We start from the raw sequence: 56,770 nt of genomic DNA on the forward strand, positions 1-56,770 counted from the left end.
GGCCCCCGCCGCCAGCTTGACGCCCGCCATACCGCCGGCCGGCCGCCCCTGTGGCCGAACCTGCGCCGCCGGGTAGCGCAGCAGTTGCGCGTCCGCTGCCCGCAAGGCCGCCGCCCACCGAGCCGGCGCGGAACCGCTGCCCGTGACCGCCCCGCTGGAACACACGGCCTCGGCCGGCGAGGATCCGGCAGCCGTTCCTCCGCCCCATAAAACCGTCGGCCGCTGGGCGGTCGACCTCGCCGCCCCGGCACCCCACCTTGCCGCAGCGGTCGGGCGGGCACTCGCCTCACTCCCGCAAGGACTGGAGACGACGAGGGACGTGGAGGGACCGGGCGCCGCCGTCCGGGGGTGGGAGCCCGGACAGGCCGCTGTACTGGCCGAAACCGTCGAGCGACTGGAGCAGGTGTGGCCTGCGATGCTGGCCGAGTTGCAGGAGAACGTGAGCCAGATCGTCCTGCTGGACGGACGGGCCATCAGCGGATTCACCGACTTCACCACGCATGGCGCCGTGTTCATCAATACGGCCCGGCTGACCGTGGGGCGCGACGGTCTGCCCGGCTGGGTCCGGCTGGCCGACGCCCTGGTCCACGAAGGCACCCACACCCGCTGCAACGCCGCCGCCTTCAGTACCCCGTTCCTCATATCCGCCATCGACCCCCGGCACTCTGTCATGACCCCGCTGCGGCCGGATCCCCGGCCGTTGACCGGGCTTTTCCAGCAGATGGTCGTCCTGGTCCGCCAGACGCTCCTGTACCGGCTGGTCCACCGAGGGGCGCCACTGTCGGATTCCCAGCGGGAGGCGGTGGCCGAGCGCCGGACCCGGCTGCTGGAAAAGGCGTTCCAGGGCGTCGACACGCTCGGCCGCCACCGCGCCGCTCTCACTCCTGCCGGTGAGGCCGTGCATGCCCGGGCGGCCGGCCTGCTGGCGGAGGAAGCCGAGCGGAAGGAAGCGTGTGCGGGCCGGCTGCGGGGAGGCCGTGCGTGAGCGTCTGGACGCCAACGGCCTGGACTCCGGAGGTCTTCGCTCCGTGGCCGCACACCCCCGGCGCGCTGCTGGCCCGCGTCGCCGCCCGGTCGAAGTCCTTCAACCCGACCGGCGCCGCTGGTGGTGCTCCCGTCCTGATAGGCAGCGCTGCCGGCGACGCCCCGTCCGACGTCGGACGACGCGCCCGCGGCGAACTGATGGAACGCATGGGCAATGTACTTGCCGGGCGGGCCGCGGAAGCCGAGGCCGAAGCGGGCCGCCCACGGCGCCTGCCGGCCGACGGCCCGGTCCGCATCGGCACCTGGTCCGAGCTACGCCGCGCCGGCTTCCCCGCCTCCGATCCCGCCGATTCCGCCGCAGGCCCTGCCGCCCTGGCACCACCCGGCCGAACCCCCGCGCGTGAGGTACGGCAGCTCTGGTACCGGGGCCGGGCCACGGGGTCCGGTGAGGACGTCTGGATCCCGGCAGGCGCCGCGTTCCTCCAGCACCGCCCGCCGCCCGGTTGCGCGGCCACCCACCGGGCCGGGTCGACCGGCGTCGCCGCCCACCCGGACCCGGACGCCGCTGCGGCGCATGCCGCCTGGGAGATCCTCGAACGTGATCTGGTGCGCCGCAGCTGGTGTGACCCGCTGCGCCATCCGCCCATCCCGTTCGATGCCCGCGGCACCCTGCCGACCGATGCGAACGAACTGCGGCACCTGCTCGACCACGAGGGTCTGCAGGCCACCGCACTCGCCCTCCCCGCGCCGGCCGGCGCCACGGCCGTCGCCGTCTGCGTCCATGAGCCCGCCCGCACCCATCAGACGTATGGAGCCCGCTGCGGCCCCGCCCACGACCTTCCCGAGGCAGTGGCACGGGCCTGCTGGGAAGCGCTGATGGTCCGCTGGAGCATGTCCACACCGGTAGCCGTCCGCGCCTGGGACCGTCTGTCGCGCACCGGTGTCCCACGCACCGAGCTTGACCACGCGCTATGGGCGTTCCACGCCCAGGACGCGCTGACGCGCTGGGCGGGACCGGCCACCGCCCTGCGCGACCCCCTTGCTCCTGTCCCGACCCGCCGGCCCACCCGGAAACCGGCCCCGGTCGCTCTGCTCGCCGCACACACCGGACGCGAAGTGATCGCCGTAGACCACTGCGCAGGCCCCCCGGCGGACGAGGGCCTGGCCGTCGTCCGGCTGATCGCCCCAGGAACATCACCCCTGCACGCCCACCGGGTACCGGGAGTGCCACCCCACCCCTTCGGCTGACCGCCCCTGCGTGCCGCTTCGCGACGCGGACCGGCAACGACCCCTGCTCCGTGCCCTGATCACACCCGCACCGGGAGGACCTCATGTCCGCGTTCCCGTACGACACGTCAGTACAGTCCTCCTACGCCTCCTTGTTCGCCGACCGGTACGACGACTGGTTCGCCGCGTCGAACACCGAATCCACCGTCGGCTTCCTGGCAGCCCTCGCCAAGGAAGGCCCGCCCGGCCCCCTGCTCGAACTGGGCAGCGGCACCGGCCGGGTCGCCCTGCCACTGGCCTCACTGGGCCTCACCGTCGAAGGGCTCGACGCCTCCCCCGAAATGACCGCCCGACTGCACGCCAAACCCGGCGGCAGCGCGGTCCGGGTCACCCTCGGTGACTTCTCCGCACCCCCGAGGCCGGCGGACACCGGACGGTACGCCCTCGTCTATGCGGCCGGCGGCACCTTCGCCGAACTCGACACCCAAGACGCCCAGCGCCGCTGTCTCGCCTCCGCCGCCCAGCGCCTGAGGCCCGGCGGACGGCTCGCGCTCGACGCCCATCTGCCCGAGGCGCTCGCCACCCGCGGCACCGGCACCCAACCGGTGGACACACCGGGCGAAGGCTTCGTGCTCCGCACCCGCACGCTGCACCCCGCCCGCCAGCAGTACACCTCCGACTACGCGGTCCTCGACGACGGCCGGATGCGCCACGTACGTGTCTCCTTCCGCTACTTCACCCCCGGCGAACTCGACCTGCTGGCCGAACTGGCAGGTCTGCGCCTCGTACGGCGTACCGGCGGCTGGTCAGGGCGGCCGCTGGCCGACTCCAGTAGTCACCACGTTTCCGTGTACGAACGGCCGGCATGACCACCTCGATCCCCTTGAACCGTTCCGGGTTCGGCAGCGACCTCAGACTGTGGTGGTGGCCTGGGGGTTCCGGGGCCGCGCGGTGGCAGTTGGTCTCGTACTCGACGGGTGGGACGTGGCCCATCCCACCGTGGAGTCGTCGGGGGCAGTACCGGTCGGTCCATTCGGCGGTGGCGAGTTCGACCTGGGAGAGGGTTTTCAGGTGCTCCGCGAGTCGGCCGGAAACGGATACGGCCGTCGATGGCCGCACCGAAGATTTCCCGCTTCGCCGATTTCGGCGGGTTGCGTATCCGTGACTTGCGTGGGCGTCGCGGGGCGCATCGGAAGTTGTTGCGGACGGTTCGCGCACGGGGTGAAGCTCATGTGGCCGATCAGAGGATTCTGCACCCTCCGAGGGTGGTTATCGAGTCATGCGTCGGAATTCCCGGCATGACGAGGCGTCTTGACCGATGCCGAGGAGGGAGCCGCCGCCTGCGTGCTCGCGGTCGGCCCTCCCGCGCGCGCAAGGGCGGTGCAGGCATGAAATGCGCCCACCCTTCTCCGGAATGTCGAATTCCGGTAACAAGCCAAGATCGACATTCGGTAAATCTCCCGCGGCTGTGCGTCGTTTGGTATTTTCCCGTGTGGAAACGACGTGGTAATGCACATGAGGCCAGTGCGACGGGACCGTTGAGGAGTACTCGATGAGCTCATGCAAGAGGTGCGGCGAAAAGGGACTCGAGGGTGGTATGACGCTGTGCGATCCCTGTTTGCGGAAGATCGGTGAGGACCTGCGGGAGCTGGAACGGCAGGGCGTCGACCTCAACGACCCGGACGACCCCGCCAATCCGCTTCGATAGTCCGCCGGCGCGGGGGCGCTCGGGCTCAGCCACCCCCGTTCTCCCAGCGGCCCGGCCGGACCCGATGGCACGCCTCGCGTCGCGCGGCCGGGCGGACGGAGGCGTGCGGGGGGCGACAAGGACATGAGCGCGGACATGAGCGCTGAGCAGGCCCGCCCCGGCCCGGCACAAGGCGTGGGGCACGAAGCGTCGACCGGAGGCACCCATGACCGAACCGATGTCCGCAGACCACCCCGACACCGACGCGCAGCCGTACGTGGTCGAGCTGACGGTCTCCGAACCGGCCGACGTCGGCCCACTGTTCCGCCGCCTCCAGCCCGTCCGGGACGCCAAGGTGGTCCGGAAGCGCTCCGGACCGGCCGAAGGCAAGCTCGGCGTCGCCGAGACGCTGCAGTTGCTGGTGCCCTCGTCGGCCGTGCTCGCGGTGGCGATCCGGACCCTGCCGGTCTTCATCCGGTCCCGGCGGTCGTCCGTGACCGTGACGATGAAGCGGGGCAACCGGTCCGCCACCGTCACCGCCGACAACCTCGCCGACCCGCAGCAGGTGATCGAGATGGCCGACCGGCTGCTCAGCGATGACTGACCCGGCCGACCGGGACCGCTCCCGGTCGAGAGCCGTCCTCATGGGCAACTGGGACTACACGGACCTCCCGTCGGTCCCCGCGGTCCGGCGCAGCTACGCACGGATGCGGGAGCTGCTCCGGGACCCGCTGTGCGGCCCGTGGCCCGAGAGTTCCCTCGTGGAGTTCCCCAACCGGTCCACGCTCGGCACGATCAAGGTCGAGCTCATCGACGCGCTCGCCGCCGCCACGGACGTAGCCCTCTTCTACTACGTCGGGCACGGGATCTACGACCACCGCGAGCGGCTCTGCCTCACCGTGGGCGACACCAGGCAGGACGGCTTCTACACGGCCGCCACCGGGCTGGCCTTCGAGGCCGTGCGCGACGCGTTCCAGGCCAGCGAGGCCGCGGTCAAGATCGCCGTCCTCGACTGCTGCTACGCGGGCCTCGCCGCCCAGGACTACGGCCGCCTCTCCGCGGCCGGCATGCTGCCGGTGTCCGGTACGTACTTGGTGATGAGCAGCAGTGCGTTCGAGGAGTCCTGGCACGAGCTGGACGATGTGGTGCCCGACCCGCAGACCTACTTCACCAAGGCCCTCGTGGACACCGTGCGCGGGGGGATCCCCGGCGCACCGGCCGGCCTCACGTTCGACCACATCTTCCGCGTGGTCGCCGATCACCTCGTCGAGCACGGCAGGCCGGAACCGGGCCGCCGGGTCGAGGACCACGCCTCCGCCTGGGTGTTCGCCCGCAACAACGCTCCGGCCGCCCCGCCCGCACCCGGCGCCGACCCGGAGGACGTCTACCGCGAGGCCTACCGCAGGGAGACCGAGGAAGGCGTCGAGCGGCTGCCCCTCATCGCCGCGGAATACCGCGGGGCCGCCGAAGCCGGTCACACCCCCTCGATGAACCGGCTCGGGCAGATCGCCGAGGGACGGGTCCAGGCGAGGATGCAGGGCATCGAGCCCGGGCCCGTCGGCGGGGCGGCGCTCCTGGAGGCGACGCAGTGGTACACACGGGCATCCGGGGCGGGCGACCCGGTCGCCCCGCTTCACCTCGGTCAGCTCTACGAGGAGCAGTACGGCGACCACGACCAGGCGGTGTACTGGTACGGCCTCGCCGCGCGCCGGGGTAACGGCGCCGCCCAGGAAAGGCTCAGCGGACTGGAGCAGCGCATACGGCTCGGGATCGGCTCCGCCCGGCGGCCCCCGGACGAGGACGACGTCCCCGCATCAGCCGCTCCGGTGTCCTTGGCCGGCCTCGCCCGGGTGGTGACCGAAGAACGATGGCTGGAGGACTGGGACGGCAACGCGTCGCTCGCCCTGGCCGACTGCCTCGATGCCCTCGTGGACGCCTGCGGAGGCCCGCACGGCGAGTGGTCGGATCTCAACGGGGCCGCGCAGGCCCGCGTCCTGAAGGATTTTCTCGCACGGCGACCGCCGCGGGCGGACCTCGCGCGAGCCGCCCGCCGTCACTACGAGGCGGTGCCCCCGGGAAGCCTCCGCGCGTACGCCGCCGCGATGGCCCACCGGTGAAGTCATCAGGACCGAACCACCAGACAGGGGAGGGTGACATGGCGATCCCGGACGTCAGCACGGAACTCCGGCAGTCTCTCGAACGGCACCGTTTCTCCCTCCGGCCGCAGCCGGACACGCCCCCGGGCGAGGAGGCCGCCCATGTCGTCCTCGACCGTGGCTGGGAGACCTGTTACGCGGGCCGCGTAGCCCACCACCGGGGCCTGTGGTCCGCCTTCGCCGTCGTGCGGGGCCACGGTCTCTTCCGCACCGACGAGGTGGGCCGGTTCGATGCGTACGAGGACGCGGTGCTGTGCGTTCTGATGAGTTTCACCCACGTCGAGTAGGAGGCGGCCGAGATGCGGGTAGAACCCCGATTCCGCGATCAGATCAGATGTCTCGTCCTCAAGGATCGCAGGGCGAAGGCGCTCGACGAAGCGCTCTCACCGGCCGACCGGATCGCCTTCAACGACTTCCTCGCCTCCGTCGTCGCGGTGCTCGTCGCGCCGCGCCTCGGCGACCGGTGCGGGATCGAGCGGCTCGCGGCCTTCAGCGACGAGGTCGCCGACAGCCACCGCGAACAGGGGCGACCGGTCAACGAGTTCGTGGTGGAGGAGATCCTCCGCCAGGTCCACGGAATGACGCCGCTGTTCCGGACGACCCCCGCCCCTCCCCCGGCGGTTTCGGCGGCGGGTGCGGCGATCGTGCGGCACCTGAACAACACCGACCCCGGCATCGCGTCGGACATCGACCGGATCCTCGACACGGCCGTCGACGTGCACCGGCGCCGTACCCGTACATGACCACCCCGGTGGGGCCGTAGATGAGGCCCATGCTGAGCAGCGCGCCGCTCAGCGCGACCGAAATGAACACGTAGTACCTGGTGTCGAGCAGGGGGAGGAGGACCGCGCCCACACGACGCCGAACGCCGCGCCCGCGATCAGGGTGGGCGCCAGCATGCCGTTCTTCGGGATGTCCAGCGTTCCGGTGGTGTACGTCGTGCAGTACGTGGCCGCCGTATAGAACATCACGTACACGACGGTGATCATGCCGGCGCCGAGCAGCGTCTCCAGCGGTGCCGGCGGAACGCCTCGATCAGCGGGGTCCTCGACGTCTCCCGCCGCTCCATCGGGGGGGGGCGGTGGCACCAGGCGGGTGCTCCGTCGCAGGTCACGGAGTTGTCGAAGTGTTGGGCCAGCGGTCGCCGGGGCGACATTCCTCGCACTGGCGGCCTTCCTAGCGTGCGAGCATCCACTTCTTCCGCTTGGAGCACGCATGTACACATCCCCTGACGACAGCCGCGCCAACGCCCTTGGGCGGAGCCTGTCGGCAGAGGCCGCCGCGCACTCGGCCGACTGCGGCTGTCCGCGCACCGCGGACCTCGACGGCGAAGGGCTCGCGGCCAAGAGCCGACGCACCTTCCTGCGCGGCGCAGGTGTGCTGGGCGCCGGGGCGGCCGCGACCGCGACCGGGCTGCTGTCCGCCACATCGGCGCGCGCCTCGGACAAGGACGCGTACGGGTCGTACGACTCCGCTTCGCACGATGACAGGAAGAACGGCCGAGGTCCGCGCGGCAAATGGAGCCCGGACCCGGAAAACCCGCGCTTCACCTTCGTCGTCATGCCGGACACGCAGTACATGTTCGACATCGACCGGATCCACCCGGCCCCGATGGAGGCGTCCTTCCGCTACGTGCTCGACCCGGCCGGGCGGGCCGGCGGGAGGGACGAGAACATCGTCTTCCTCGCGCACCTCGGCGACGTGACCAACAACGGTCGCGCCGAGGAGTACGCCGCCGTGACCAAGGTGTTCGACATGCTCGACGACGCGGGCGCCGCGTACGGTGTGCTGGCCGGCAACCACGACGTGGGCGGGGACGACCGTCGCGGCCCGACGCCGTACCTGGACACCTTCAGCCCGGCCCGGGCGAAGAAGTCGCCCGCGTACCACTCGTCCAGCCCGGACGGCTACAACACCAGCCACATCTTCCGTGCCGGCGGCCGTCGTTGGATGGTTCTTGCCCTCGACTGGCGCATGTCCGCGGAGGGGTTCGCCTGGGCCAACGCGGTCATCAAGGAGAACCCGACCCTGCCGGTGATCGTGACGACCCACGAGATCGTCGGCTCGTACGACGACGGATCAGCCGAACTCTCCGCGTACGGGCAGCAGATGTGGGACGGGCTGATCAAGGACAACGACCAGATCTTCCTCACCCTGAACGGCCACTACTGGCCGCCCGGCTCCACCGTGAAGAAGAACAGCGCCGGCAACGACGTGCACCTGCACATCACCAACTACCAGGACCGCTACTACGGTGGCTCCGGCATGCTGCGCTCCTACCGCTTCGACCTCAACCGGGGCACGATCGACATCGCGACGTTCTCGCCGTGGATGCGTGAGCTCGCGGCCCGGAACGAGTTGAACGCGGCGGCGGCCAAGGAGATCGAGCTGACCTCCCCGGTCGACTACTTCTCCATGGAAATCGACTTCGACAAGCGCTTCGCCGGTTTCGCCCCCGTCGCGGAGCGAGGTCCCCGGGCCGCCCGACGGATGCTGGTTCCCGGCACCCTCGCGTACTGGCGGTTCGACGGCACCGGCGCCGAGGGCCGCAGCCTGCCCGCCGGTACGGTCGTCCAGGACCAGGCCGGCAACGGCAACGACCTCGTCCTCCGACAGGTCCCGGGCGCCGCGGCGAACGCGCTGACCTGGACCGGCGACCACCACCCCGACCAGCCCGGACACGGCGGCCTCGTCTTCGCCGGCCAGGGAAACCCGGTCAGCGGTGCATACCTCCGCACCGTCGACAAGGCACCGATCAACGCGGAGACCTTCCCGCACGGCTACACCATCGAGCTGTTCTTCAAGGTGCCCGCCGACTGGGCCAGCGGACGCAACGGCTGGTCGTCGATGCTCAGCCGTGCCGGCACCGCGGCGGAAGCCGGGAAGAACGGGCCCTCGGCGACCGCGGACGAGCCGGTCATGACGCTGGGACTCAGCGGTTCACTGGAAATCCAGTGGAACGCCTACCCGCTGAACATGGACGGCGCGACCACCGCGTGGAGCCACATACTCCAGCAGCAGGAATGGTGGCACGTCGCCGTCGTCAACGACGGCAAGGTCAGCAAGCTCTACGTGAACGGCTGCGAGGAGGGCCGCAACCCCACATCGAAGGCCGTCGGCCTGGCCTCGCTGCACAAGCCGTTCCTGCTCGGCGGTTACGAGTGGGCGGGGGCCGTCAGCCAGGTCTTCCACGGCACCCTCGGTGACGTACGCCTCGTCGACCGGGCGCTGCGGGTCGACCAGTTCATGAACGCCTGATCCCGCTGGGCGCCCCCGGCCGCGTGCCGGGGGCGCCGCCGGCGAACTCCCGGACTTCGCGGCAAGGATCCGCTCACGATGCGAGAGAAGGCCATCACGTACGCGGTCCGCAGCGGAAAGCGGAAAGGGATCGCTCCTCCCTCTCCTGCGCATGCCGCAACCCGCTCCGGTCCAGCGCCTGACGCGCTTCGGCGGGTGCTTCACGGACGGACCGGAAAGCGCAAGCGTCGGCGGCAGCTCACCCGTCTTCGATCGTGCGCCGCCCTGCGGGCGCCCCTGGGGCACGTTTGTCCAGGCGGGGAGTGGCGTTCCGGCACCCCGCCGTGATCCGGACCGTGTCGGCCGCGAGAGGGCCGACGTCACCCGGCCCGGACCCGGTGGGCAAGCGCGTGCGGCGGAGCCGGTCAGCGGGCGATAGCGGGAGCCTGGCCAGGACGGAGGCGCGCCCCCTCTCCAGCAGCTTCCGAGCCGGCAGCTTGTCCTGCTCCCACAGCTCCCGGACCCGATACGGATGTCGGCGACACGGACCGCGTTGTCCCCCGCACCGGCCCGTGCCGGGTGATCCAGCAGTCCTCGCCCGCCGCTTCCCCGGTCAGTCCGGGGAGGGAGAACCGCCGGCCCTCCTCTGCTTCGGCGTCCCGCCTGCTATGCCGATGCAGGCGGCCGATCCCCGACCTTCCTTCCGGATATGAACGGCACACCAGGAACCGGACGAGCCCCGCAGAGCCCAGGGAGACATTGCTGCCGCCGCGCGTATGCTCTGCCGGCTCCGGCCGTTCCGCTCGGTGGCCAGTTGGGCTTCCGATCCGCTTGGATATCGTCTCCCGCATGGATCAAACCGCGCTGATAGCCGAGCTCGAACAAGCGGCGAAGCACAGCCAGCCGACGGCCGGGATCGTCCGGCGGCTGGCCGAGCCGGGAGCTGCCGCGGCGCCCGGACTCGTCGCTGCGCTCGGCACCGTCACCCGGTCCGCGCTCGGCGGACTACGCGATGCCCTGCGCCTGATCGGCCCGCCGGCGTTCGACATTACGGTGGCGGCCCGTGCCCGTGCCGACAAGGTCCCCGACGGGTGGGAACTGGACCATGTTCTACGCGGGTTCGACGAGCGGTGCATCCCGCAGTACAGGGCGGCGCTGACCCACCCCATGAAGGAGATCCGACTCCAGGCGCTCGGAGGGCTGAAGAATCTCGGTGAGGCCGCCGCAGGCACACTGACCGATGTCATCCCGTTCCTCAACGACGCGGACAGCTACACCCGGTACGCGGCGGAGCAGACCCTCGGAGCGATCGGTACGGGAACCGGCTCCGTACTACGGGACATCCGCCGGGACGGCCCGGCCCACCTGAGGCGGTGCGCGCTCACCGCCCTGGCGATTATCGGGGCCGCTGATCTGCTCGACGAGCGGGACCGCCGCGCCCTGGAACGGCTCATCCGCATCAAGGCGGCCCAGGACACACCCGATTCCCTGCCCGATCATCAGTGGATCGCCGTCCCCGGGGCGACGTACGAAGGACTCTTCGACGCCATGGGGCTCCACGACCGCATCCCCTGCACCCTCTCCATGGGGCTCTCCGCCGCGGAGAACGACGCCGTGGACGTCACGGACCCGGACGGCACGCGGCATACGGCGTACCGGGTGTTCGTCACCCCCGAGCTGGACGGCTGGCGGCTCGTCTACGCGAATACTCCGCTTTCTCCGACGGTCTGGAACTACGCAGACGTCCTCGAACGTCTCAGCGCCGCCTGCGGTCAGGCCCAGTTCTTCTCCCAGGACGAGCACAGCGACTCGATGATCTGGGCGGTCGCCCTCGACGGCGTGCTACGCCGCAGGTACCGGCGCAACGAGCTCCCCGAGTGGGAAGGGGATCCCATGGAGTGGGAGACTCCGCTCGGCGACGACCCCGAGGAGGAGTACGAACCCAACGCCACCAGGGAATGCGACACCAACGCAGCGGCCTGGTCCCTCTCTCTCGTTCCGGAGGAAGTCAACGCCGACACCACCCTGCGCGGCCACGGCTGGCTCGCGATCAGCCGCCCCGACGTCGGCCACACGGCATTCTCCGGCGCGCTGCGTATTTAGCCGCGCCTCAGAAAGGGGCCGTGAACACACGGGCCCGGATCGTCTTCCTCGGCGAATCAGGCGTCTCCCTGCTCCCTCGGATCCGCCGCGCCCACTCCCCCCGAGGTCGGACTCCGCTCCTGCGGCACCGCCTGAACCGGAAGCGCGCGTCGAGGGCCCGTCCGCCGCACCCGGGCGATCGCGCGGTTCCGCCGGGCCGGGTGCCGTACCGGTCCCCGGGTGTCGGCGCACGCCCGTGTGATCGAATGGTCCCGGATCCGAGACCTCGCGAAAGGAGCACCAAGGCATGTCGACGGCCATAACGATGCCCGACAACTGGCGTCCTTTGTTCAGCAGTTGGGACGAGATCAGGCACGGCTACCACGCAGGGGACAAGGACGAGACGGTGCGTGGCTGCGCCCGCCGGCTCGATACGACGGCGCCGGGGCCGGAAGGCGATCCCGTGCTGTTCTGGACGCTGGGCCTGCTGACGCTCGCTCCCTACATGGCCTTCGGCACCCCCGGTCCGGGAGTCGAGGACGAGGTCGTCGCCGTACTGAGCCGGGTCGTGCGGCGTGACGACGGCAGGATGTGCGCGCACGGGTGGCATCCGTACGAGGCCGACGTGGACGATGTGATCGAGCGCCTTCCCGTCTACCTGGAGGTGCTGAGCTCCCCGGTGGACCAGGCCCTCGACGACCCGCTTCCCGAGGATCTGCTTCCGGAGGACCACGATGAACTCGACGAGGAGGCCGAACCCGCGAACCTCTCCGGGCCCGAGATCCTCGCCCGCTGGCAGTGCCCGCGTACCGCCCCGGGATTCGCCCGCGCGGTCCTCGGCTACCTGGGCGCACCCGTCCGCTGAGGGCGACGACTCCTCGGGGCGGAGCTGTTGAGCCGCCGCTTGCCCCGGCCCGCCGAGCTGCCCACGACCACCTTCAGGATGGGCACGTATCGCTGTACCTCACTGACGACGTTCGGGCATACGCCGATACGAATCCGTCAGCATGCCGCATGGTTGGCTGATCGGTTGGGCCGTCACTGGGGAACTGAGTGCTGTTCCTCCGCGGCGGGTGAGTTCGCCTTCGCGGCGGCAGCGAGAACCTGGGTGCGCCTGGTGCGGGCGTCGGTCATGGCCGAGTCCTTCGGTGGCGGTCAAGATCGAGAGTGAGAGGGACGGGGCAGGTGGGTTCGGCGCCGCAGCCGGCGCCCCGGACCATCCGGCCGGGCTTGGATCGGAGGATGTCCAGCAGTTCCGTGAGGGTCGCGTGCTCGGCTCGCCGCTGCAGGAGCCAGACGTTGTCCCCGGGCATCGGTCGGCCGTACCGCTCCTGGAACACGGTGGTGCTGCGGTTGATCAGAGCGGCGGTTTCAGCCGGTTGCCGTTCCAGAGCCGGCTGGTGGGAGGCATCGGTGACGAAGACCGAGCAGGTCAGGCAGGCGTTTCGCTTGTCGCAGGCCTGCAGGGGCGGCAGCGGACACCAGCCGTGGGGCAGGAACCGATCGGCCCGGTTGAACAAGTGGAGGCTGTCGTGGTCGTCGCGGTAGAAGACCACGTGGGTGCCGTCCGCACGGAGCTTCGCAGTGGCCGGGAACACCTGCTCGGCGTGCTCCTGGGGGCCTGCTCGCAGGGGGGCGCTGCGAGCGGGCCGCGGTTCTACAGGTCCGGGTGCTCACCCGGTTCGGAGAGCCGACGGATCTCCGTCGGCGACAACAGGCCGGCGTAGGTGCGCACTTCGTCCACGTCGCCGTCGAGGTGGTGGGACCCGCCCTGTCCGTCGCCGTCCCGGCCGACCTGGAGCGCTCGGTAGGCGTTCCAGGCGTCGGTCGCGGAGTACGGGGCGCTGTCGGCGAGGGTGCCGTCGACGAAGAGGCGGACCTGGCCGGCCTTGCTGTCGTACTGCACCGCGAGGTGGTGCGTGCCCTCGCTGTAGGGGGCGGTCAACGTGGTCGCCGCTGCGTCGGCGGTGTCGGCGTGGGCGAAGACGGCTTCCCAGGTGGTGTCGCTTCCCCGGTAGCGCAGGGTGAAGGCGTCGGCCTCGTCGCCGCCCTGGGCCAGAATCGCCATGTCCTGTTCGGGCAGCCACTGGTGCAGCCGTACCTGGGCCGTGACGGTGTAGCTCCGGTCGGTGTCGACCTGGTGGCCGTCGCTGTCGAGGTGATCACCCTCGCCGTCGAGCGAGATACTGCCCTCGCCGGTCAGTGGGTCGGTCGTGTCCAGGTGGGCGTCGCCGGAGAGGATGAGGCTCTGGCTTCCGCCGGCCTCCGGCGTGTCGGTGTACGACTCGTCGGTGCGCACGGTGTTCATCGCCCAGTACCCGGTGCGCTGCGGTGTGCGGTGGCCGATGTCGGCGATCTCGTCGGGCAGCACGATCCGGTCCCAGACGCGGACATCGGCGATGTCTCCGTGCCAGGCGCCGGTCCAGTGGGCGCCGTCGTCCTCCAGTTCGCGCCCGATCTGCAGGTATCCCTGAGTGGTGCCGTCGGGGACGGCGGCATCGCCGGACGCGGCGAGGGAGCCGTCGACGTAGAGCTGCGCGGTCCCGGTCACCGGGTTGTAGACGCCGGTGAGGTGGGACCAGTCGCCCGGCGTCGGGGAGCCGCCTGTGATGCGGGTCGCCCCGTCCGTCCCGGGGAGGGAGAAGGTGAAGGAGAGCTGTCCGTCCTCGCCGGAGGCCGTGCCGAGGGTGAAGTTGGAGGGTGCCAGGAAGCCGGTCTGGCTGACCGCCGTCATGCCCCGGTCGATGTCCTCGGGACGGACCCACGCGCTGACGGCGAAGGTCTTGGTGGAGTCCGCGGCCGTGGTCTCGGCCACAAGACCGGCGCCGTAGGAGCCGTCGAATGCGGCGGCACCCACGGCGGTCGTACCGCTCGGGCCCTCGGCACCGAAGGTGACGCCCGCCTTCACCCAGGCCGGTGTCCCGCCGGCAGCCGCTTCGGCGGTCATGGAGCCCACTGGGTCGTCCAGCTTCCACCGGGCCACGTCACCCGCGGGCGATCCGACCCGGATGGTGTACCGGGTGGGCTCGCTGACATTCCCCGCCCCGTCGACCGACTGGACCTCCAGGGTCGTCACTCCCGGGGAGGGCGGCGTCAGCCGCACGGTCACCGGTCCGCCGGGCTCGTCCGGTCGCGCGGTGGCCGGGGCCGCCCCCACGCCGAAGGCGTAGCGATATGCGGTGACGTCGGGAGAGGACGAGGCGAAGGTGAAGGCCGGGTAGCGCCCCACGGCGTCCACCCACTCGTCGCTGCCGAGCGGTATGTCCGGCGAGGTGACCTGAGGCGCGGCCGGTGCGTGGACGTCCTTGACGTACTGGCACCGGCCCTGGTGCAGCGAGTCGCTCCAGGGGCCGTAGCCATCGGCGTCCTTGGCCCGTACCCGCCAGCTGACCGGCCCCTCCGGGACCGTGTCCGGGACCGTCCAGGAGAACGACGACCCGCCGGCCTTGGACGTGGTGACGGCCCGCAGACGACTCGGTGATGTGGAGCCCTCGGTGGTCCAGGTGACCTCGAACTGTGCGCTGACCGGATCGCCGTCGGGGTCGTTCAGTACGGCCCGGAGGGCGGGTGAGACCCGCACCGCGGTCGGCGTGACCGCATCGCAGGGCCGGTCCCCCGTGGTCAGTTGGTCGAGGGAAGGCAGCGCCGGTCTCTGCCCGGACAGTGCGAAGGCGGGCAGCGAGGTGCCCATGGCCATCCCCGCGGCGAGTACGACGGTCAGTGCGCGAAACGTGGTTCTTGGCAAGATACGACTCCCGGTCGGTCGGCACGGGGACCCGCGTCGTGGCATGGCCGAAGCGGGCGGCCCGCCCTCCGGTCCGTCCCCCCTCGCAGGTGAAGCACTGTCACCAGCACCCCCTCTGCCCCGTCGTGACCTTATCGGTGAGGTGTGACAGCCGCTCCGATGTGCTGGCAGACGGACCAAGGGCCGACGCACGGCGGAAGGCCGCCCCGTGACGTGGAACTCGTTCCCCCTCGCGTCGATGAACTCGCCGGGCGCCCGGCCACGTTGGGTGACCTCCCACCGCACCCTGTTCCGCGTCTCCTTCCGCGCCGCGGGCGGCCCATCACCGGCGAGACCGCACCGGCGGGCCTCCGCCGCGGTCGGACATCCCAGGCGCGGGACTCGGCCGTGTGTCAGTCGGCCTGGTCCTGCCAGAAGGCCCACTGTGCGGAGCGGTCCTCTCCGCGAGGTCGAGGCGGATCGCGACGAGGCCGGAGTCGGCAAGCGCGCCGGGGGGACCGGGGCGCAGTACGCGGAACTCATTGCCCGCCGGATCGGCCGGTACATCCCAAGGGACCTCCCCCTGACCGATGCCGGCCCGTGGGGCACGGAGCGCGGGCAAGCGCGCCACCTCGGTCTCCCCGTACGTTCCTCCGGCAGGGGCGAGGTGGGTCGGTTCTTCTGCGCCGTCTTCGGGTGGGTGGTCGGCATGAACCGCAGGTGCAGGCCGTCCGTACGGCGTGCGAGCCGGAAGCCGAACCGTTCGGGTGTCGCCGACGCTGTCGAGACGGCCGTGGGCGCGGCCGTCGGGTGGCCCGGCTGGGGGTTCCGGCGGCATCGCTGTGTGCAGCGGCGGAGTCTGGTCAGCCGGGGAAAGAGAAGTAGAGCGTCTCGCTGTAGAAGGATGCGAAGTGGCTCTGCCAGTCGGCCCGGAGTGAGGTCAGCCAGTCGTCGTTCCGGCCGGCGATCGCCGCCTCGGCCTTGGTCACGTTGTGGGGGATTTCCTCGGAGACCAGGCGTTGCACGCTCGCCGCCGAATCGTCTCCCTCCATCGAAATGATCTCCCCGGTCTCGAGGATGAAGTACTTCGCCTGCTGCTTCTCGAGGTGGGCCGTGGTCCTGGCCACGCACTCGGCGAACGCGGCATCGTCCTCCAGGCCCTTGCCGACCGCGTGCAGGAGGTCGCGGAGCAGGTTCGCCCCGTCGGCGTAGTCGGCGGCGATGCCGATGGGAGGGCTCCAGATCATGGACGGGACGATCGTCGTTCCGCGCCCCACCATAAGCTTGTGCGCGAGCGGAATGTCCCAGTTGTGCTCGGATATGCATCGGATTTTTTTGGGGAGCTCCGCCTCGTCCGGCATCGAGTCTGCGGCGTAGAGATACGAACGATTTGCCATGGTGGCGACGCTAGCAGCAGGGACCGACAACGCCGGGCCAGGCACCCGTCGGCAGGGGTTCAGCCGATCGGGAAGGGGGCTCCGGGGTCGGTGCCGCCGAAACGTGCCGGGGCACGCGCCCCCGCTTCCGCGGTGCGAGGGACCGGCCGATGCGGGTCACGATCAGGCGGCCCGCCACGGCGGTGCGGGCTGGGTCGCCCGCCCGCGTCCTCGGGTGTGTGGCGCACCCGCTCGCCCTCGGCCGGTACCTGTGCACTCGCCGCCTCGCACCACAGTGCACCGCATGCCCGCATCCCCGCATGCTGGAACAAGGGCCGCCCGTCCTGGCGGTTTCCGGGATACCCGACGCCGGCGTACCGGCGAACAACCCGCCGGCCTGTTACGAGGTGGGGTCAGGGGTTCCGTTCGTGGAGCGGCGGCGCTGTTTGAGTTCGGCTTCGTGGAGGTGGTCACGGCCCTGGGCGAGGTCGTGGACCAAGCGGTGTTCGAGGCCGGCGAAGGGGCGGTAGTAGGTGCGGTTGTACGCCTCGATGATCTGGAAGGTCCAGTGGCCGGGGATGACGTTGCGACCGAGGACCTCCCGCTCGACCAGATCGGCTTCCGCACCGTGGCCGGCTTCCCGCAGCAGGCGTACCGCGTCGCCGACCTGGAAGTCGGCGGTGCCCGTCAGTTGGTGGAACTCATAGAGCGCGCCCCGGGCCCGCTCCGTCGTCTCCAGCGCCTTCGAAAGCGCCCCCAGCGCCCCCACCGTCTTGTCGCTCATTCCCTCGGGACGCTGATGCGCGGCGTCCGGAACGTCCTGGTTTTCTTCGCTCACGCCGACATCCTTCCCCGCAACTCTCCGCTTCCTACCAGCCGGGCAGGCACACGGGGACCGACCGGACCATCAGGCGTGGCCGGGGAGGGAGATCCGGCAACCATCGGCTTCAGCCGGTGCCGGGTGGGCTGATCAGCAGGCCGGTGCGGGTGCGGGCCTCCACCGTGGTGGTGGCGGGGTTCCGTACGACGAGTGTGCGGGTGGAGGAGGTTTTTCCGCCTGCGGTCAGGCTGGTGACACCCCGTGAGCCCGCGGCGAGCAAGTAGCGGTTTCCGTCTCCGTCGCGGTAGATCATCGATGCCACGAGGTGCTGGCCGAAACGCGAGCAGTCGGCGGTGTTACGAGCGGCACCTGCCTCGAGCGGCCGGCCGCCATCGGGCCGCATCCCGATGATGATCCGGCCGGGGCCCTGCCACGTGTCGGCTCGCATGCAGCTCCACGTACCCCTGCCGCCGCCGGGAAGCTGTTGGCCGGCGAAGTCCCAGGTGTTCACCGCCCGGACACCGGATTCCAGTTGTGGCAGATCGCAGGAGGTCTTGGACCACGCCAGAAGAGCGGCTGAGCCGGTGGCCTCGACGGGGCGTACGCCCGGGCGCTTCCTGTCCCCTCCGCCCGGAAGAGGCTGGTAGGTGAGGTGGGCGGGGGAAAGCGCGCCGAGGTCGGTGAGCAGGAAGCGGTGGTTCTCCACGATCTTCGCCGACGAGCGCAACTGCAGGGCGGGCCACGTACCGCACCCCTTCTTCGGCGGGATGGGAACGGACTGGGTCACTCCCCCGGCGACCCGCAGCGGCTTGGGGAGGTGGTCGGGGGCACGTAGGTCACGCAGACCGATTTCGGAGATCCAGGGAGCGAGCAGGTACCGAGCCGAGGAGGACCCCCGCAGAAGTGTGAGCGCCGAGCCGTCAGTGACGTTGGAACCGTCGGCGAGAGCGATGTCCAGTGTCACCTCCGTGCCACCGGTTCGCGTGGGCTCGGTGTAACGAATGATGCGCTCCCCGTCATGGAAGACGACGATCCTGTACTTCTGCATCTCCCCCGCGTACAGCAGTCGGGGGGAGCGTGCCGGTCCCTCAGCCGTCGCACCGGGAGCGATCGTGCGCCGCACGGAGGGGGCGGGGTGGTCCCACACACGCAGCGCACGTGAGAGCAGGCCGTCGTCGCCGACCAGGTCTCCGCGGGCCGGCCAGGCCGTCAAATCGACGCGGGACGTGTCCGCCCAGGTGTCCGCGTCGCCGCGGATCAGGTGACGGGGATCGAGGGCCACAGAGGCGGCGGGCCGCCCTGCGGCCGGATTCGCCGGCGTGGAGGGAGCCGGGCGCAGCAGCTGCGCTGCGAGTACCGCGCATCCGGTGAGCACGGCCATGGCGCCCGCGACGGCCACCAGGCGACCGTTGCGTCGCCGGCGCAGAAGATCGTCCGGCGTTGTCTGCACTACGCAAGGGTCGAACTCGCTCGATTCGAGGGCACGTTCACCACCGGGCCCCAGCCGCTCGCGCAAGAGGCGAGCGGTTCGCGCTGCTGCCGGATCGCCTGTGACGCGACCGGCCTCGGCCTCGGACATCCCTTCCAGGACCAGCAGTGCGTACGACGCCCTGGTGGGGGGTGTCATCGCGGCCAGGCGCCGATCGAGATCGAGTTCGGCCACTCCGCCGGCGCGTGGAAACAGGCGCAGACCGACCACGGTGGGCACGCCGTGCAGCGTGCCCGCCCTGAGTGCCGAGCGAATGACATGGGCCCGCAGCCAGCCGTAGATGTCTCCGGCGGCTCCGACGCGAACACGGCGTGCCAGGCGCGGCAGCGCTCGCTGCACGATGCGATGCGCGTCAAGGACGCGGCGGTGACGGCCCCGGTCACCCGACAGCGTGAGATAGGCGAGACGCACCAGACGCGAGTAGTGCTCGATGAGCACCGCCTCCACGCTGTCGAGGGACACGGCCTCCTCGGAGGGCCCGGGGCCGCCTCGGTCCGGGACGTCCAGCCGTTTCGGATCGTCTCGCTCGCTCATACCCCATGGAACGAGCGAATCCTTGACCGGACACGCCCGTGACACGGTAATCGGCGGTCGCGTGTCACCAGCAGTGAGGTCCAGGCATGGGCCGCCTCACTGCAGACGGACGGGCGTCCGGCCCTCGGCGCCGAACCGTGTGCGCCCGGCCTGTGCGACGACTCCCCATCCGGGCCACAGCCTTCTTCCGGGGGCGCTTCGCCGAGGAGAGCTACGTCCACGCCATCTGCCGCGGCCGGCTGCGCAAGCCCCGGGGGTGACCGGGCGAGCCGGCCACCCCGGGGGGACTCGTCAGTCGCGCGCTCCCCCCTGCCGGGGTGCCACGGCCATCGAGTTCGCGGCCCCTTGATGACGAACTGGGAACCGGGCTCGACCAAAATGTCGCCCTCTGCGGAGTTGGCGATGGTCACCTCGCTCAGGTTCGCGCTGCCGCGCGCCCCGCCCATGGCCAGGATTCCGGAGCCATTGACCGACTTGTCGATGGTCACGTCCGAAAGACCTGGAGACAGGGACGTCCTGGCGTTTCTCCCCGACCACTGCGAGGAAGGCGGCGGCACACCGGCTCGGGTCCGCACCGGTGAAGGCCCGGGCGACGACGTCGTCCTGGAGCGGTCCGCGGAAGGGCCGACGGGACCATGGGCCGAGGCTGGGGAGGGCCTCCCGCAGATCGTGCCTCTGCTCGCACCGGACGCGCCGCCGGCGGATGAGCAGCACTACCAACTGTGCCCCGCGTTGCCGCCCAGCACCGTACCCCGGCCCCGTGGCACCGCACGTCCCGCGCCGGGGGCTCCTGCGGGCACCGGGTTGCCGGGCAGTACCGCACGTCGACACCGCTCTCGCGGTGGGCATCACCGAACTGCTCCGGGGCCTGGAAGACCGACAACGGGTCCAGCGTGGTGATCATGGACGGTGCTACCGATAGGAACCCCGCGACGTTGCCGTTGGGCAGCAGCGGCCGGTTGCCGAGTGCCGACTTCGACTCCGGGTCGGCGCCCTCGGCCTGCGGCGGGAAGCTCCTCCACCTCGATCTTCAGCTTCTCGTCCACCGGTGTCCGGGCCGCAAGCAGCCTCGGCACGTCGGTCCATGCCTCGCCGGGCTCGCTTCGACCGTGAAGGGCGGCGCTTCGCGGTGCTCGTAGGTACCGTGGCGTCAACCTGCCGCCCTGGAAGATGCTGATGCCCGCCGAGGCCGGCAGTAGCATCGGAACTCATAAGGAGATGGTCTCCGTTTCACGGGCGGGGACAGCGGCTCTCCGCATGGCCAATGAGAGGTGCAACGGCATGGGTGATGCAGCCACCGGCGGACGCCGGCAGCGGACGGACAAGCAGCGCAACCGCACGCACATCCTTGAGGTCGCCCAGGAGTTCTTCGCCGAGCAGGGCATCACCGGCTCCATGGACGCCATCGCCAAGCGGGCCGGTGTCGGCCCGGGCACGCTCTACCGGCACTTTCCCAACCGGGAGGCGCTGCTGGCCGCCTTGCTGCAGGCCCGCGACGAAGAGCTGGAGGCACGTCGCGTCGCCATCCAGCACGAGGTGACCGATTCCCGCGCCGCGCTCGCCCAGTGGCTTCAGGCGGTGGGCGAATGGGTGACCGCCTTCGACGGCCTGCCCGACCCCCTGCGGGCCGCGCTGACCGAAGGCACGTCCCCTCTGGCCCTCACTTGTCAGGGCTTCGTCACGACCACCGAGGATTTCCTCCGCGCGGCCCAGCGTGAGGGCAGTGCGCATTCCTGGGTGCGGGGGCGCGACCTGTTCCTCAGCACGCTGGCCGCCGCCTGGGCACGCGGTGCCGCCATGGCCGACGAGTCGTCGCCCGACGCGCTCGTCTCCCTCATGCGCAGCGGGTGGGAGGTTCCCACGAGGAGCACGGCTTCCGGGAGCGGCGAAGGGTAACCACACGCCTCGGGCCCCGGCGTCGGTCGACGTCGAGGCCCGAGGCGCGCAGACAGGACACAGGGTGACGGCGCCGCCGCACACGTGCTGTCAAAAGGTTCGCGCGGCCACCTTCACCCGCCGGGCCGTCCGCAGCGCGTCGCGCAGCTTGTCGGCGGGCAGGGGTGCCGCGGGAGCCTGGAGCATGCTCTCGGCCGGGGTCTCGGGATCTGCCAGGTAGATACGGGTGTAGGCGCCGGCCTCGGGCTCGAAACGCCAGCTTTCGTCCAGGGTTCCGGCATCCACCGTGTCGAAGCCGAGCCGGCCGATCAGTTCTGCCGCCCGGGTCTTCGCGTCGGGGTCGTCGCCGGCGATGGGCAGGGCGCTGCGGTCCGGGGCCCCGGTGGGCCGGGCCAGCTGGGGGATGTGGTGGGCCAGGATGTTGTTGAACGCCTTGACCAGCAGCGCACCGGGCAGAAGCCGCTGTTCCAGCTCGGCCGTGGTCACCTCTTCGGAGTCGAGTTCAGTGATCCGCCCGTCGCGGTACGGGTAGTAGTTGCCGGTGTCCAGCACGGTCCTGCCCGCCAGGAGCCCGGCTGACAGGTCGCGGTACGCGGTCAGGGGGATGCTGAGCACGGTCGCCTCCCCGGCTCGGGCGGCCTCCTCGACGGTCCCTGCCGTGGCGCGCGGCCCCAGTTCCTCGATGAGGTCCGTAAGGCTCCGAGGACCGCGTGAGTTGGCGATCACCACGTCGATGTCCGCAGCCACCGCCAGCCGTGCGACCGCGGACCCGATGTTGCCGCTTCCGATGATTCCCAGCGCCGGCATCGTTACTCCTTGCTTCCTTGAGGTGCACCCGAACCAAGCGGTCCGGGCAGGTTTCGGTGATCATCACCTGCAGTGCCGGGCGGAGCAGGGCGGACACGCCTGCTGCGCCGAGGCGCCGGATCGCGGCGACGCGCTGGTGGACATCACCGGTCCGCCGTTTCCGTGACGCGCGGGTCGACGCCGTACTGCTCGCGGGCATGGAGGTGGTCACGCAGGGTGAGGCCCTCGTAGTCGAGGTGGAACAGGCCGCGTTCCTGCAAGAGCGGGACGACCCGGTCGACGAAGGCGTCGACGCCGTCGTGGTACCCGTCGATGGCCAGGGAGAAGCCGTCGCAGGCCCCGGCCTCGAACCACTGCTGCATGTGGTCGGCCACATCGGTGGCGGTGCCGGTCACGACCGGGTGGTAGTCGATGACGCCGTGGGCGAGTACGTCGCGAAGAGTCCAGCCCTCCCGTGCCACCTCCAGGGCACGGGCGGAGCGCGGGTCGTGCGGGCTGGGTACGACATCGGCCAGTTGGTCCGCGGTCAGCGGCTCGTCGATCTGCCCGTAGCCGAGCGGCAGGCCGATCATGGCACCGAGGTAGCGGACGCGTTGACGCAGATCCACGGACTCGTCCAGGAACCGCCGCCGGTCGAGAGCGGCCCGGCGGGAGCCGGCGATGGACGGCATGAAACCGGCGAACATCTTCACCTCGTCCGGGTCCCGCCCGGCGCGCTCGGCGGCATCGCGCAGCGCCTGCCGCTGCGCCTGACCGTCCTCGACGGTGTAGGGGTTGGCGTAGACGCCGTCGGCGTAGCGACCGGCCAGCTCCAGACCGTATCCGCCGCCGCCCGCCTGGAAGATGACCGGCTGGCCCTGCTCGGAGGGCGGAATGGGCAGCGGGCCGCGAGAGGCGACGTGGCGGCCCTGAAGACCGACCGGCTGGATCTTGTCCATGTCGGCGAACCGCTTGCCGTTCACGTCCAGGACCCACGCGTCCTTCTCCCAGCTCCCCCACAGCGCCTGCACGATCTGCACCACCTCGTGGGCCCGCTCGTACTTCTCCGCCCGCGGCGGGACGGTGCGGCCGAAGTTCGCCGCGGCGGCGGGGTCTGATGTGGTGACCGCGTTCCAGCCGGCCCGGCCGTGGCTGATCACGTCCAGCGCCTTGAACTGGCGGGCGAGACTGTAGGGCTCGTTGAAGGTGGTGGAAGCGGTGGAGACCAGCCCGATCCGCTCCGTCTCACGCGCTATGGACGTCATCACCAGCAACGGATCGATCGCGAAATGCGGCACCTGATGATCGAGATCCACATCCAGAACCGGAGTGTCCGCGAAGAACAACAGCTGGATCTTGCCCCGCTCGGCTGCCTGCGCGTACCGCACGAACTGATCCATGTCCGTATAGCTGCGCAGGTTCGCCCCAGGAAGGCGCCACGCCCCGGGTTCGGCGCCGTAACCGCTGGTGAACTGCATGCACAGGAGCATCTGACGGCTTGACACGGCCGGCCCTCCAGACGAGATCAAAACGGAGAGTGTCTCCGATTCACTCGCTCCGACGATACGGAGACCTTCTCCGCATTGTCAAAGGAGGTGGTCCCCCCAAGAAGGGAAGGGAAGCCGAGGTGGGGGAGCCGCAGGCGCGCAGGCCAACGACACCCGATGGACTTGAGTGGCGAGCAGTGAGCGTTTTCAGCGTGGCCACCGATCGGGTGATGGGCCGTGTTGGGTCAACATACGGAACCAACAGGGCTCCCGTGCCGTTGAGGGAGGTTTTCGACGTCTCAACTCAGCAGCACAGGAGCCCTGTTGGTTCCGTATCCTGCCGCACTCGACCTGCCCCACGGCCTTCGGGATATCCGTCGGTACCGCCCACGCCTACGTCACCGGGGTCACCGATCTGCTCGCCAAGCAGGCGCCAGGTCTGCTGAAGACGCTGCGCGTGTACGACCCGGAGTTCGTTCTCCTGGACGGCACGCTCGCCGAGTGCGACCGCGTCGGTGACGGCAGTGCCGACTACTCTTCGAAACACAAACCGCACGGGGTGAACGTGCAGGTCGTCACGGACCCGGCCGGGCAGATTCTGTGGCTGTCGCCAACGCTGCCGGGCCGGACCCACGATCTGACGGCCGCCCGCACCCACAAGATCCTCCGGATCTGCGCGCGCCAGGGGGTCCCGGTCCTCGCCGACATGGCCTACATCGGTGCGGGCGACTGGGTCACCACCGCCAAGCGCCGCCCGCCGGGCGGTGAACTCACACTCACCGAGCGAACCGTGAACCGGGCCCTGTCCGAGGCCCGGGCACCCGTCGAACGAGGCATGGCACGGCTGAAGTCCTGGCAGATCTTCCGCAGATCCCGCATCAGCCCCAACCGTATGAGCGTCATCACCAAAGCTGTCCTCACCCTGGAGAGGCAACGCTGAGAACGCTCATTGGATCAGGTCGGTGTGCGGATGCTCGGGGGAGGCCGGGCAGACGTAGATCTGCATGTTGTCGGTGCTGCCGACTTCGACCTTGGTCGGCTGCGAGGGGCTCTGGCCGCAGCAACGCCCGGCGGCATTGGCGGCGGCCTGGTCTTCGTAAGGTGCCCAGCTGTGTCCCTCACCGCCGTCCCATTCGTAGGAGGCGATGGTCAGCAGCGGGACCATCTGCACATCACAGACAGTGCAGTACCGGGGACTGGGGTCGGTGCGGCCCCACGGAGGCCAGCCGCCTACCTTCCAGCCGGGCGCGTCAGCCAGATGGACGTCATAGAAGTCCCGCGGACAGTCCGCGTGCTCGGAGCCGTCCACGTCGACGTCGGCCGCCTGCCATCTGCCCCAGTCCTCCACCATCAGCTGCATCTGCGGGCTCAGATCGAGGCTGTTGGGGTACTCGGTGATCGCTTCCGGTGCCAGTACGCACGGCTCCGGAAGATAGCCGTCACCGTTCACCTCGTATGGTTCGGGCGGTGTGGCGAGGATGTCGACGACCTCGGCGGCGGACCGCCAGAACAGTGCGGTTGACGGCTTGTGATGCGGATCGTGGTCGTAGGGGCACCACAGAATCTGGAGCAGATCGGCCTGTCCGGGCGGTCGCAACAGGGGTATGTCGCGCAAATGCAGCTGGGCCACGGGCAGCATGGGGACCGGGCAGTCCGCGGGTGGAGGGCCCACGGCGAATCGCTCCGCGAGCATCGCGGCGTTCCGCTCCTTGACCGCCGCCTCCTCGGGCGTTGTCCCACGGCCATGGTGATCACGGTGCCACCGGGCCTGCATGCGTCTCTTGAGCCGCACGGCGGCCGGCGACTGGCGGAACCCGCTGTCCACGTGCAGGTGCGAGGCTTCACAGTGCGGCCACGGCTCTCCAGCCGGCCACAGCAACGGCCCCCCGACCGAGCTGTCCTCGACAGAAGGCGCGCCAGGACGAGGGTGCAGCCGGATCGCAGCACGCGCCAACGGCGCCAGCTCGGGAAAGACCGCGGCCACGTCCACGCGCCGCGGCGGAGTAGTACGTACGAAAACCATGCCGGTGATCCTGCCACCAGCCACTGACAACCCCTGGCCGCCTCAACCAGCTCCAACGCATGCAGCCCCGGCCGCAGCGACAGCAAGCCCGCCTACGTGACAACCAGCGTGTTTCGGCGCAGCGATCACTCGATCAGTGGCCACTCTGAAAAAGCTCAGTGTGCAGCCCTGGGCGCGTGCTCGCCCCGACTCGGCGGAGCGGCAGGAGGAAACCGTTCCGCCCCTGCCGCAGGGCGGGGTCTTCGGAGCCGAGCCGGCGGATCGCTTCCTCGTGGAGTGGGAGCGGGGGCGCCCAGGTCTGCGTTCTCACGCCGGAGCCGTTGCAGGTTGTACCCGGAACGCCCGGCCTGGTGCACCGGCGAGGTTCTCCGCGCGGCAGGGAGACCGGTGCTCGAAGTAGCCGGTGAGCAGGTCCTGGTCGTGGCGGTGGAACGTGGCCCGGCTGATCCCGAGGTGTCGGCCGAGATCATTTTCGCGAACAGCACGGTGGCCTGCTGGGCCGGCATCGGCTTCATCCGTTGGGCCACGTTGTGCAGCCATGACTACCGGGACGGCATCGCGCCACACACGGATCGGCGATCCGGTGCTCCGCTGAGCGCCGCACGGGCCGGCGCCGGCCCGCTGCTGGATCGAGGATCTCGCGCTGCTGTGCGGGCTCCGCCTCCGTCGTTGTTGATCACAGGTTCGACCCGTCACCCCCGACAGGAGGATTCACGCCCACCAAGATGCGGCAGATTCCCACCGCGGACGGCCGGGCCGACGCGTTCGCGTCCTTCCCCGACGGTGGCGGGCGGCACCCAGGGGTGCTGATGTACGCCGACGGCTTCGGGATCCGGCCCATACTGCGGGAGATGGCCCCCGAGCCGGCCGGGCACGGGTACGACGTGCTGGCCCCCATCTCTTCCACCGGCATGGCCCGGCACCGGTGATCGAACTTCCCGAGCACATCGGAGAAGAGGGCCGGTCCGCGGTCTTCGCCCGGTTGATGCCCTTGATCGAGGCGCCCACCCGAGAACGGGTCCTGAGCGACGCCGACGCCTACCTCACGTTCCTCACCGCCCAGCACGAGGTCAGCGCCGGACCGGTTGCGGTGACCGGCTACTGCGTCGGCGGACTCCTGGCGACGCGCACCGCCGCGGCTCACCCCGGCCAGGTGGCCGCCCTCGCCGCATTCCACGGCCCGGTGGGAATCGACGGACCCGACAGCCTCTCCAAGCTCACAGCCGAGGTCCACTTCGGCCACACCGAGAGCGACTTGACGCCCGAGACCCTCGGCGAGCTCAACAAGTCCCTGGACGCGGCGGGTGTCGGCTACACCTCCGAGATCTACCCCGGCACCATCCACGGCTTCACCATGTCCGACACCGACGCCTTCGACCCCGCCGCACTGCGGCTTCACTGGGAGAAAGTTGAGTGGCAGTCATTCCTTCGGGTGGCGGCATCTTGACAGGGAGCCCGCTCCTCGTGGCCGCCCCGGGACGGTGGCGGGCCGGCGGGCAGAGCTGCCCTTCGCGTCGGCGGTGCCCGCCGTGGTGGGGTTGAGCGGGTTTCAGAGGCTGATGACGGCCCAGATGCGCCGGCCGTCCGCTCCCGTCTCCGTGCCACACCCCGTCACAGCGGAGACCGCGGTGACCTGGTGCAGGATGTCGTCGCCACCCGGCTCGTGACCCGCGGCTGCGGGGGTGTGGTGGGACAGGGCGAGGATGCATGCCTGCTGGTCCTGGTCGGACACGTGCACGCTGACGCGTCGGCCGCCGTCGGCCACCGCAGCGTTGACGAGCAAGCCCGTCACGGATTCGATGGCTTCCGCGTCCGGGCGGTATCCCCATTCCGTGAGCTGCTCGGTCACCTTGCGCCGTGCCACACCGGCGGCCCAGGGAGCCGACTCGATCGTCCAGTTCGCCCCGCGCCGGTTACACATACTCACGCCGCGCCGCACCGTACGCGCAAGTCGACCGGGCCCGGCCGGTGTTGTGGCCGGGGCGGCCAGAGTTTCCGGCCGGGGCGGGGAGACGGGCTTCTTCGGCGGGGGCGGGGTCTTCGGTGGGTAGGACGGCGGGGTGGGCTGCTCCGCCTCAGGCGCGGTCATGGATTCTCCCGACGCTCATGGACACGTGCGTGACCAGGGACCAGCGTAGCGTTCCAAGGCATCGTAAGGACCCAGTCGGCCCCTCCCGGACCGCGCTGAAGACGACCCTCGCAGCCGTCCACGCCGAGGCGGCGCCGGTCACCGCACACGCTCCCGCGGCGGGAACGGCGAGACGGCGCACGACCGGCGCTCTTCTCGGTCTCGCCGAGTCGTGCGCCGACCCCGCCTTCATCCACGAGCCCGCCCCGTAGGCGAGGGCTACAGGCCGGACCGGCTCCCCCGCGCCGGAGCCGGGGCGGTCTGCCGGTCACGGCTCAGTAGCGGTGTAGACGCGTACGGGCGTCCGGCTCGGTGGCCATGAGGGCGGTGGCGAGGGCACCCCAGGGCTGGTCGTCCACCCGGGGCACAGGGAATCGAGCCTCCAACAGACCCGGAGCGCTTTACCCTGCCAGGGCCGGAGATCTTCTGTATGGGTCTGGCCGTCGCCCGGTCCGCCTCGTAGAATCCAGGGTCCTGTGCGGCAAACGCCTCGATCAGAGCCCTGACCGTTTATTCCTGTCGGCCTTTCGGTCCAGGAACGCATCCATGCTCCCCTCGTCGGTGTCATGGCTGCCTGGATCACTCCCCCTGAGTGAGCGCTCCGCGAGGTGATCAGTGGAGGTGGGTCGTTGATTAAAGAGACATTCGATGGCGCCAATTCGGCGACGATCAAGTCCGCATTATTCGTGGACTTCGACAACATCTACTTGGGGCTTCGCGATATGGACCCGGAGGCGGCTGAAGCGTTCGCGACCCGTCCAGACAGGTGGATGAGTTGGCTGGAAGGAAAGAGCGATACAGGCGAAGCTACCCAGAGTGGCCCCACTCGCCGCTTCCTCGTGCGGAACGTGTACATCAACCCGGAAGCTTTCGCCAGGTACCGCGCCTTCTTCACGCGCAGTGGATTTCGGTCAATCGACTGCCCGCCCTTGACTTCCCGGGGCAAGAACAGCGCCGACATCTACATGGTGCTCGACATCATGGATGCCCTCGCGGACGAGACCCTGTATGACGAGTTTGTGATCATGTCCGCGGACGCCGATTTCACCCCCGTGCTGCAGAGACTCCGGGCCAAGGATCGGCGGACGACGGTGGTGGCGGCCGGCCTGAGCGCCGCCGCCTTCAGGGCGACATGCGATGTGTTCGTGACGCCTGAGCAACTCGCCGCGGCCTCGCTCAGGCACGAGTTCCACGCGACCAAGGTGACGCTCGACCGCGACGCCGAGCAGGTCGCGCTTGTCCTTCCACAACAAGCGGGCAACGACAAGCGCGAGGCAGTCGTCAAGGAGATCTACCGCGTTGTACGGGCGGCACCCCGTCCGCTCGCCTCAGCTGCCGCGGCACAGGCAGCACTCAACATCGATCCCTCGATGAAGGATTCCGCATGGTACGACGCCGGAAGCTTCAGCGGATTCGTGAAGACTCATTGCAATGATCTTGAATATGTTGCCACGCCACCCGGATACATTCTCGATCCAACGCTGCACTCCTTTGAGGACAAGGGTGGCCGGGCACAGCTTCCACGTCTTCTTGCTCAGGTGAGTGCCCTGACCGATGTGCCGGCATTGCAGCCGGACGCCTATGCCCTGCTGTTCGAGGTCCTCGCCCAGGACTTGCAGAGTTCTGCGTTTCAACTGTACCCGACGTCGAAGAGAATTCGAGACGAAACCGAATTGCGCGGAAACGCCGTAAATCGCAACGCCGTCAACTTCGTACTCAAGGGGCTCATCTATGTGGGAGAGCAGATGACCAAAGGCGTTACAGCAGAGACCCTTGCCGCAGCGTGGGTGGAAAACGTCTACACATTGTGTGCGAACGCACGGATGTCGCTCTCCGAGGAGGACCGGGAATTGATCCGTCGGTGGATCACCGGGGACGAAATCAGCGGAGGCAAGGTGGGGTTGGCAGCCGACGGTCCTGGGGAGACAGCCTCTCAAGCCATCTGACAAGGGAACATCTTCAACGCGGCCACCGATGGGGTGACGGAGGCGACGTGAGAGCAGGAGCTGCAACGGACAGGGCTCCCGTGTCGTTGAGGAAGCTGGTTCGAAGTCTCAACCCATCGGCACTGGAACCCTGTCGGTCACCTCTCCTCCCGCACACCCTGCTCGAGTGGGTCACGATGGTCATCATCACTCGTGAGGGTGACAGGCGGGACAAACTCCCGCCGTACCAACGTGCGATCGTCGCTCTCGCGTACCTGCACCGCCATGCCCCCTCGCACGTCTCGCAGCCGCCTCCGGAATACCCGTGGGCACCGCGCACGCCTGCGTCATGGCCGTTTCAGCCGGCTCGCCGGCCGAGCGCCGGGCCTGCCGGAAATGCCGAGCGAGCACGATCAGGGCTTGATTCCCCCCGACGGGACCCTCGCCATACGGGTCGGCGACGGCCGCGCCGACCATTCCGCCAAACTCACCAGCACGGAATGAGCGTCCGGGTCGTCACCGACCCGTATGGCGGGGTGCTGTGAATCTCGCCCGCCCTGCCGGGCCGCACCCACGACCTGACCGATCGCTTCGGGATGACCAACTGCCCCGTACTGTCGAAGCGGTGGCGCGCCGACAGAAGCAGGACGTAACCTCCTCTTCGATCCAGAGAAGAGGAGTCCTCATGGCGACGCGGGTCGACTTCAATTTCGGTGACGACGGAAGCCAGGAGAGCGTTGTCATCTCCTCCGACCAGCTCGCCCGAGTGGTGCGCGCCGCACTGCAAGACGAGGTGCTGCTGGCGGAGCAGGCCGCGCCTCATGACCTGTGGCGGGACATCGAAGCCGTGACCAGACTGCTGGAGGGCCTGGAGGATTGGCGGGAGAGGGCCATCGTGGCGGTCGACGAAAGCGGCACCGTGGACCGGAGCGCCCTCGGCATCGCCGCGAGCATGGGCGCGGCGAAGCTGTACGACCTGCTGGAACGGCACGGCCGGCCACGCACTCAGACACGGCTGACCCAGGTGGAGGTGTTGGAGAGCCGGGTGATCGGCGAGGACGGAGAGTGGGACACGGCCCGCGTCGTCGCCACCATGAACAGCTACGGATGGGAGACCGACGACAAGCGGGCCCGCGCACTGCTGCGGGCGCTGGCCGAGCAGGAGGTGCTGGAAAAGATTCCGAACCGAGGCGGACGCGCTGTCTACCAGGTCGTCGGCCCTCGGGACTGGCTGTACTGCCTGGACCCGGAGCGCGACACGATCGAGAACGGCCCCTCCACCCCTGCGCGGGTCGCGAGGCTGGCGCGCGAAGACTCCGGTCCGACCGAGTGGTGGCTCGGGAAGCCGCTGAAGCGGATGAGGGACGGCGACCGGCTGTGGATCTACTTCGGCGGGGTCGAAGGAAAGATCGCGGCGATGGCGCATGTGAGGTCGTCGCCGCGACCGGCGCCGATCGGTTCACAAAAGCCGTACGAGGTCGACGCCGAACTGGACCTGAAGGCGACCACGGCTCTGTCCAAGTCGCCGGTACGGCTGGAGGAGATGGATCAGAGGCACCCGCAGGCATGCGGGGAGATGCGGGCGGCGGACGTGAAGCTGGCCGAAGCGCGTGCCAACCTCTGACCACCTCTCCCGCTGGGCGCGCACCGCATCGCCGTGGGTGCTCAGCTCTTGAGGGCTTGCTCGATCCGCTCGAAGTCCTCAGGGCTGAAGTTGCCCCGGCTGATCTGCACGCTCCGGTTTTGTTTCGGCGTCACCACATTCGGATACGACGCCAGCTCCGGCACGGCGATCTTCCAGGTGGCCGCGATGCGCCCGAGGACGATCACCGCGTCACGGGACATGGCGCGGCGCACCAGGTGGAAGGAGAACGACTGGGAGGGCAGCGTATACGGGATCGGCCGCCACGACCGCGAATGGTAGCCGTGGAACTGCACGGCAAGGATCTGCCGGGCGAGTTCGTCGTGACTGTATCCCTGCTTCGTCAGGCCGTTCAGGGTCCGGGACCACCACCGGAGTCCTGGATGGTCCTTGTCGGGGTGCGTCAGGAAGTGGTTGGGGGTCCCGCCGGCGTTCGCGATGTGCTGCAGGGTTCGCTCGGTCACGCCGGGCCGGGCGTAGGCGGCCGGGTCTGCGTCGCTCACGCCCGGGTTGGCCAGCAGCATGACCAGGGGCGCGGTGTGGAGGCCGATGAACGGTTCCGGCGGGAGTGTCAGGTTGAGCCGGTACGGCGCGTCCGAGGCGAGGACTTGGGTGTCGGCGAGGGCTTGCAAGTGCGGCAGGTCTTCGGGGACCGCGTACGGTGCGCTGCTGGTCGTGCGGGTCCACGGATTGAGCACCCGGTCCCCCGCTGTCCGCGTCGTCATGGGGTGCAAGCCTACGAGCATCCTGCAAGCGGACGGACACGCTGGAGCATGGCGGTGGCCAGCTGTGGCTGGGTGGCGAACTCGGTGTCGTCCGGGACACCGCGGTCAGCAGCCGGCGTTCTTCGTCGGCGGCGCAGTCCGCCCCCAGGCAGAGGGCGCGGTCGATCGAGGCGGGTATCGCGGACCGGCGGCCCGCCGGGCGGTGCCCCGCCCGGAAGGTCGTCCGCGTCCGGGGCGGGGCCGTCCCGGCGGTCAGAGGCGGGAGAGCTCGTCGACCAGATCGTCCAGGCCCAGGGAGCCCTGGGAAAGGGCGGCCATGTGCCAGGCTTTCAGGTCGAATGCCTCACCGCGGCGCTCCTTGGCCCTTTCCCGGCCGAGGAGCCAGGCCCGTTCCCCGAGCTTGTAGCCGATCGCTTGCCCCGGCATCGTCAGGTAGCGGGTGAGCTGGCTCTCCACGTAGTGCGCCGGGCGGCTGCTGTGCGCGCCGATGAACTCCTGGGCGAGGTCGGGCGTCCATCGCTCACCCGGATGGAAGGGGGAGCCGTCCGGGATCTCCAGCTCCAGGTGCACGCCGATGTCGACGATCACCCGCAGTGCCCGCATCATCTGCGCGTCCAGATAGCCGAGCCGTTCCTCGGCGTCCGTCAGAAAGCCGAGTTCGTCCATCAGACGCTCGGCGTAGAGGGCCCAGCCCTCGATGTTGGCGCTGACCATGCCGACGGTCGCCTGGTAGCGGGAGAGGTCTCCTGAGACGTGTATCCACTGGGCGAGCTGGAGGTGGTGACCGGGGACACCCTCGTGGTACCAGGTCGACACCAGGTCGTACACCGGGAAACGGGTCTGTCCCATGGTCGGCAGCCAGGTGCGGCCGGGACGCGAGAAGTCCTCGGAGGGAGGGGTGTAGTACGGGCCTCCGCCGCCTCCGGAAGGCGCGATGCGGGACTCCACACGCCGTACCCGGCCGGCGAGTTCGAAATGGGTGCCGTCGAGGGCGGTGATCGCCTGGTCCATCAGTTCCTGGAGCCAGTCGCGGACCTCTTTCTCGCCCTCGATGTACCGGCCGTGCTCGCTCAGCCGGGCCAGGGCGGTCCAGGGGGTGTCCGCGCCGGGGAGGACTCGCTCGGCCTCTGCGCGCATCTCGGCCAGTAGACGGTGGAACTCCGACCAGCCGTAGGCGTACGCCTCGTCGAGGTCGAGGTCGGTGCCGTTGTAGTACCGGGCCCAGCGGGCGTAGCGCTCGCGGCCGACGGTGTCCGGGGCGGCTTGGACGGCGGGTTCGTACTCCTCGCGGATCCAGTCGCGCAGTCCGGCGACGGCGGCGGTGGCGGCGTGGGCCGCCTCGTCCAGCTCGCCGCGCAGCGCGTCGGGACCGCCCGCCGTGAACTCCTCGAACCAGCCGCGCCCTCGGCCGTCGGTGTCGGCCCATTCGTCGAGCTGGCCGGCGAAGGTGGCGGTGGGGCGGGGGGCCGCGTACAGCTCGCGTTCCAGACCGAGGGCGAGGGACTCGCGGTACCCGGCCAGCGCCCGGGGTACGGCCCGCAGGCGCTCGACGACGGCCGCCCAGTCCTCATCGGTCCGGGTCGGCATCGCCGTGAACACATCGCGGACGAAGTGTGGCGGCGTGGCCATGTTGCCCACGGCTCGCAGGTGTTCGCCGGCCTCGTGAACAGCGAGTTCGGCGGTGAGGCGTTCGCGCAACAAGCGGGCGCAGCGGCGCTCGGTCCCGTTGCCGGCGCCGGGCAAGCGCTCAGCCTCGGTGAGGCGCGCGAGGGTCTTCCGCGCGAGGGCCGCGAGGGCGTCGGCGCCGGCCGGCGAGGTGTCGGGCAGGCGGCTGGAGCTCTCCGGTACGCCGAGGAAAGTGCCCGTGATCGGGTCGAGCTCGACAAGGGCCTCGACGTATGCGTCGGCGACTTGACGAGGGAGCGGGTTGTCGATCTGCGTCATGCGGTCATACTCCCGCAGAGGTCAACGCGCGTCATCGGTCGTCCAGGGGCCGAGAGGCCCGCCACCGCAAGGAGCGCGGTCCCCGCTGCGGCCGTCCACCGAAGTTCGACCGGGAGGACTACAAGGCCAGGCACCCCGTTGAGTGCGGCATCCACCGCCTCAAGAGGCACCGGGCCGTTGTCCCCAGGTACGAGGAGCTCGCAGTGCGCTGCAAGGCAACAGTCCTCATCGCCGCGAACAACGACTGGGTGCGACCGGCACCTTCGGTCCCGGCGCTCACTGTGATGCTTCGTATGCCTCGCGGATGGCCGCGGGGATACGGCCGCGTTCATTTACGAGGTAGCCGTTCGCACGAGCCCAGAGACGTACGGGCTCATCCTCCGGACGCGGACCACGTGCAGGGGCCCTGCGAGGCCCCCTCCAGTCACCCGAAGAAACCCCTTCAAGCCGGTCGGCCACATCCTGGAAGAAGGCGAACAACGATATGTACTCGCTGTCTGCAGGAGACGCCCCCTCGCTCCAAGACCCCACCGTTCCGGTGCTCGTATTCACGAACTTCCCGTAGACACCGTCGCGCTCCGAGACGATCGGCACCCACTCCCTGCGCCAGGACGGGAAGTCGGGGTCTCCGGACGGTTCCATTTCCTCCATGGCCATCTTGTGGAGGTAGACACGCTCGACATCCATGAGGCCCAGAAGGAGTCCGCCGCCGGGGATGACTCCGGGGCACCCCAGCGCCACCAGACCCGATCCCGTACGTGGCTGCCGGCCTGCATCGATGTCGTGAGTCAGAAACCACTGCCGCAGCTGATCCGGCAGTTTCAGGCCCATGCGCAGTTCGGCTCGGCAGATGGCCGCCGGACTTCCCCTGCCGCCGAGAGCGGCGAACACATCAGCGGCATGATGCTCAAGCCACCTGGTCACCCGGCTCCACGCCTGCCGTGCGTCTCCTGCCCTCTGACGATCCATGGGCAGACCGTACCCAATGCCACTGACCACGCATGCTCCGGCTGCGCAGGTCGCGACGCACCGCACTTCGGCCCCTTCCGGCACAGGCGCCCGGCCGAGTACTTCCTGGTCGACGAACGCGACAGGTTCCGGCAGCGTCCCGAGCACGATGACCGGCCGCCGTCACAGGTACGGGTCGAGGGCTCCCACGCCGTCCGAGCCGCCGCCCACCTGCACAACCTCGCGCTCGCATCATGACCGGAGAACCGTAACCACAGGCCCTGACCTGCCCGAACACGGCCTTGTGCAACCCCCTTTCAAAGACGTCCCGTAACTGCTGATGGTCACCGGACGGCGAGGCGCAGGTCCCGGATGTACCAGTCGAAGCGTGTGCCGCCCTTGCTGTGCGTCGGCGTGCCGGGGGTGAATCCTGCCCGCTGCGCGACTGCGGCAGATCCGGGATTCTCCGGCTCGACCTGGATGACCACTTCCGTCCCTCCCTCGCTCGCCGCGTACCGGGACGCCAACAGGACCGCGCGGGTGGCCAGGCCACGCCCCCGCCAGGACGGATAGAGGCCGTAGGCTGCGTTCACCTGGCCGGGCGCCAGACCTTCTCCTGCGAACCGCAAGTCGATCGTGCCCGCGAGCACCTCGTCGGCGCCCGTCCGGATGCCGAACGCACGGAGTGGCCCTGCGGTGTCCCACTGCTCCCGGCAGTGCCGGAAGTACGCTTCGATACCCTCGCGCGTGCCGGGGCCGCCGTTGAGCCAGCGAACGAGTAGCTCGTCCTCCCCCGCGAGGTGCGCCTCCACGTCGTCCAGGCGCAGAGGGGACAGAGTGATGATCCCGTCGGACAGCTTCACTTCATGCATCCGGTGATTCTTGACGCCAGAGCCGTGCAGCACCATCGGATTCTGCGCGACATCACACAGAGTTCCCCGGGCACAGGAGATGGTCTCCGTGTGAGTGGTGTGATCACGGCGTCGGAACCGTCCTGAACAGCCCCGTTCTCCGGACTCGGTCCGCGGGCCTTCGGGAAGCTGGTGGCGGCGCCGCGCCGCGCAGGTGCGGACGCGGTCCGCAAGGGCCGGGCGTGGAGCCGTCCGCCGGTGATCTCCCGCGTCATACGGTCCCATCCGGGACAGTGACCGCCTGACAACGCGCGGTCAGCGAACGATCGCGTCCAGGATGAGAGGCGTCTTGGGCATTCCGAGCGAACGGCGCGGCACCGGGAGCGTCCACGCACAGACGAAGGACAACCTCGGGCGCCGTCGGGGACGACTCCGCATCCCGCTCGGCGTCGACGGGCAGGCCCAGGGACCGGTGGGCCGTAGCCGTCGCGGCCGTTATTGCGACCAGGGCCTCGTGGTCGCCCGGGTCGCCCGACAGCACTCCCACGGTTTTCCCACCAGCAGGGTCGGGCACGGCTCGGCACCGGCAGGAATCGCGTCGCGTCGGCACCCCGCACCGGCCGTTGTCTCCTCCCTCTTGGGATTTTTTTCCCTTATGGGCAAACCTTCGTGCTTTCTGCCTCGAACTCAAGGCAGAGAGCGTCCACGTGCGGCTCACCCTGAGCCGGGTTCTACGTGAAATGCACCCTTCCGAGGGAGCCACCATGGTCAAAACTCCGGTCACCGTCCCACGCTCGGCGCCTGAGGGCACCCGTGCCCAGCCCGGACTCCCATCGGAGCAGGCCGCTCGCACCGAAGCGGCGCTCGCCGCGGTGCTGGCCGATGTCATAGGGCGGGAACGCGTGGCGGTCACCAGCCACTTCTCCCGGGATCTGAGTGCCGCCTCCCTGGTGATGGCTCATTTCTGCGTGCGGGTACGGAGGCACACCGGCCTGCCGCAGGTCTCCATACGGGACGTCTACGCGCACAGCACGGTCCGGGAGCCGGCCCTCGCGCTGACGGCCACCACTCCCCCGGCCGCAGCGCCGCCGCACCCGGTTCTCACTCCGTCCACTGCGGCAACCGCTGCTCCTTCGGGCCGCGAGGGGTATGTCCTGTGCGGAGCGATGCAGTCGCTCACCTTCCTGGTCTACTCGTGTCTCATAGCGTTCGCCGGTGTCCGGGGCGCGGTCCGGTACGCCCCCGGCCCACGCGCCCCCACCCTGACCACCACCGCGCACAGCCTGGACATCACGGTGACCGATACCTCGTGCACGCCACCGGCCCCACGCACTCCGGATCCGGCTTGCGGCACCGGGGGCCTGGGCCTTCACCTCATCGATGACATGGGGGCTCGGATATCCACCGAATCCGTGCCCGGAGGAAAGTGCGTGCACGCGGCCTTCGACGACGCATGACGCCGCCATGCGATCCCGCGCCGGTCCACGGCCGCGCGCGGGATCACACGGTCACGCCGGTGGGGTCATGACCCAACGGATGGCCGCGGTCAGGGCATGTCCCGTCGGGGGCACGCACGCTTGTACCGGCCTCGGGAGCCGAGGCAGACCCAACAAGCTCTGGGCCCAGTCCGGGAGGGATACGACCGCGTTCAGAGCGAGAACGGCATAGGGGGCGCGGGCGAGCCACGGTAGAGGCGGGTGCAGCAGGATGAAGTGCGCTGCGGCGCGTGCTTCCCTCGTACTGCGCAGTTCGCTCCGGTAGCCGGCAAGCCGCTCGTCCAGTTCCCTGCGGTTGCCCGGGGGGTCCACCACGCCGAGCGCCTTTCCCACCCTCGCCAGATCGGCTACGTACGCGTCGCAGCCCTCGGCGTCGAGCGGCTCGGCTCCGAAGCACTGGTGGGCACTGAGGAAACTGTCGACTTCAGCGGCGTGCACCCAGCCGAGAAGATGCGGGTCCGATGCCTCGTACGGGGCGTTGTACTCGGTCGTCCCGTGCACTCGGCTGTGGACTTCACGGACCCGCTCGACCGCTTGCCGGGCGTGCTCGGATGTCCCGTACGTGGTGACGGCGAGGAACGTACTTGTTCGCTGCAGCCGCCCCCACGGGTCACCGCGGTAGCCGGAATGTGCGTCCACCGCGGCCATGGCCAACGGGTGCAGCGACTGCAGGAGCAGGGCCCGGAGCCCGCCGATGAACATCGACGCATCGCCGTGGACTCTGCGAATCGGCCGCTCGGGGCCGAACCATCGCGGACCGGGTGTCTGATGGATACGAGCGCGGTTTTCGGGCCCGCCAGGGCCGGCAACCCGCTCGAAGACTGCGCTGCCGAGGCGCTCGCGCACGTGCGGCAGCGCTCGTACGAACGAGGTCATGGGGGCAGTATGCGCCTCCAGGACCACTCTCGCGAGAAAGGGAACGGACCGCTCTCGCGAGAAGGGAAACACCGGATACCGGCTGCGGCGCACAGGGAGGCGGATCGACCGTCGAGGAGAGCGAACCGAACGGGTCCCGCCTGCCGTGGGCGACCAGGTCTCCTGGGTGACGGCTGCGGGATGGCGTCCGCGTAGGACTCTGCCGCCGAGGACGGTCGATTTCAGCTCGCAGTGGCTGATCTCGATCTCCCAGCGTTCTCGGTAGAGCACGTACGGTGGCGGGCGCCTCGTCGGGGTCGAGCAGGCCGGTGACGAGCCGGTGGGTGTGGTGAGTGACTGGGTGCTTACCGCTGCCGTCGGCGGGGGGAGGATGATGCCGGCCTCGATGCCCCGGACGATGACGTCACCTACGCCGGACAGGAACGTGCCGTCGGGCAGACGACGCGAAACCGGCAGCTTGAGCGCTGTGCTGCGGGTCTTGGCGCGGATGAGGAAGGCCGCGCCTGTGGACGCGCCCGTGCTCACGAAGGCGGTGGCGGAGAAGTCCCGGTCTCCCAGAAGCCGCGTCCCGGGCCGTAGCACTCGGCTCGTGCCCGCGGTGGTGCCCGGGTGACGGGCGCAGGTCGGCTCGCCGGTCGAATCGGTGCGGAAGACGGCATCCAGGAGGGTTCGGGTCCCGCAGGCCCCCAGCGGGACCCGACACCGCATCGGCTATCCGGGCCGAACAGCCACGCACGGTCCCGATGCTCATGCCCCATGCGGCGGCGGCGCTGATCAGCATCGAATACGGCACACGGGCTGGGGTCTCCACACCTGTCTCGGCGTGCTCTTCCAGTGCCGAGGCGATCGCCCTGGGGCCAGGCTCATCCGTGTCGGCGAGGCGGACGTGGCCATCGCGGGCGGGACCGAGGCCGCGGTCACACCGATCACCGTCGCCGGCTTCACCCAGGCACGAGCACTCTCGTGGTACACCGTCGACCCCGCATCAGCGTCCCGGCCATTCGCCGCGGACCGCAGCGGATTCGTTCTCAGCGAAGGCACCGCTGTCATGGTCCTCGAAAGCGCCGAGCACGCCGGCGCCCGGGGCGCGCGCGTCCACGCGGTATTCGCCGGCGCCGGCATCGCCGCCGACGCCCACCCCATCACGGCGCCCGCGGCCGACGGCTCGGGCCAGATCGCGGCCCTGCAAAAGACCCTCGCGCAAGGTCTCGGCCGCACCGATGGCGAACTCGGAGGCGACAGCCTTCCTCACGGACCATTCCGCGTCGCGGTCCGGCCGCGCCTCGGCGACCATACGGACAGCTCGTTCGCGCAGCTCAAACAGGTACCGGGAAGAACGTGCCATGACTCGATCCTCCCGAATGACCGAGACCCCACCGAACCCGGAACGGTTCAGTCGTCCTGGGGAGTGCCGAATTCTTCCGCTCCGGGCCCCCAAAGCAGGGCCCCGACCAAAACCCATGTCCGGTCGGGGCCGTTTCCGATAAGGGCATGCCCTCACAACTTGGACATGCTCAGCTTGCCTTGGTCGTCGACAACTTCGACCTTGATCGTTTCCGGCTGGCCGGGGGCCACATAGACATCGCACTCGAACTTGATGCCCTTCTTGGCCTCTATCGCGGTTGGGCAGAACACCCCGTCTCGGGACATGCCCCCCTTCGCCGTCGACCGCGCGGTGGCTGACGCCTGCCGTTCCACTGCTTCCTGGTCCAGTAGTGGCCCTTGCGGGTGGTTTCCCACCACCTTGATGGTTACCACGACAGCGCAGACGGCGATTACAACGGCTGAAAGCCCTACGAGGGCGCGGGTGAACTTCCCTTGTTCGGTCACACCTGGCTTCCTACCGCTCCGGTGTCGGGGTGACAAGTACGGTCCAGCCTCGATCCTGCGTGACGGTCCGCCGTCGGAGTCGGTGGACCGTTTTCGTGAAGTTCCCCTCTGAGCTGGACAGCCTGATACCGGGACGACAGGTCCCGGAGGAAGCAGTCCCAGGCAGTGAGCAAGAAGAGCAAGCGGGCCGCGGTCGCGCTGGTCCACTCGTCGGGGAAGACAGGGACTGAGGTCGCCCGGCAGATGTTGCATCAACCGGTTGAACTCGCCGAATACATCTCACGCGAATACCGCTCCCTCATAAAGGAGTTGGGACTGCGTCAAAGTATGGGCAGAACGGGCTCCTGCTACGACTGCCAGTCCGTTCGTACCGGATCCCGCAAGGATCGGGTAGTCCCGGCCGTGACGGTCCGACTCTTGCTCACGACCGCCCCCGCGGGTGTCCTGGCGTTGATCTGTCGCCCGTCCGGCCGGGCACGCAGCAAGCGCTGCCGCCGGACGGACGTGACCTCATAGGAGCCTCGAGCCAACTCGTCAAAGCGTCCCCGTGACAGTCCTGTCCGTCCGGCCGACGACAGCGTGCACCCACGCCACCGACCGGAAGGAACGCGGTGAACACCAACGAGCAGCACAGGTCCGGGCACGTCGTGATCGGCATCGTCGCCGAGATCGACGTGGACACCGCTACGGAGCCCTTGCCCGGCCTGGCAGGGCACGAACCGGCTCCTCCGGTCGAGGAGTTCACGGCGGCGGTGCAACGAGTGCTCAGTAGTCGGCGTTCATGACCGCGCGCACCTCCTTGAGGGTTGCGTCCGCGATCGCGTTGGCCCGCTCGTTCCCGGCCCGCAGCACCTCCCTGATCAGACGGCGGTCCCGCGCGTAGGCTTGGCGGCGGGCGCGGATGGGCGCGAGGTACTCGTTCACGGATTCGGTGACACGGCGCTTGAGGGCGCCGCCGCCCCCGACGCCGACCTCCTCCGCCACCGTGTGGGGGTCGCTGTCCTCGCACAAGGCGGAAAGCAGGACAAGCGAGGACACCTCGGGGCGCGCGGCGGGGTCATAGGTGATGCGCCGTTCGGCATCCGTCTTGGCGCCGCGGATGAGGCGGGCGGTCTCGTCGGCGTCGATGGACAGGGCGATGGCGTTGTTGCGGCTCTTGCTCATCTTGGTGCCATCGGTGCCGAGCAGCAGAGGTGCCGCGGAGAGCAGCGCCTCGGGCTGCGGGAAGACTGAAGTGTGTTTGCCGTAGCGGTCGTTGAAGCGACGGGCAATGGTGCGGGTGATCTCCAGGTGGGGCAGCTGATCCTGCCCGACGGGAACCAGGCCAGCCTTGCAGAAGAGGATATCTGCGGCCTGGTGGACCGGGTAGGTGAACATCAGACCGCTGACGGCGGCCTGCCGGGAGTGAGCGATCTCGTCCTTGACGGTGGGGTTGCGGTTGAGTTCGGCGACAGAGACGAGGCTCATGAACGGCAGCAGCAGCTGATTGAGCGCCGGCACCGCACTGTGTGCGAAGATCGTGGAGCGCTCCGGGTCGATGCCGATCGCGAGATAGTCCAGGATCAATTCCTCGACGTGTTCCGTGAGGTTCTCGGCCACGTCCCGGTCGGTGAGTACCTGGTAGTCGGCGATCAGCACGAATGTCTCGACGCCGAGGTCCTGGAGTCTGACGCGGTTGTGCAGCGTCCCGAAGTAGTGGCCGAGATGGAGCCGCCCGGTGGGGCGGTCCCCGGTGAGAACCCGGAACTGTCCGGGTTCCTTGAGGATCAGCTTCTCCAACTCGGCGCTGCGGGACTGCGCGGCGGACGTTTCGAGGGCACCAGTGGTGTTCATGTTCTCTCCCGGTCGGTCACGGCCGCCCTCAGGTCGGCGCGCCTTCCGTGGGAAGAACTGACGGGCCGTCCGCAGGACGGCCCGATGCGTGCATGAGTACGGCCGCCTCTAAGTGAGGCGCCACCAGCTCAGACACTGCGGACAATGCATGAATCGACTCTAGCAGGGCCGTTCGGCCCCGAGCAGGGCTTCCATCTGACCGCATCGCCGCTCAGATACCCCGGAAGAGACCGTTGACGCGGCGGACAGCGGACAGAGCCCTCTTCACGCTCTCCGAAAACGGAAGAAGCGAGCGGCCGCGGTCGCTGAGGGGTTGGCCGGTCCGGCGGGGAGGTCCTGGCCGTCGAGCAGCGCCGCGAGCACGCTCGTATCCGCTGCGGGAAAGGCATCTGCTGGGGCGGACGCCCCCTCGCTCCCGCTGCCTGACCGACACCCGAACTCGTCCTCGCCCCCTCACACCATCGAGCGCTGCCTGTGCAGGACGCCATCGAACTTACGGACCACGACCCGGACCTCGGCTTCTCCCACAGGCCGGAGGCAACTGGCGGCCGGGCAGACCCGGTGGACCTTCTCGGCACTAGCCGGCGGCCAGTCGGGTGGTGAGGTCGCGGATCTCGCTGTAGGTCTTGGCCAGCTCGTCGTCCATGCCGAAGCGGTGGAACTCGAGCAGCAGCGCGGTGGCGTGCTTCGCCTCATAGACGAGGGCGCGCCGGCGGGCGCTTTCGGTCCGGCCCACAGGGCCGTAACTTTCCCAGAAGGCATCGCGTCCGGTGCCCGGCTTGCGTAGCGCCAGGTAGATCGGCCAGTCCGCTTCCGGGTCGCCCCACCAGGTCCGGTCGCAGTCGAAAATGCCCGTGATCAATGGTTCCGGCGTGCCTTCGGCCAGCATCGTGTTGCCGACCCAGAGATCGCCGTGCAGCAACCGGGGCTCGGTGATCTCGTCGAGCACGGCGCGGTCACGGACGGCCACGTCGATCAGCCCGGTGACGTCACCCGCATCGAGGCCGGCGTCGGTGAGGTCCGCCGCCGCCCGGGCGAACCAGGTGAACAACGCGTCGCTCCACGAGCCGTGCACCGGGCCGGCGACTCGGCCGAAACCCGGTCCGCGCACGCTGTGCACGGTGCGCGTGATGTCGCCCAGCTGGCGGAAGAACGCACCGCGCAAAGGCTCCGGGTACGTCGTGAGCACATTCTCTGCGGGCACACCGGCCAGGAAGGTCTGGAACAGGTAGTCGCGGCCGATCACCTGGTGAGTGAAGTCGATGGCGAGGGTCCGCGGCAGCAGGGCCGCCACCGGCGCCAGGTGCGGGACGCCGGCGTACTCGTTGCGCATCATCTCCGGATCGGCCTTGGCCTGTCGGGCCGGCGCCGGCGCGACGCGCAGCACCACCGGAGGGCCGCCCCCCAGGTCGATCCTGTAGGTGTTGTTGTAGTAGCCACCCGCGAGTTCAACCGCCGAACGCACAGCCGTGTCCTCGCCGAAGGCAGCGCGGGTCACGGCCTCGATTTCGGCCGCGGTCAGCGGCTGCTGGAATGCTCCGGGTCTCCGGTCGATCGGCTTGTAGTCCATGGTCCGCCGACCTTATCCGCCGGACGGGGCAGGCCGTCGAACACAGCCGCTCGCCCGGGACCGGGAGGGCCGTGATCCAGCGCACTGTGCAGCGCGCCCGGCCCCGGGCTCGGTCACAGAAGCCGTCGGCCTGTCAGACCCCGCGCCTAGGCTGTCGCAGAGATCGATCAAGGAGCGGGACAGTGCGCATAGAGCGTCACCAGGTGAGCCGGGCAGCCGTGTCGGCAGCACGCGAGGACTTCACGAACCGGATCGGGGGCCAGGTCCGGTCCATGTCCAGGGCCGGCCGGATGGCCGTCCACGAATGGCAGTCGATCGCCGACGAGTTCCTCGACTACCTGGGCGCCCTCTCCGTCGAAACACCCGGTCTCGACACCCCGGAGGCCAAGGCGGCCCTCAAGGACGCCTCGGAGGCCGCGGCAGGCGCCGTCGCCTATGCCGCCTACCACCCCCACTGCAGCTTCCAGGTGTTCCTGGAGTACGTGAATTTCGGCATGAGCTACGACCCGGGTGAGGAGGCCCCCGCGGAGAGCGTCACCACCGGGGAGTGGATCGACGCGCTCTGCCTGGCCGTCCTCGGGGACAAGGCCGAGTGGCACGGCGAGGCATTCCACTTCGCCCGGCAGAAGTTCGCCGAGCAGGCGCAGGGCACGCCTGCCGGCGAACTCGCCACCGGATTGACGGCCGTGGTCCTGGACGACACCGGTGACGACGAGGAGTACCCGCCGAGCGCGCAGGCCAGGCTCGCCGCCATCGACGCGGCCCTGGAGCGTGTCCGCACCCGTGCCTCGGAAACCGGCCACCCCCTCCTGGACCGGCCGGACAGCGCGGCGCTCCACGCGTTGCGCGCCCTGGTCGTCGCGGACCGGAAGGCCTTCGATGCCGCGCTCACCGGTCTTCTGGCCGGGCACGCCGCCCTGCAGAGCCCCGTGGTCTCTCCGAGCACTCTGCTCCCGCTGGTCCCCCTCGCTCTCGCCGCGCTCGCGTACCGGACGCTGGGCTGGGCGCCGGCCGTCCGCACCGACTACCTCCCGCACGCGCTGGTCACCGGCTTCGAGACCAGGGGTCCCAGGGTGGGAGGGTTCGGCCGCAACCGGCGGCCGGACGCGGTCGCCGCGCTCGCCGCGGGGCCGCTGGTGGTGGAGCGGCCCGCCTGTGAGCGCGAGGGGATCGAGCGGATCGAGGCCGTGTACGAGGAACACCTCCGGGAAGCGTTCGCCCCCGTAGGCGGAAAGCCCCTTGCCGTCTGGCGTCTCGACAGTGCCCTGGGCGATCAGGAGCGCCTGTTCAAGTGGCGGGCGGGCAACCCCGGTACCGACACGGGCGCCCAACTCGCCACCCTTCGTCTGGCCTCCCGGCTGGGGGCGGCGCTGTTCCGCATCGCGCTGGCGGAGCCGGGCACCGACGCCGAGGTGACCATCGACGGGCGCACACTGCGCTACCCGGCCGAGCGAGGCGAGGAGGCGGATGCCGGAAACTGGCAGAGGGCCGTCGCCTTCGCCCTGATCACCGGCGCACGCGAGGACCTTGCCCCGCTGGTCCTCACCGGCCCCGGCTTCGCCCGCCCGGACGGCTCCGCGTTCACCGCGTACCGCGAGGCCCTCCACTCCTACCTGAAGGGCGCCGACGCCGAAGCGGCCGCGCGGCGGGCGCTGCAGGAGGCCGAGAAGGCCGAGAACCTGGGCTTCGCGATGCCGCCCGCCGTGCTGCTGTCGCAACTCGTGGAGGGGGACGAAGAGAGCTTCAACCTCGCTCTGGCTGACGCCCTCGAAGCCCACCGGGCCTACTACCAGGTCGCCGATCGCGCCGACGATCCCGATGCTTCCGTCAGCCTCGACGCCCTCGCCCTGGCCTGTCACGCCCGCCGCCGTGGCTGGGCCATCCGCGTGGAGACCCCCTATCTGCCGCTGGATCTCCTGCGAGCCGCTGAGCCCTTCCAGTGACCTGGGTCAGGGCTGGGACCCGTCTCCACGTATCCCGGGCGGGGACCGGCCGCATGGCAAGGGCAAGGGCAGGAAGAGCCGGCCGCAGCGGCGGGAGTGTTCGCCGCCTTCTCCGGCAGTCGCTCGTCGCTGCCCTTGTCTGCGTCGTCGTTGTCACACGACCGAGGTGGCTGTCCCCACGGCCCCGCCCCCTCCTCCACGGCCCGCCGCGTCTGCAGCCGCCCGGGCGGAATCCGCAGGTCGGAGGGGAGAACTCTGCGTACGACCCGTAGGCGGACCGAAGGGGTCGTCGCAACACCTCGGTCATCGAGGAGTACTGAGGCGCTGGGCAGGCAACCGCCCGTAGGTGCCGGCCGTCCTGTACTGCATGAAGATCTCATTCCTCATCCACAACGCATACGGGATCGGAGGGACGATCACCACTACGTTCAACTTGGCCCGCGCACTGGCCGATCGGCACGATGTGGAGATCATCTCCGCGCTCAGGAACCGGGAACGGCCGAGCCTCACGCTCGATCCGCGCGTGCGGCTGCGGCCCTTGGTGGATCTGCGGCATGAGAAGAACGACCCGCGGCATCTGGCACCGGCGAAGATCTTCCCTTCGTCCGAGTACCGCTACCGGGAGTACAGTGCGCTCACCGATGAACGCATCGGCGAGGCGCTGGCGTCGCTCGACACCGATGTCGTGGTGGGGACCCGCCCCGGCCTCAATGTCCACCTGGCCCTCCAGGCCCCCGCGCGGGCGGTGCGCATCGGCCAGGAACACCTCACGCTCGACCACCACTCGCCGCGGCTGCGCAACGCGCTGCGCAAGGTCTATCCGCGCCTGGACGCGATCACCCCCGTCACGGAGGCCGACGCCGCCGTCTACCGGCGCAAGATGCGGCTGCCGGGCGTACGTCTGCAAGCACTGCCCAACAGCGTGCCTGCCCCCACGCTCGCGCCGGCGGACGGCCGCGGGCGCATCGTGGTCGCCGCCGGCCGGCTGGCGCCGGTGAAGCGGTTCGACCTGCTGATCGAGGCCTTTGCCGCGGTCGCCGCGGCGCATCCCGACTGGACGTTGCGCATTTATGGCAGGGGCGAGGAGCAGGAGCGGCTGCGAGCGCTCATCGACCGGCTCGGGCTGTACAACAACGTCTTCCTCATGGGTGCGGTGACCCCGATGGAAGCCGAGTGGGTCAAGGGCTCGGTCGCGGCGGTGACGTCCGATTACGAGCCCTTCGGCATGACCATCGTCGAGGCGATGCGCTGCGGGCTGCCGGTCGTGAGCACCGACTGCGCGTACGGCCCCGGCGAGATCATCGTCCCCGGCGAGGACGGCCGGCTGGTTCCCGTCGGGGACCGGGACGCGCTGGCCGGCGCCCTGCTGGACCTCGTGGGCGATGACGAGCTGCGCCGGCGCATGGGACGCAGCGCGCTGGAGAACTCCCGTCGTTACGGCCCCGCCCCCATCGTGGCCCAGGCCGAGCGGCTGTTCGAGGAACTGATGGCGGCCCGGAGGGACGGCCGAGCGGTGGCCGGGACGGACCGCACCCTGGCGAGCAGCGGTTACGCGGCCAGGGACACCATGCTCATCGCGGCCAGCAGTGTCGTGAGGGCCGCACGGAAGGCGCGACGATGAGTGGCGTAAAGGGCGAAGACGTGAACGGGTCGTCGGAGAAGCCGTGGGGAGCGGTGACGGTGCAGGAGGACGGGTCTTTGCTCATGCACGTCCGCCTGCCCCTGCCCGCCTCGGCACGGCCGCGGCTGCTGCTTCAGCTGCGGCCGAAGAAGGGGAAGCCGGAGGAGACCAGCCGCTGCCTCGATCTGGAGGCCGCGGGGCAGGACCAGTGGCGGGCCGTACTGGAGGCGGCCCCGGCTCTGGAGGAAGGCCGCTGGGATGCCTACGTCGTGGGCGCGCCGGGCGGGGATCGCGTGCCGTTGCTGCCCGGTCTGCGTGAACTGCGCACGCTGGTGTCCGGCGGGGGCGGGCTGGGAGTCATGCCGTTGGCGGTCCGGATTCCGTATGCCACCAAGGACGGCCGGCTCGCCGTACGGGCCTGGCGGCGTGCCGCGCACGCGGAGGCCGGGCGGATCGTCCTCGGGGGTGACTCGATGACCGTGACGGCGCGGCTGTTCGGCGCCCGCCCGGGTGAGGGCGCGGTGGTGTCGCTGCACCGGCGCGGGCAGGGTTCCGCGCCGGTGCAGATCGCGCTCCGGGCCGAGGGGGACCAGGACTTCTCGTTCACCGTCGCCTACGAGGAGCTCCTGGCGGAAGCCGGGGGGCCCGCGGCCGGGGAGGCGCCGGTGGTCTGGGACGTGTACGTCCGCCCGGCCACCGGTGCCTCGCGGATCCGGGTCGCCCGCCTCCTGGACGACATCGCGGACCGCAAGGCGGTCTTCGTCTACCCGGCCACCACGCTCGGCGAGGTGTCGGCGCGGCCGTACTACACCCTCGACAACGACCTCTCCGTGGAGATCACGCCGCAGCGCCCACGGTGAACGTCGCAAGCGCACCTGTCCGGACGGGCGTTGACCGACCAGAGCGTGCGGCCCATGCCGCCGGGGAAAGCGCCGGCGGCCGCCGCCCAGAGGCTGGGGGTGAGGGCGGGCAGCGCCACCATCGCGATGGTGCCGATCAGGGGGATGCCGGCGTGTGGCGCAGCAGGTGGTGAGAGCGGTCAGGAATCGAGAAGCCCCGGCACCGGGGCGGCCTCTAACGTGATGTTCATGGAAACCACCACTGCCACCAAGGCCACGGCCTCCCTCTCCTCCGTCACCCTTGAGGTGGCCGACGTCGAGGCGGCCCGCCACTTCTACAGCGCTTTCGGCGTGGACACGTACGTACGGCTGCGGGCCTTTGAGGAGGCGCACGGCGCCGGGTTCCGCGGCTTCACGCTGGCGCTGACCGTGTCCGGCCCGGCCACCGTCGACGGCTTCGTCGCCGCCGCGGTGGAGGCCGGCGCCACGGTCCTGAAGCCGGCCGTCAAGTCGCTGTGGGGGTACGGCGGCGTCGTGCAGGCCCCGGACGGGACGATCTGGAAGATCGCGACCTCGGCCAAGAAGGACACCGGTCCCGCCACCCGCGAGATCGACGAGGTCGTCCTGCTGCTCGGCGTCCAGGACGTGAAGGCCACCAAGCAGTTCTACGCCGGCCGGGGCCTGACCGTCGGCAAGAGCTTCGGCGGGAAGTACGCCGAGTTCGTCCCCGGTGGCTCCGACCCCGTCAAGCTCGCCCTGTACAAGCGCCGCGCCCTCGCCAAGGACCTCGGCGTCGCCGACGACGGCCCCGGCGCCCACCGGATCGTCCTCGGCAGCACCGGCGGCGCCTTCACCGACCCGGACGGTTTCGCCTGGGAGCCCACCGCGTCCACCGACGCCGACCGGTCCTGACCCCGGCCCCGACTCCCCGCCTCAGCCCTTTTTCCGTACGAGAGGAACCCCTGTCATGACGTCGACGAAGTCCCCCGAGGACTACAGCGGATTCACCGCCGAGGAGCGGGCCGCGATGAAGGAACACGCGAGCGAGGAGAAGAAGGCGGCCTCCCGGCGGGGCTCGTCCCGCGCGGAGAAGGAGGCGGCCGCGGAGCAGGACGTCCTCGCGAAGATCGCGGAGATGCAGGACGACGACCGCGCCCTCGCCGAACGCGTACACAAGATCATCAAGGAAGCCGCGCCGCAGCTCGCGCCCAAGCTCTGGTACGGCATGCCGGCGTACGCCAGGGACGGCAAGGTCGTCTGCCACTTCCAGAGCGCGGAGAAGTTCAAGTCGCGGTACGCCACGCTCGGCTTCAGCGACCAGGCGGCACTCGACGACGGCGCCATGTGGCCGGCCTCCTACGCCCTGACCGGCCTGACCGCGGCCGCCGAGGAGCACATCACCGCGCTCATCAGGAAGGCGGTGGGCTGAGACGGCCCGCCATCGGTCACGATCCCGCACCGGCCGGGCCCCGGGGTGTGTCCTCGGTGGGAGACGTGCCGCATGGACATGGGGCGGGAGTCGCGGTGGGAGAAGGACGCGATGACGGTGGAGATCGTTTTCGCTCTCGTCACCGCATCCGTACCGGCCGCGACGGTGTTCGCCGTGACCTTCGCCCCGGTCCTTGCCCTCGGCGTCTCCGGCCCGGCACGGAACGACACGCTGACCGGCGGTGCGGTGCTCGCGGCGGCGGCCGGGGTGTGGCGCGTGGTGCGGGTGCCGCGCCGGTTCGACGCGCGGCGGCGTGAGGGCCACTGACCGCAGGGGCCGGGCGGCCTACGCTCCCGCCTGCAGCCGCAGACCGGCCAACGTCAGTTCCAGCGCGGAGCGGAACTGGTCGAGGTCGTCGTGGCCGTCGAACTCGTCGGCGATCTCGTGCACGAACGGGAACTCCTCCGGATCGAGTTCCCGCCAGCTCCGGGCGAAACGGCTCAGGTAATCCTCGCGGCCCACGACGCCGTCAAGGACTTCCTGCGGCAGCTCCTGCCCCAGGTCGATGGCGGAGCCGACGACGACCCCGAAGATCGCGGACACGGCGTGGAACCGCTGGCGCGCGTCGAGGTTCAGGCGCAGCGTCTGCCGGCCGAGCTTCTCGTACAGGCGCAGCGAATTGCTCTGGACGTCGGTGTTGCGCATGAAGTAGGCCCCGAGCCAGGGCCTTTCGACGACCGCGTCGAACAGTGTCATGGCCATCAAGCGAAGGTCGTCGACGGGGTCCTCGCCGGGCGGGAACTTCTCGATCTCGGCGAGCACCGCGCCCATCACGTGGTCGGTGGCTCGGTCGAGCAGTTCGTCCTTGCTCGCGACGTACCAGTAGATGCTGGCGACGCCGCCGCCCAGGCGCTTGGCGAGCGCGCGGAACGTCAGCGCGGACGCTCCGGCCTCGTCGAGCAGGGCCACCGCCTCGGTGAGCACGGACTCCATCGAGTGCGAGGCCCGGCGACGCCCGCCCTCGGAGCGGCTCCGCTGCTGTGCCATGGCCTCTTCCCCTCGCTCTTTGCATCTTATCGAACGCCGTTCTATCGTAGCGCATCGTACGTCGTTCGATAGCCGAACGATGTTCGATGAGAGGACCGCGCCATGACCACCGCCCCGCCCCGAACCGGGCCTCGCGCCTACACCTCCCTGCGCGCGGCATGGATCCCCCTGGCCGCCCTGTGCCTGGCCTTCTTCGTCGAGATGGTCGACAACACGCTGCTGTCGATCGCCCTGCCCACCATCGGCCGCGACCTCGGCAGCGGGACGACCGCGCTGCAGTGGGTCACCGGCGCGTACTCGCTCACGTTCGGGGGCCTCCTGCTGACCGCCGGGTCCATGGCGGACCGGCTCGGCCGCCGACGGGTGCTGCTGATCGGGCTCGCCGTGTTCGGCGCGCTCAGTCTGTGCGTCGCCCTCGTCACCACCGCGGGCGAGCTCATCGCCCTGCGGGCCGCACTCGGCGTGGCCGCCGCGGCGATGGCGCCGATCACGAACTCGCTGGTCTTCCGCCTGTTCGACGAGAAGGCTCTTCGGATGCGCGCGATGACGGTCATGATCGTCGTCGGCATGTCCGGCTTCGTCCTCGGCCCGCTGCTGGGCGGTACGGCGCTGGCGCACGTGCGGTGGGAGTGGCTGCTGCTCGTCAACGCCCCGATCGCACTGATCGCGTGCGTCGGCGTCCGGCTCGGCGTGCCGGCCGACCGGCCGGAGGACCTCACCGAAGACGCGCTCGACGTGCCGGGCGCCGCCCTGAGCGTCACCGCCATCGGGCTCGCCTGCTACTCGCTGACCAGCGGCGTCGAGCACGGCTGGCTCTCCGCGATCACCCTGGCGACGATCGTGGGCGCCGTCACGGCCGGGCTCGCGTTCGTCCGGCACGAGCGCCGCACCGCGGCGCCCATGCTCGATCTGCGCCTCTTCTCCAACGGCACCGTCCGCGGCGCCGCCCTCGCGCAGATCGGGACCTCCATCGCGATGGCCAGCGTGATGTTCGGCCTGATCCTGCACTTCCAGTACGCGTACGGGTGGAGCCCGGTGCGGGCCGGTCTGGCCAACCTGCCGATCATCGTGACGATGCTCATGGCCACTCCCCTGTCCGAGTGGCTCGCCCGCCGGTTCGGCCACCGCATCGCCTGCCTGGTGGGCGCGGCCTGTCTGGCGGGGTCGCTGGCCGGTCTTTCCTGGGGCGTCGGGCACGGGTATGCCGTCATCGCGGGGTGCATGGTGCTCATGACCGTGGGGCTGCGCACCGTGATGACGATCTGCGCGGTCGCCCTCGTCGAGGCGATGCCGGGCAACCGCACCTCGATCGCCGCGGCTCTGAACGACACCGCCCAGGAGGTCGGCTCCAGCGTCGGCACCGCGGTGGTCGGCACGCTGATCGCCGCGCTGGTCACCACCCGGCTCCCCGCCGGTGTCTGGAGCGGCGGCCTCGTCGCGTCCTTCTTCCACGGCGAACGGATCACCTACGCCCTGCTCGCCGTCGTCGTCGGGCTGATCGCGGCCGGCGGCGCGCTGAGCCTCACCGACTCCCACTCCGTGGAGGAGCACCCCGTCGAGGAACCCGCCTGACGTGCGTCCCGCGACCGGCCCCGTCGGTCCCGGGTCCGGTCGCCGGGAGGCAGCGGGTTCCTGGTGCGACCTGACGGCTGCGACGGTGCGCCGGACACCGACCGGGCAACCCGCGTGCTCGGCCCGGGGCCTGCTACTGGGGTCTGACGACCAGGTTGGCTCCCCGGTATGACGTGGTCGGCGCGGCCGTACCCCTACTGTCCGGTCACCGCACCGAAGCCGAGAAGGGGCTCCCCATGACGACCACGCCCAACTCCCTCACCGCGCGCCGCCGCCCGCTGCCGCGGCGGGCGGCCCTGCTCGTGGCCCACGCTCTGCTGGCCCTGCCCGCCACCGTCGTCGCGCTGGTGCTGGCCGTGACCGGCAACGCTTCCGCCGCCGGACGGCTGCAGCGACGCCTCGCGGCACTCGGCGGGCCGGCCGCTTCCCCGGCGGACACCGGTACTCCGCCCGCTCCGGACCGCTTCCGGACCGTCGCCGGCCGGGCCCTCCGCGGCCTCCCGGCGAACACCCTCGCCTTCGTGCCGGCCGCCGCCTCCGTGGCCCTTCTCATCACCCGCGGCCTTCTGTACCCGCTGGCGACGGCGGGCGAGGACGTCTCCCACGCCTGGGGTGGCCCCACTCCAGCAGGCGCCTGGGCGGCCCACTTCGCGCTCAGCCTGGCCATGGTCGCGGCGGTCGCCGCAGTCCTCGTCGCCACCCGGCGCCCACATCGCTGGTGACCGGCGGGTCCGCCTCCGCCTCCGCCCCGGCCGCGGGCGTCGGGCACCGGCAGACGCAGAACGCGGGGGAGCGCCTCCATGTCCTGCGCCGGGGCCGCCGGCGGGAAGAGGCAGGCCGAAAGCCCGGAACCCCGGCCCTTTCCGGAGGCACCGCACGACGGCGAGATCCTCACCTGCACCGTCGCGGCGTTCCAAAGGTCCGGGGTGTCCGCGCTCCGGAGGACAGCCGGCAAGCGGGTGTCGCGCCGCCCGGGTGACGCGGACCGCCGGTTTCATGCCGGGAGGAGCTGCGGCTCGTCGGTGTTCGTCCGGCGATGAGTTCGCGGGGCTGCGCCGGTCACCACTGGAAGACACCCCGATCGTGAAGGGACAGTCCGATGACAAGCCTCATGGTGGACTTCATCATCTCGCTCGACGGATACGCGGCCGCGGAGGGCTGGCCCGGCTTCTGGGGCATGGAGGGGCCCGAATACCTCGCCTGGATCGACAGCGAGGGCGAGAAGCGGCACGTCAGTCTGATGGGTGCGACGACCTACCGGCTGATGTCGGGGTTCGCCGCCCGGATGGCCGACGACCCCGGCTTCGCCGGGCTGAACGCCATGCCCAAGGTCGTCTTCTCGTCGACCCTCGAAGCACCTCCGGCCTGGCAGAACACCGAGCTCGTCAGGGGTGACGCCGTCGAGGCCGTACGGGAGATGAAGAAGAGTGCGACGCGGCCCCTGCGCACCCTCGGCAGCCTCACCCTGTGCAGGTCACTGCTGACGGCCGGTCTCGTGGACCGCTTCCGTGTCGTGATCTTCCCCGTGATCACCGGCGCCACCGGCCGCGAAAGGATCTTCGACGAGTATCCCGACGTACGCCTCGATCTCGCCGGGAGCCGCACCTTCGACGGCCGGCTCCAGCTGCTGGAGTACGTCCCCACCGTGCTCGACGGGCCGCCCGGGGAGAACGGCGGGCAGGACGCCGGAGGTCCGGGTCAGGTGCCGTGAGGCCGTGGCGGAGCGGTGGTGTCCACGCCCGAGGATGAACTCCTCTCCGTGGCGGGCGCCCCGGCTCCGCGCCACCGGAACGGGCGCCGGGTCCGGTGCACCGGTGCGGGACGCGATGTGCCACCGTAGGGCGGCATGAGCGATGACCGTGAGAGGGATGCGGCGCTGGCACGCGCTGTGCGACTGCGTGTCCAGGGGCGGGCCGGCGCCGCCCGGGAACAGCTGCTGGAGCTGGCCGAGCGGTATCCCGAGGATGCCGCGGTCGCCTATCAGACCGCCTGGGCCCACGACGTCCTCGGCCTGGAAGCGGAGGCCGTACCGTTCTACGAGCGGGCCCTGGCGCATGCGGGACTCTCCCGGGAGGACCGTCATGGTGCGTTCCTCGGACTGGGCAGCACTTATCGGGTTCTGGCCCGCTACGAGGAAGCCGCGCGGACGCTACGGAGCGGGCTCGAGGAGTTTCCCGACGATCCGGCGCTGAACGCGTTCCTCGCCATGGCCCTGTACAACCGCGGCGAGGGCCGCGAGGCGGTGGGGCTGCTGCTGAAGACACTCACCGTTTCCAGCGACGACCCCGGAGTGCGGCGCTACCGGCGGGCGATCGAGCACTACGCCGACGATCTGGACGCCGTGGAGCCAGGGGGCGGCTGACGAGCAACGGACAGCGGTTACGGGGCCGGGTCGCCGGGCGTTCCGGTGTCATCCTGCGCCCACCCGTCACAGGACGCCTCAGCCGGCCCGGTGGCACGCTGTGCGACTTGCCGCATGCGGACCGCTACCCGCACCATGGGATTATCGTCCGGATCGACTCGTACGGCCCCCGCCGTGGACGGGATGGGTGCGGCTTATGGCCAGGTACTTCGAGAACGGCGCCGGTGAACTCGTGTCCGCCGCGTTGTCCGGCTTCGCCCGGGCGCATGCGGATCTTGTGCGGTACGACCCGGCGGACGGTTTCCTCACCGCCCGGCACCCCGCCCCCACGCGGCGGGTGGGGCTGTTGTCGGGGGGCGGGTCCGGGCACGAGCCGCTGCACGCGGGGTACGTCGGCGCGGGCATGCTGGACGCCGCCTGCCCCGGGAGGGTGTTCGCCTCGCCGCACAACCGGCAGATCTTCCGGGCCTCGCGCGCGGTGGCCGGGCCGGCGGGCGTGCTGCACATCGTGAAGAACTACACGGGTGACCGGATCAACTTCGGCATCGCGGCCGAGCGGCTCGCGGACGCGGGGATCGCCTGTGCGCGGGTCCTGGTCGACGACGACCTCGCCACCGAATCCGAGGACATCGCCGCCGGGCGGCGCGGTACGGGCGCCACGGTGCTGCTGGAGAAGGTGCTGGGCGCCGCCGCCGACACCGGCATGGGGCTCGAAGAGCTGGCGGAGCTCGGTACGGGCCTGACGGGCCGGTGCCGCACGCTCGCCGTCGCCTCGGCCGCCCACCACGCGCCGGCCACCGGTGAGCCCGCGTTCGTACTGCCGTCCGGTGAGCTGGAGTACGGCGTCGGAATCCACGGGGAGCGCGCCGCCCGGACCCGGGAGCAGGGGGAGGTGGGCGAGCTCGTGGAGGAGATGACGGGCGCTCTGCTGGACTCGTTGCGGCCCCGGGCCGAGGAGTCCGTCGTCGCTCTCGTCAACGGGCTCGGTTCGGTCACTTCGCTCGAGTTGTACGGCGTCTTCGGTGAGCTGGGGCGGGTGCTCGACACCCGGGGGGTACGGCTCGCGCGCCATCTGGTGGGCGACTACGTCACGGCACTGGACATGCGGGGGTTCTCCCTCACACTCATGGTCGCCGACCGGGCCACCCTGGATTTCTACGATGCGCCGGTGCGCACCCCGGCACTGCGGTGGTGACGGTCCGCGCCGCGCGACGGACGTACGAGGAGGGCCCATGACCAGCAACGCACTCGACGGCGCGCGGACCCGCGACTGGGCGGGGCGCTTCGCGGAGTCGGTCCACGCCACCGAGGCGGAACTGACCGCGCTCGACCAGCAGGCGGGGGACGGGGACTTCGGTGCCAACCTGGCCGCCGGCGTCCGGGCGGCCGGTCTGCTGCTCGACCGGGTGGAGACTTCGGCCGGTCCGGCGGAGTGTCTCGGCGCCATGGCCACCGCCTTCCTGGACGAGGTGGGCGGGACCAGCGGCCCCCTGTTCGGCCTGCTGTTCCAGGCGATGGCCCGGGCCGCAGGAGCGGGTCCGGAGCTGACGACGGGGGCGCTCGCCGAAGGTGCCGCCGAGGGCCTGGCCGCCATCCGCCGGGTGGGTGACGCCTCGCCCGGTGACAAGACGCTGGTCGACGCGCTGGCGCCGGCCGCCGAGGCGCTGCGGGCGGCCGGGGCCACGCCGCCCGCCGACGCCCTGGCCTCGGCTGCGGAAGAGGCGTGGCGGGGGGTGCGCGAGACCGCGGCCCAGGCGGCACGCATGGGGCGGGCCAGCTACCTGGGCGAGCGCGCCAACGGCGTCCCGGACCCCGGTGCCGTGGGCATGGCGCTGTTCTTCGCGTCCGCCGCCGGTACGGTACGGTCGCTCACCCCCCACCTCGCCGGTGACTGATCATGCGTGCGGGGCGTCCGTTACGGGCCGAGGCGGCTGCGGGCCCAGCTGAGCAGCTCGGGGTCGGCGAGGCCGGTGACCCACAGGTCGGCCTGCTCGGCGTCCGGGTCCGGCGGGCGCGTCCCGATGCCGATCACGCGCAGGCCCGCCCGGCGCGCCGACTCCATTCCGGTCAGCGAGTCCTCCACGGCCAGGGCATCCTCGGGCGGTACTCCGCAGAGGCGGGCCGCCGCCCGGTAGACGTCCGGTTCCGGTTTCGGCCGCACCTCCCCGTCCGCGACCACGACGTGCTGGAAGCAGCTGAGGAGTCCGGCGCGGTCGAGGCACGATTCCACCGTGGCCCGGGGGCAGTTGCTCGCCACCGCGAGCGGGCGGTGGCGAGCGGCCAGCCGTACCAGCGCGGCGGCGCCCGGCATGGTGACCGGGTCCTCCTCGACCAGAGTGGTGAAGGTGCTCAGCAGGGCCTCGGCGAGCTCGTCGACGAGGTCCGGTTTGCCGGTCTCCCGGGCCATGAGGGCCCCGCACTCGATGTAGTGAACGCCCTTCGCGCGGTCGGCGAATCCGGCGGGCGGCGTGAGCCCGAAGAGCCGGAAGGTGATGTTGCGGGCCTCCTGCCAGTGCCTTTCCGTGTCCATCAGGGTGCCGTCGCAGTCGAAGACGATGGCGGACGGGGACCAGGAGAGGATTCGATGAGCTGTCATGTAACCACCGTTCTCGGAGGCTGCGCCGGCCGGTTGGGCGCAAGGGCGCAGAAACGTGCCGGGAGGCACACATAAGGAAGGGGGC

48 protein-coding genes and 5 pseudogenes are annotated in these 56,770 nt (G+C 70.2%); 33 read left to right on the forward strand and 20 right to left on the reverse strand.

Annotation, left to right across the window (positions count from 1 at the left end; all coding sequences use genetic code 11):
* Positions 1–142: 142 nt before the first annotated feature.
* The 7 genes from ABZ564_RS15820 to ABZ564_RS15850 all read left to right on the forward strand — a co-directional run bounded on the left by ABZ564_RS15820 (position 143) and on the right by ABZ564_RS15850 (position 6,797).
* Positions 143–985 (forward strand): HEXXH motif-containing putative peptide modification protein, encoded by an 843-nt coding sequence (locus ABZ564_RS15820; protein ID WP_360855757.1) that lies wholly within the window; start codon positions 143–145, stop codon positions 983–985.
* Entirely contained in the window at positions 982–2,232 is a 1,251-nt protein-coding gene (locus ABZ564_RS15825) for a YcaO-like family protein (RefSeq protein ID WP_360855760.1), read from the forward strand. Before ABZ564_RS15820 ends, ABZ564_RS15825 begins: the two co-directional genes overlap by 4 nt.
* 83 nt (positions 2,233–2,315) lie before the next feature.
* Positions 2,316–3,080 (forward strand): class I SAM-dependent methyltransferase, encoded by a 765-nt coding sequence (locus ABZ564_RS15830; RefSeq protein WP_360855763.1) that lies wholly within the window; start codon positions 2,316–2,318, stop codon positions 3,078–3,080.
* A 1,044-nt stretch (positions 3,081–4,124) separates the two neighbouring features.
* On the forward strand, positions 4,125–4,502 hold the full coding sequence (locus tag ABZ564_RS15835) for a hypothetical protein (RefSeq protein WP_360855766.1): 378 nt from the start codon (positions 4,125–4,127) through the stop codon (positions 4,500–4,502).
* Complete coding sequence (locus ABZ564_RS15840; protein WP_360855769.1) at positions 4,495–6,015, forward strand: tetratricopeptide repeat protein; 1,521 nt, start codon at positions 4,495–4,497, stop codon at positions 6,013–6,015. Before ABZ564_RS15835 ends, ABZ564_RS15840 begins: the two co-directional genes overlap by 8 nt.
* Positions 6,016–6,053: 38 nt before the next feature.
* Positions 6,054–6,341: a hypothetical protein gene (locus tag ABZ564_RS15845; RefSeq protein WP_360855772.1), complete on the forward strand. Its 288-nt coding sequence runs from the start codon at positions 6,054–6,056 to the stop codon at positions 6,339–6,341.
* A 12-nt stretch (positions 6,342–6,353) separates the two neighbouring features.
* On the forward strand, positions 6,354–6,797 hold the full coding sequence (locus ABZ564_RS15850) for a hypothetical protein (RefSeq protein ID WP_360855775.1): 444 nt from the start codon (positions 6,354–6,356) through the stop codon (positions 6,795–6,797).
* A 48-nt stretch (positions 6,798–6,845) separates the two neighbouring features.
* Here the strand turns inward: ABZ564_RS15850 and ABZ564_RS15855 are convergent, their stop codons facing one another.
* A complete protein-coding gene (locus tag ABZ564_RS15855) occupies positions 6,846–7,142 on the reverse strand; it encodes a hypothetical protein (RefSeq protein ID WP_360855777.1) in 297 nt (98 codons plus the stop codon).
* 127 nt (positions 7,143–7,269) lie between these two features.
* Here ABZ564_RS15855 and ABZ564_RS15860 point away from each other — a divergent pair, with 127 nt between their 5' ends.
* The 3 genes from ABZ564_RS15860 to ABZ564_RS15870 all read left to right on the forward strand — a co-directional run bounded on the left by ABZ564_RS15860 (position 7,270) and on the right by ABZ564_RS15870 (position 12,238).
* Positions 7,270–9,312, forward strand: a complete 2,043-nt coding sequence (locus tag ABZ564_RS15860) for a LamG-like jellyroll fold domain-containing protein (protein ID WP_360855781.1) — start codon at positions 7,270–7,272, stop codon at positions 9,310–9,312.
* A gap of 828 nt (positions 9,313–10,140) precedes the next feature.
* Positions 10,141–11,394, forward strand: a complete 1,254-nt coding sequence (locus ABZ564_RS15865) for a hypothetical protein (protein WP_360855784.1) — start codon at positions 10,141–10,143, stop codon at positions 11,392–11,394.
* A 286-nt stretch (positions 11,395–11,680) separates the two neighbouring features.
* Positions 11,681–12,238, forward strand: a complete 558-nt coding sequence (locus ABZ564_RS15870) for a hypothetical protein (RefSeq protein ID WP_360855787.1) — start codon at positions 11,681–11,683, stop codon at positions 12,236–12,238.
* 265 nt (positions 12,239–12,503) lie between these two features.
* Here the strand turns inward: ABZ564_RS15870 and ABZ564_RS15875 are convergent, their stop codons facing one another.
* From ABZ564_RS15875 to ABZ564_RS15895, 5 genes are all read right to left on the reverse strand, one after another.
* Positions 12,504–12,971 (reverse strand): hypothetical protein, encoded by a 468-nt coding sequence (locus ABZ564_RS15875; RefSeq protein ID WP_360855790.1) that lies wholly within the window; start codon positions 12,969–12,971, stop codon positions 12,504–12,506.
* 59 nt (positions 12,972–13,030) lie between these two features.
* Positions 13,031–15,118, reverse strand: a complete 2,088-nt coding sequence (locus ABZ564_RS15880; RefSeq protein WP_360855793.1) for a LamG domain-containing protein — start codon at positions 15,116–15,118, stop codon at positions 13,031–13,033.
* Positions 15,119–15,960: 842 nt separating this feature from the next.
* On the reverse strand, positions 15,961–16,494 hold the full coding sequence (locus ABZ564_RS15885; RefSeq protein WP_360855796.1) for a hypothetical protein: 534 nt from the start codon (positions 16,492–16,494) through the stop codon (positions 15,961–15,963).
* 379 nt (positions 16,495–16,873) lie between these two features.
* Positions 16,874–17,257, reverse strand: a complete 384-nt coding sequence (locus ABZ564_RS15890) for a hypothetical protein (RefSeq protein WP_360855963.1) — start codon at positions 17,255–17,257, stop codon at positions 16,874–16,876.
* A gap of 163 nt (positions 17,258–17,420) precedes the next feature.
* The gene (locus ABZ564_RS15895) at positions 17,421–19,316 is read right to left on the reverse strand and encodes a hypothetical protein (protein ID WP_360855798.1); all 1,896 of its coding nucleotides are present in this window, start codon (positions 19,314–19,316) and stop codon (positions 17,421–17,423) included.
* A gap of 1,281 nt (positions 19,317–20,597) precedes the next feature.
* On the opposite strand from ABZ564_RS15895, the gene ABZ564_RS15900 reads away from it, so the two are divergent.
* A complete protein-coding gene (locus ABZ564_RS15900; protein ID WP_360855801.1) occupies positions 20,598–21,212 on the forward strand; it encodes a helix-turn-helix domain-containing protein in 615 nt (204 codons plus the stop codon).
* 90 nt (positions 21,213–21,302) lie between these two features.
* Here ABZ564_RS15900 and ABZ564_RS15905 read toward each other — a convergent pair whose 3' ends face one another.
* Together ABZ564_RS15905 and ABZ564_RS15910 are read right to left on the reverse strand one after the other, a co-directional pair.
* The gene (locus ABZ564_RS15905; protein WP_360855803.1) at positions 21,303–22,019 is read right to left on the reverse strand and encodes an NADPH-dependent F420 reductase; all 717 of its coding nucleotides are present in this window, start codon (positions 22,017–22,019) and stop codon (positions 21,303–21,305) included.
* Between the two features lie 143 nt (positions 22,020–22,162).
* The gene (locus ABZ564_RS15910; RefSeq protein ID WP_360855806.1) at positions 22,163–23,476 is read right to left on the reverse strand and encodes an NtaA/DmoA family FMN-dependent monooxygenase; all 1,314 of its coding nucleotides are present in this window, start codon (positions 23,474–23,476) and stop codon (positions 22,163–22,165) included.
* 373 nt (positions 23,477–23,849) lie between these two features.
* Between ABZ564_RS15910 and ABZ564_RS15915 the strand changes: the two are divergent.
* Positions 23,850–24,425, forward strand: a pseudogene (locus ABZ564_RS15915) (transposase family protein); the annotation flags it as partial.
* Positions 24,426–24,431: 6 nt separating this feature from the next.
* Here ABZ564_RS15915 and ABZ564_RS15920 read toward each other — a convergent pair.
* A complete protein-coding gene (locus ABZ564_RS15920) occupies positions 24,432–25,508 on the reverse strand; it encodes a hypothetical protein (protein WP_360855809.1) in 1,077 nt (358 codons plus the stop codon).
* A gap of 725 nt (positions 25,509–26,233) precedes the next feature.
* On the opposite strand from ABZ564_RS15920, the pseudogene ABZ564_RS15925 reads away from it, so the two are divergent.
* Positions 26,234–26,955, forward strand: a pseudogene (locus tag ABZ564_RS15925) (dienelactone hydrolase family protein).
* A gap of 102 nt (positions 26,956–27,057) precedes the next feature.
* Here the strand turns inward: ABZ564_RS15925 and ABZ564_RS15930 are convergent.
* Positions 27,058–27,429 carry a hypothetical protein gene (locus tag ABZ564_RS15930; RefSeq protein ID WP_360855966.1) on the reverse strand — a complete coding sequence of 124 codons (372 nt, stop codon included), beginning with the start codon at positions 27,427–27,429 and terminating at the stop codon, positions 27,058–27,060.
* Positions 27,430–28,265: 836 nt separating this feature from the next.
* Between ABZ564_RS15930 and ABZ564_RS15935 the strand changes: the two genes are divergently transcribed.
* From ABZ564_RS15935 to ABZ564_RS15945, 3 genes and pseudogenes are all read left to right on the forward strand, one after another.
* Positions 28,266–29,582, forward strand: coding sequence for an NYN domain-containing protein (locus ABZ564_RS15935; protein WP_360855812.1), 1,317 nt, complete (start codon positions 28,266–28,268; stop codon positions 29,580–29,582).
* A gap of 122 nt (positions 29,583–29,704) precedes the next feature.
* Positions 29,705–30,103, forward strand: a pseudogene (locus ABZ564_RS15940) (IS5/IS1182 family transposase); the annotation flags it as partial.
* Positions 30,104–30,246: 143 nt separating this feature from the next.
* Entirely contained in the window at positions 30,247–31,185 is a 939-nt protein-coding gene (locus tag ABZ564_RS15945) for a hypothetical protein (protein ID WP_360855814.1), read from the forward strand.
* Between the two features lie 41 nt (positions 31,186–31,226).
* On the opposite strand, the gene ABZ564_RS15950 is transcribed toward ABZ564_RS15945, so the two are convergent.
* From ABZ564_RS15950 to ABZ564_RS15965, 4 genes are all read right to left on the reverse strand, one after another.
* Complete coding sequence (locus ABZ564_RS15950) at positions 31,227–31,928, reverse strand: hypothetical protein (protein ID WP_360855817.1); 702 nt, start codon at positions 31,926–31,928, stop codon at positions 31,227–31,229.
* 252 nt (positions 31,929–32,180) lie between these two features.
* Positions 32,181–33,872, reverse strand: a complete 1,692-nt coding sequence (locus ABZ564_RS15955; protein ID WP_360855820.1) for a DUF885 domain-containing protein — start codon at positions 33,870–33,872, stop codon at positions 32,181–32,183.
* Between the two features lie 276 nt (positions 33,873–34,148).
* Positions 34,149–34,841, reverse strand: a complete 693-nt coding sequence (locus ABZ564_RS15960; protein ID WP_360855823.1) for a histone-like nucleoid-structuring protein Lsr2 — start codon at positions 34,839–34,841, stop codon at positions 34,149–34,151.
* A 323-nt stretch (positions 34,842–35,164) separates the two neighbouring features.
* Positions 35,165–35,692, reverse strand: coding sequence for a GNAT family N-acetyltransferase (locus tag ABZ564_RS15965; protein ID WP_360855826.1), 528 nt, complete (start codon positions 35,690–35,692; stop codon positions 35,165–35,167).
* Positions 35,693–35,782: 90 nt separating this feature from the next.
* Between ABZ564_RS15965 and ABZ564_RS15970 the strand changes: the two are divergent.
* Positions 35,783–35,926 (forward strand): annotated as a pseudogene (locus ABZ564_RS15970) (IS5/IS1182 family transposase); the annotation flags it as partial.
* A 509-nt stretch (positions 35,927–36,435) separates the two neighbouring features.
* Positions 36,436–37,128 (forward strand): phosphopantetheine-binding protein, encoded by a 693-nt coding sequence (locus ABZ564_RS15975; protein WP_360855829.1) that lies wholly within the window; start codon positions 36,436–36,438, stop codon positions 37,126–37,128.
* 51 nt (positions 37,129–37,179) lie between these two features.
* On the opposite strand, the gene ABZ564_RS15980 is transcribed toward ABZ564_RS15975, so the two are convergent.
* On the reverse strand, positions 37,180–38,043 hold the full coding sequence (locus ABZ564_RS15980; protein WP_360855832.1) for an oxygenase MpaB family protein: 864 nt from the start codon (positions 38,041–38,043) through the stop codon (positions 37,180–37,182).
* A gap of 749 nt (positions 38,044–38,792) precedes the next feature.
* Between ABZ564_RS15980 and ABZ564_RS15985 the strand changes: the two are divergent.
* Positions 38,793–38,837: pseudogene (locus ABZ564_RS15985) on the forward strand (hypothetical protein); the annotation flags it as partial.
* A gap of 92 nt (positions 38,838–38,929) precedes the next feature.
* The gene (locus ABZ564_RS15990) at positions 38,930–39,622 is read left to right on the forward strand and encodes a beta-ketoacyl synthase N-terminal-like domain-containing protein (protein WP_360855835.1); all 693 of its coding nucleotides are present in this window, start codon (positions 38,930–38,932) and stop codon (positions 39,620–39,622) included.
* Here ABZ564_RS15990 and ABZ564_RS15995 read toward each other — a convergent pair.
* Positions 39,541–39,873, reverse strand: coding sequence for a DUF4333 domain-containing protein (locus tag ABZ564_RS15995; RefSeq protein ID WP_360855838.1), 333 nt, complete (start codon positions 39,871–39,873; stop codon positions 39,541–39,543). The two genes, ABZ564_RS15990 and ABZ564_RS15995, sit on opposite strands and share 82 nt — an antisense overlap.
* A 611-nt stretch (positions 39,874–40,484) precedes the next feature.
* Between ABZ564_RS15995 and ABZ564_RS16000 the strand changes: the two genes are divergently transcribed.
* A complete protein-coding gene (locus tag ABZ564_RS16000) occupies positions 40,485–40,658 on the forward strand; it encodes a hypothetical protein (protein ID WP_360855841.1) in 174 nt (57 codons plus the stop codon).
* Here ABZ564_RS16000 and trpS read toward each other — a convergent pair.
* Both trpS and ABZ564_RS16010 read right to left on the reverse strand, forming a co-directional pair.
* Positions 40,639–41,706 carry a tryptophan--tRNA ligase gene (trpS, locus tag ABZ564_RS16005; protein ID WP_360855844.1) on the reverse strand — a complete coding sequence of 356 codons (1,068 nt, stop codon included), beginning with the start codon at positions 41,704–41,706 and terminating at the stop codon, positions 40,639–40,641. The two genes, ABZ564_RS16000 and trpS, sit on opposite strands and share 20 nt — an antisense overlap.
* A gap of 577 nt (positions 41,707–42,283) precedes the next feature.
* Positions 42,284–43,276, reverse strand: coding sequence for an aminoglycoside phosphotransferase family protein (locus tag ABZ564_RS16010; RefSeq protein WP_360855847.1), 993 nt, complete (start codon positions 43,274–43,276; stop codon positions 42,284–42,286).
* Positions 43,277–43,479: 203 nt separating this feature from the next.
* Between ABZ564_RS16010 and ABZ564_RS16015 the strand changes: the two genes are divergently transcribed.
* From ABZ564_RS16015 to ABZ564_RS16040, 6 genes are all read left to right on the forward strand, one after another.
* Positions 43,480–45,219, forward strand: a complete 1,740-nt coding sequence (locus tag ABZ564_RS16015; protein ID WP_360855969.1) for an Imm49 family immunity protein — start codon at positions 43,480–43,482, stop codon at positions 45,217–45,219.
* Positions 45,220–45,586: 367 nt separating this feature from the next.
* On the forward strand, positions 45,587–46,840 hold the full coding sequence (locus tag ABZ564_RS16020) for a glycosyltransferase family 4 protein (RefSeq protein WP_360855850.1): 1,254 nt from the start codon (positions 45,587–45,589) through the stop codon (positions 46,838–46,840).
* The gene (locus ABZ564_RS16025; protein ID WP_360855853.1) at positions 46,837–47,700 is read left to right on the forward strand and encodes a hypothetical protein; all 864 of its coding nucleotides are present in this window, start codon (positions 46,837–46,839) and stop codon (positions 47,698–47,700) included. The genes ABZ564_RS16020 and ABZ564_RS16025 overlap by 4 nt, the downstream gene beginning before the upstream one ends.
* Before the next feature lie 228 nt (positions 47,701–47,928).
* Entirely contained in the window at positions 47,929–48,591 is a 663-nt protein-coding gene (locus tag ABZ564_RS16030) for a glyoxalase (RefSeq protein WP_360855855.1), read from the forward strand.
* A gap of 55 nt (positions 48,592–48,646) precedes the next feature.
* Positions 48,647–49,108 carry a DUF1801 domain-containing protein gene (locus ABZ564_RS16035; RefSeq protein ID WP_360855858.1) on the forward strand — a complete coding sequence of 154 codons (462 nt, stop codon included), beginning with the start codon at positions 48,647–48,649 and terminating at the stop codon, positions 49,106–49,108.
* 72 nt (positions 49,109–49,180) lie between these two features.
* Positions 49,181–49,435: a DUF6332 family protein gene (locus ABZ564_RS16040; protein WP_360855861.1), complete on the forward strand. Its 255-nt coding sequence runs from the start codon at positions 49,181–49,183 to the stop codon at positions 49,433–49,435.
* Between the two features lie 18 nt (positions 49,436–49,453).
* On the opposite strand, the gene ABZ564_RS16045 is transcribed toward ABZ564_RS16040, so the two are convergent.
* Positions 49,454–50,101 (reverse strand): TetR/AcrR family transcriptional regulator, encoded by a 648-nt coding sequence (locus ABZ564_RS16045; RefSeq protein ID WP_360855972.1) that lies wholly within the window; start codon positions 50,099–50,101, stop codon positions 49,454–49,456.
* Between the two features lie 156 nt (positions 50,102–50,257).
* Here ABZ564_RS16045 and ABZ564_RS16050 point away from each other — a divergent pair, with 156 nt between their 5' ends.
* The 6 genes from ABZ564_RS16050 to dhaL all read left to right on the forward strand — a co-directional run bounded on the left by ABZ564_RS16050 (position 50,258) and on the right by dhaL (position 55,984).
* Positions 50,258–51,727 (forward strand): MFS transporter, encoded by a 1,470-nt coding sequence (locus ABZ564_RS16050; protein ID WP_360855864.1) that lies wholly within the window; start codon positions 50,258–50,260, stop codon positions 51,725–51,727.
* 236 nt (positions 51,728–51,963) lie between these two features.
* Complete coding sequence (locus ABZ564_RS16055) at positions 51,964–52,449, forward strand: hypothetical protein (protein ID WP_360855867.1); 486 nt, start codon at positions 51,964–51,966, stop codon at positions 52,447–52,449.
* Positions 52,450–52,826: 377 nt separating this feature from the next.
* Positions 52,827–53,438, forward strand: coding sequence for a dihydrofolate reductase family protein (locus ABZ564_RS16060; RefSeq protein WP_360855870.1), 612 nt, complete (start codon positions 52,827–52,829; stop codon positions 53,436–53,438).
* Positions 53,439–53,573: 135 nt separating this feature from the next.
* Positions 53,574–54,089: a tetratricopeptide repeat protein gene (locus tag ABZ564_RS16065; protein ID WP_360855873.1), complete on the forward strand. Its 516-nt coding sequence runs from the start codon at positions 53,574–53,576 to the stop codon at positions 54,087–54,089.
* Between the two features lie 196 nt (positions 54,090–54,285).
* Positions 54,286–55,284 carry a dihydroxyacetone kinase subunit DhaK gene (locus tag ABZ564_RS16070; protein WP_360855876.1) on the forward strand — a complete coding sequence of 333 codons (999 nt, stop codon included), beginning with the start codon at positions 54,286–54,288 and terminating at the stop codon, positions 55,282–55,284.
* Between the two features lie 37 nt (positions 55,285–55,321).
* Positions 55,322–55,984 (forward strand): dihydroxyacetone kinase subunit DhaL, encoded by a 663-nt coding sequence (dhaL, locus tag ABZ564_RS16075; RefSeq protein WP_360855879.1) that lies wholly within the window; start codon positions 55,322–55,324, stop codon positions 55,982–55,984.
* Between the two features lie 20 nt (positions 55,985–56,004).
* Here the strand turns inward: dhaL and ABZ564_RS16080 are convergent, their stop codons facing one another.
* The gene (locus ABZ564_RS16080; protein ID WP_360855882.1) at positions 56,005–56,685 is read right to left on the reverse strand and encodes an HAD family phosphatase; all 681 of its coding nucleotides are present in this window, start codon (positions 56,683–56,685) and stop codon (positions 56,005–56,007) included.
* Between the last annotated feature and the right edge of the window lie 85 nt (positions 56,686–56,770).

Source organism: Streptomyces sp. NPDC019224, from assembly GCF_040632605.1.
In the GTDB taxonomy this organism is placed as follows: Bacteria; Actinomycetota; Actinomycetes; order Streptomycetales; family Streptomycetaceae; genus Streptomyces.

Excerpts from the sequence above, each read along its gene's own strand:
- ABZ564_RS15955 (WP_360855820.1), bottom strand. The coding sequence starts at position 33,872 with ATGACGCAGATCGACAACCCGCTCCCTCGTCAAGTCGCCGACGCATAC.
- ABZ564_RS16035 (WP_360855858.1), top strand. The coding sequence starts at position 48,647 with ATGACGTCGACGAAGTCCCCCGAGGACTACAGCGGATTCACCGCCGAG.
- ABZ564_RS15965 (WP_360855826.1), bottom strand. The coding sequence starts at position 35,692 with ATGCATGAAGTGAAGCTGTCCGACGGGATCATCACTCTGTCCCCTCTG.
- ABZ564_RS15860 (WP_360855781.1), top strand. The coding sequence starts at position 7,270 with ATGTACACATCCCCTGACGACAGCCGCGCCAACGCCCTTGGGCGGAGC.
- ABZ564_RS16020 (WP_360855850.1), top strand. The coding sequence starts at position 45,587 with ATGAAGATCTCATTCCTCATCCACAACGCATACGGGATCGGAGGGACG.
- trpS (WP_360855844.1), bottom strand. The coding sequence starts at position 41,706 with ATGAACACCACTGGTGCCCTCGAAACGTCCGCCGCGCAGTCCCGCAGC.
- ABZ564_RS16045 (WP_360855972.1), bottom strand. The coding sequence starts at position 50,101 with ATGGAGTCCGTGCTCACCGAGGCGGTGGCCCTGCTCGACGAGGCCGGA.
- ABZ564_RS15850 (WP_360855775.1), top strand. The coding sequence starts at position 6,354 with ATGCGGGTAGAACCCCGATTCCGCGATCAGATCAGATGTCTCGTCCTC.
- ABZ564_RS15870 (WP_360855787.1), top strand. The coding sequence starts at position 11,681 with ATGTCGACGGCCATAACGATGCCCGACAACTGGCGTCCTTTGTTCAGC.
- ABZ564_RS16025 (WP_360855853.1), top strand. The coding sequence starts at position 46,837 with ATGAGTGGCGTAAAGGGCGAAGACGTGAACGGGTCGTCGGAGAAGCCG.
- ABZ564_RS16070 (WP_360855876.1), top strand. The coding sequence starts at position 54,286 with ATGGCCAGGTACTTCGAGAACGGCGCCGGTGAACTCGTGTCCGCCGCG.
- ABZ564_RS15835 (WP_360855766.1), top strand. The coding sequence starts at position 4,125 with ATGACCGAACCGATGTCCGCAGACCACCCCGACACCGACGCGCAGCCG.
- ABZ564_RS15830 (WP_360855763.1), top strand. The coding sequence starts at position 2,316 with ATGTCCGCGTTCCCGTACGACACGTCAGTACAGTCCTCCTACGCCTCC.
- ABZ564_RS15890 (WP_360855963.1), bottom strand. The coding sequence starts at position 17,257 with ATGAGCGACAAGACGGTGGGGGCGCTGGGGGCGCTTTCGAAGGCGCTG.
- ABZ564_RS15895 (WP_360855798.1), bottom strand. The coding sequence starts at position 19,316 with ATGAGCGAGCGAGACGATCCGAAACGGCTGGACGTCCCGGACCGAGGC.
- ABZ564_RS15960 (WP_360855823.1), bottom strand. The coding sequence starts at position 34,841 with ATGGATCGTCAGAGGGCAGGAGACGCACGGCAGGCGTGGAGCCGGGTG.
- ABZ564_RS15905 (WP_360855803.1), bottom strand. The coding sequence starts at position 22,019 with ATGCCGGCGCTGGGAATCATCGGAAGCGGCAACATCGGGTCCGCGGTC.
- ABZ564_RS15950 (WP_360855817.1), bottom strand. The coding sequence starts at position 31,928 with ATGACGACGCGGACAGCGGGGGACCGGGTGCTCAATCCGTGGACCCGC.
- ABZ564_RS15840 (WP_360855769.1), top strand. The coding sequence starts at position 4,495 with ATGACTGACCCGGCCGACCGGGACCGCTCCCGGTCGAGAGCCGTCCTC.
- ABZ564_RS15910 (WP_360855806.1), bottom strand. The coding sequence starts at position 23,476 with ATGCAGTTCACCAGCGGTTACGGCGCCGAACCCGGGGCGTGGCGCCTT.
- ABZ564_RS15930 (WP_360855966.1), bottom strand. The coding sequence starts at position 27,429 with ATGTGTAACCGGCGCGGGGCGAACTGGACGATCGAGTCGGCTCCCTGG.
- dhaL (WP_360855879.1), top strand. The coding sequence starts at position 55,322 with ATGACCAGCAACGCACTCGACGGCGCGCGGACCCGCGACTGGGCGGGG.
- ABZ564_RS16050 (WP_360855864.1), top strand. The coding sequence starts at position 50,258 with ATGACCACCGCCCCGCCCCGAACCGGGCCTCGCGCCTACACCTCCCTG.
- ABZ564_RS16080 (WP_360855882.1), bottom strand. The coding sequence starts at position 56,685 with ATGACAGCTCATCGAATCCTCTCCTGGTCCCCGTCCGCCATCGTCTTC.
- ABZ564_RS16060 (WP_360855870.1), top strand. The coding sequence starts at position 52,827 with ATGACAAGCCTCATGGTGGACTTCATCATCTCGCTCGACGGATACGCG.
- ABZ564_RS15900 (WP_360855801.1), top strand. The coding sequence starts at position 20,598 with ATGGGTGATGCAGCCACCGGCGGACGCCGGCAGCGGACGGACAAGCAG.
- ABZ564_RS15975 (WP_360855829.1), top strand. The coding sequence starts at position 36,436 with ATGGTCAAAACTCCGGTCACCGTCCCACGCTCGGCGCCTGAGGGCACC.
- ABZ564_RS16030 (WP_360855855.1), top strand. The coding sequence starts at position 47,929 with ATGGAAACCACCACTGCCACCAAGGCCACGGCCTCCCTCTCCTCCGTC.
- ABZ564_RS15945 (WP_360855814.1), top strand. The coding sequence starts at position 30,247 with ATGGCGACGCGGGTCGACTTCAATTTCGGTGACGACGGAAGCCAGGAG.
- ABZ564_RS15920 (WP_360855809.1), bottom strand. The coding sequence starts at position 25,508 with ATGGTTTTCGTACGTACTACTCCGCCGCGGCGCGTGGACGTGGCCGCG.
- ABZ564_RS15980 (WP_360855832.1), bottom strand. The coding sequence starts at position 38,043 with ATGACCTCGTTCGTACGAGCGCTGCCGCACGTGCGCGAGCGCCTCGGC.
- ABZ564_RS16065 (WP_360855873.1), top strand. The coding sequence starts at position 53,574 with ATGAGCGATGACCGTGAGAGGGATGCGGCGCTGGCACGCGCTGTGCGA.
- ABZ564_RS16055 (WP_360855867.1), top strand. The coding sequence starts at position 51,964 with ATGACGACCACGCCCAACTCCCTCACCGCGCGCCGCCGCCCGCTGCCG.
- ABZ564_RS16040 (WP_360855861.1), top strand. The coding sequence starts at position 49,181 with ATGGACATGGGGCGGGAGTCGCGGTGGGAGAAGGACGCGATGACGGTG.
- ABZ564_RS15885 (WP_360855796.1), bottom strand. The coding sequence starts at position 16,494 with ATGGCAAATCGTTCGTATCTCTACGCCGCAGACTCGATGCCGGACGAG.
- ABZ564_RS15845 (WP_360855772.1), top strand. The coding sequence starts at position 6,054 with ATGGCGATCCCGGACGTCAGCACGGAACTCCGGCAGTCTCTCGAACGG.
- ABZ564_RS15865 (WP_360855784.1), top strand. The coding sequence starts at position 10,141 with ATGGATCAAACCGCGCTGATAGCCGAGCTCGAACAAGCGGCGAAGCAC.
- ABZ564_RS16010 (WP_360855847.1), bottom strand. The coding sequence starts at position 43,276 with ATGGACTACAAGCCGATCGACCGGAGACCCGGAGCATTCCAGCAGCCG.